Below are 57,671 nucleotides of genomic sequence, written 5' to 3'. Positions count from 1 at the left end.
ATGATGGTGTGGTAGTTGGCATGGCTGATGCCGCATTGTTCGCGGATTTCATCGCTTGAAAAGCCGAGAATCTCTTTCATGGTAAACACACGGGCGGTATTTTCCGGCAGATGGTAGAGGCAGGTCTGCAAAACTTGGTAGAACTCTTTATTGTTCAAACTGGCTTCGGGCGAGTCCCAACCCTGAGGCTGTCCTTCGTCCGTCCAATGCCCGTCGGCGGCAAAATGTCCTTCAAAGGATTCATCCAAAGCTTCTTCGTCGCGCGTGACGAAAACTTGGCGTTGCCGTCCGATTTGGCGCAGGCAGTCGGTAATTTTGTTTTTTAAGATTGCAAACAGCCAGCTGCTCACTTGGGCGTCGCCTTTGAAACCCTCGGCCGCACGGTAGGCGGAAAGCATGGTTTCCTGTACGAGGTCTTCCGCCAAATCGGGGCGGTCGGGCAGCTGGATCTGGGCAAAGCGCAGCAGCAACTTGCGGGATTCGGCAAGCTCGGCATCGGTCAGTTCGGGTAGAGCCATAATGTATCAGTATGAAAGGAATGATCAATATGCTTCTGATTTTACGCTGATACGGCAAGAGTATGCGATTGAATCTATAAACGATTTCAGTAGTATTTTTGTTTCGCCGAAACCGACTGCGCCCGTTTCAGACGGCCTTGGTTTATGCCGCAATCAAAATGCCCTGTTCCAACCATTCCGTCCATTTTTGCCTTAATGCGTCCTGCCAAGTGTTTTCAGACGGCATGAACTCTGCCAGCATGGTTTGCAGGCCGTTTAGGGAAGCGGGCATTTCTGCCAGTGTTTCCAGCAATAATGCGCCGAATCCATCAAGCGTTTGATACATCACGTCGTCTTCCTTATCGCGCCACACCAAAACAGCAGTTTCCGCCTCCTGCAATTCGTCCATCACATCATACTGATAACGGCGCACAAAGGCGGCGGGAGAAAGGGTGTAGGTTAAATCGTCTGAATCTGTATGGACTGCTTGGCTGTCGGTTTGCGCGGTTTCGGCGAGCAGCTGGGTGTGTTCAAAGTCCATCAATGCCAAGAGGTCGTCTGAAAGCGGCAGGCTTTGGCAATATTGGAGGAACTCGCCGGGGATTTCTTGAAAATAGGGCGTTTGAGCGCGTGCGTCGCGGATGAAACCTTCTTTCAGACGGCCCCATTCTTCGCTGTCAAAGTATTGCAGCGTTTCGGTATAGCAGCGGTCGATAAAGCTGTGAATATTGTTGCGTATCAGGCGGATATAGACATTCAGGCGCTCTTGCGGCAATCCGTCTGCAGCTTTGCCTTCGCGTATGGCTTGGGCAAAGCGGTGTTGGTATTGGGCGGAGGTTTCAGGCTGCACGGCGGTATTCCTTTCCGGCACGCATTTGATAGTCGGCGATTTTAGCGACTTCGGCTTCGAGTTCAGCAAAAGGCGGGAAATTGAAATCGCGTTCCAACAGGGTGGGCGGGATGGTCGGCAGTTTGGCATAGGCCAGTTCGAGTAAATCCCAAACGGTCGGCAATACCGCCGCGCCATGCGTATCAATCAACAATTCCGGCGTTTCGACGTCATGCCCGGCAATATGGATATAGCACACGCGCCCTGCGTCCACATTTTCTAAAAAGGCTTCAGGCGACAACAGGCCGTGATTGACGGCGTTGACGTAAATATTGTTCACATCCAAATGAATACCGCAGTCGGCTTCACGGGCAACGGCATTGAGGAACTCAACCTCGTTCATCTCGGCAAGCGGAGAATGCAGGTAGTAGGAGGTGTTTTCCACGGCAATACGGCAGCCCAACCGATCCTGCACTTCGCGGATACGCCGCGCGGTATGTTTCACCATCTCATCAGTGAAAGGCAGCGGCAACAAATCGTAAAGATGACCGCCGTCGTGGCAGTAGCTCAAATGGTCAGAGAAAAACGTGCAGTCATAACGGCGCATCATTTCTTTGATTCCGTCTATCAAGGCGGTATCCAGCGGGGCTTGTCCGCCCAATGACATGGATAATCCGTGCAACGCCAGCGGCAGCCGTTCCGCCACGCGGTCAAACTGTTTGCGCGCCCTGCCGCCCATTTTCAGCCAGTTTTCGGGGGCGGCTTCGATAAAGCGTATCGGGCTGTCGTCTGAAAGCGAGAGGAAGTCTTCCGCCAAGTCGCGGCGGTAGCCCAAGCCTGCGTATTGAATCATGGTGATGTCCTGTTATGGTGCCGTATGAACGACAAAGTCGCATTTTCGTTTGTAAAATGCGACTTTGTTAAAGGTATGTTGCAGGATTATTTAGAACCGCATTTACCTTCGCCGCATTTGCCTTCTACTACTTTGGCAGCTTTGGCTTTAGATGCTTTGCCTTTTTTAGCGTGAGTTTTTTCCACGGTTGAACCGCATTTGCCTTCGCCACATTTGCCTTCGCTTGCTTTAGAAACAGCGCTTGCACCGCATGAACCTTCACCGGCTTTAACCGCACCGCAAGAGCCTTGAGCAGATTTCTGAACACCTGCTTTGCTGCTTAACGGTTTATCAGCGGCAACAACGCCGGCAGCCAGAGACAGGGACAGCGCACCGGCCAAAGCAGCAGCTACATTTTTTTTCATTTTAACTTCCTTTTTAAAATACGAGTTTAAATAAATCAAGGGATAATATCGGGCATTTAAAGTCGGCCCGCGACCGTTAATCCTTAAAGAAAATGCTTGATGCGACAACAGCGTTTCTTCAGCAGGGCATCCAAAGACAGACGGCCTGCGCCCTGCAATAGGACAGGAAATAAAACCACCAAATAAATCAGTGCCATTTTATAACCGTTGTCGCACACATTGTACCCCAAGCCGGCATGTACCGCAGACCATGCGACAGCCGTCACGACCATCAATCCCAGCGCGGACAGCCGCGTTGCCAAGCCGACGATGAGCAGCGCAGGCAAAACCAGTTCCGCCCACATGGCCAAATTCCAGTTGACCGTATCCGGCAACAAATTGAACGGAAAGGGAAATTGGCTGTTGATATCTGCAAACCAGTTTTCCCCGTTCCATTTTTCCAAGCCGGACTCAAGAAATTCATACGCGGCAAAAAGCCTGAGCGTCAACAAGCCGAAAGCGGCCTGCCAAGAGGGGTTGGATGAGGTGTTCATTTATTTTCCTTATCGATGTGTGTTGAATGGGATGGGACGAAAAATCAATCGGCACCACCCATATTTCATGCCTGTTTAGACGTGATGGCCTCAAAAAACTGACACATTCAATACAAATATTTTCTTATTTATTGTTTTATAAAGATTAAAAATTCAAAAAGGCCGTCTGAAACACCATACTTGATTGGGTTTCAGACGGCCTTTAACGATAAAACACGGTCAATCAATCCGCTTGTTTGCACAATTCGACAATTTCTGCGCCGTATTTGTCGGTTTTCTCCTCATTCATGCCGTGGATTTCCGCCAACTCCGCCAAATCTTGCGGCCGTCGGGCGGCAATCACGCGCAGGGTAACTTTGCTGCATATCTGATAGGCTTCGAGGCCTTCATGGCGGGCAGTATCGATGTTCCACTGAAGCAGACGGCGCATCAATCGGCGTTTGCGTTTATCCTCTTCGCTCAGGCCGTCTGAAAACGGGCGGCAGATGTTTAAAATGCCCTCTCCGTATTGCTCGATGCGTTTTTCGCCGAGTTTATACACGCCCAAAAGGTCGATGGGTTCGGCAGGCGTATTGGTCAGCAAGTCGTCCATGCTTTCGTTGGAGAATACCGTCCCAAGCGTTACTTGATCGGTACTTGCCTGCTGCTCGCGCCAAGTTTCCAAAGCCTGTTTTAAGGCCTGTTCACGCTCGTCCAAATTGTGGATAACTTGTGCGCTGTCTGTGGAAACCGTACCGGCTTCGGCCGTTTCGCAAACGTCGAGTATCTCCAAACCGAATTTATTGATTTTCGCCTCGCCCAAGCCGTAGATTTGATGTAAATCTTCCAAACTTCTGGGCATTTTTTCGACAATATCGCGCAAGGTTTTGTCGCCGCAAACCACATAGGCAGGCACTTCCTCTGCCCGGGCGCGTTGTTGCCGCCATTGGCGCAATGCCTGCCACAAACGCTCTTCGCGCTCGGTGCGTAACCAATCGTCTTTCGGCTTTTGGGTGGCCGTTTTTTCGCGGCGCAGGGGACGCAGCATGACTTCGGTTTCGCCCTTGAGGACTTTTTTTGCCGCTTCGGTCAGCTGTAGGGCTTGATGTTGCTCGACATTGACGGTGAGATAGCCCAGGCTGATGCACTGGCGGATGACGCTGCGCCATTCCTTGTCGGTCTGTTCGCTGCCGATGCCGAATGTGGATAACTTGTCATGGCCGTTGCGCTGTATCCAGTCATCGCTTTTGCCGCGCAAAAGGTTGGTGATGTAACCGGCGGCAAAACGTTGTCCGGCGCGGTACACGCAGCTGAGTAATTTTTGCACCAACACCGTACCGTCAAACCGTACGGGCGGATGCAGGCAGTTGTCGCAATGGCCGCAGGGTTCGGATTCTTCGCCGAAATGTTTGAGCAGCAGTACGCGGCGGCAGGCGGCAGTTTCGCAGACGGAAAGCATGGCATCAAGTTTTTGCATTTCGATTTGCTTTTGCACCTCGTCGCTGTTGCCTTCGGCAATCCGTTCGCGCAGCAACACCCAATCGTTCAAGCCGTAACACAGCCAGCTCACGGCAGGCAGCCCGTCCCGGCCGGCGCGCCCCGATTCCTGATAGAAATGTTCGACACTCTGGGGCATATCGAGATGGGCGACAAAGCGCACGTCGGGTTTGTCTATGCCCATGCCGAACGCCACGGTCGCCACCACAATAATATTGTCTTCATGCGTAAAGCGGCGTTGGTTTTCCTCGCGCACGTCCATGCTCAAACCGGCATGATACGGAATCGCCTCCAAGCCGTTTTCACACAAAAACTGCGCCACATCCTCGACTTTTTTACGGCTTAGGCAATACACAATGCCGCTTTGCCCATGCATCTGCTTGCGGATGAAATCCAGCAATTGTTTTTTGCCATTGTTTTTCTCGATAACCTGATAATAAATATTCGGGCGGTCAAAGCTGGAGATAAATTCGGGCGCATTGTCCAAGTGCAGATAATGCTTGATGTCGGCGCGCGTGGCCGCATCGGCGGTAGCGGTCAGGGCGATGCGCGGGATGTTCGGATAGCGCTCGGCAAGCATGCCGAGCTGTTGATATTCAGGGCGGAAATCGTGTCCCCATTGGCTGACGCAATGCGCCTCATCAATGGCAAACAGGCTGACGGTTTGTTGGTCGAGAAAACGTAAAAAGCGGTCGGTAACCAAGCGTTCCGGCGCGACATAAAGCAGTTTCAGACGGCCTTGGGCAAGCTTGTCGGCAATCTCGCGCGCCTCATCTGCCGATGTGCTGCTGTTGACTGCCGCCGCTTCAATCCCGGCCACATGCAGGCTGGCCACTTGGTCGTTCATCAGCGCAATCAGCGGCGATACGACAACCGCCACGCCTTCGCGCATCAGCGCCGGAATCTGGTAACACAAAGACTTGCCCCCGCCCGTCGGCATCAGCACCATCAAACTCTCGCCACCGGCCAAAGCATTGACGATAGCCTCCTGCTTGCCACGAAATTCGGGATAACCGAATACTTCGTGCAAAATCTGTTTGGCGGTCGACTGAGGCATAATGGTTCCGTAGAATAGGGGAAAGCGTTATTTTAACGGTTTTACACCCGCGTATGTGCGGAACATTTTGCCGCCGCTTTTTCAGACGGCCTTTCAGGTTAACCTTCCGAAAGAATGTTTTGTTTTTTAAATACAAGAGTAAGAGGCATGTAATTTCATGACCAGCCTCTTTTTAATCTTAATAATTTAAATATTCATTAATTTCTTGTTTTTCAATTTCTTTACCGCGTTGGCAAACTGGGCATAGGACGTAATATTTTTTTCCATAAGGAATAAGAGGAATCCAGTAGAGGGAAAATTTTCGACCCGTCTCAATAATTTCCCAAGGAGCGGTTTGTTGACAGTTTCCGCATTGGATAACAGACTGAGTATGTCCTAGTTCTTTTTGATAGCCTTTATAGCCCCAGATAATCATATGTATTACTTTCCTTTCTTATTTAAACTGAAAATTATTTATTGAAGTCGTAATCTTTGATAACTTCGATCTTTTCAATTTTAATCTCGTTTTTGGGTTTGGTGTTTTTACCAGTTTGGCTCTCGATAATCTTACCCACAATATCCATGCCATTTATGACTTGACCAAAGACAGTATAATCACCATCTAAAGCAGAATTTCCGCCTTTCTTGTAGGCTTCAATAATCTGAGCAGGATATTTATTTTTAGATAAAAATAAAATCTTTAGGCTTTTTTGACGAACTCAGATTTCAAGTTCATCGCGCTGCCATCGATTTTGCAACCGATATTGTGGTCGCCCTCTTGCAGGCGGATGCCTTTGACTTTGGTGCCTTGCTTGATGACCATAGAGCTGCCTTTGACTTTCAGATCTTTAATCAAGACAACCGTATCGCCATCTTGCAAGACTGCGCCGTTAGCATCTTTGACTTCCAAGGCATCATCGCCGGTAGCGGCAGCATCGGCCTCGTTCCACTCATGGGCGCACTCAGGGCAAACGTATTGAGCGCCGTCTTCGTAAGTGTATTCGGAGTGGCATTTCGGGCAGGGAGGTAGGGACATGAGGTTTCCTTATAAAGATGATAAAAGAAGCGTAAAACGCAAATAATACAATGTCTAAATTATTACTTCGCCTTGCTGCCGCCTACGCCGTAAACGGCATTCCAAGCCGCGTCCAACATTTGGCCGGCTTGTTGCAGCTTGGCATTTTGCTGCTCTTTCTGAGCCAAAGCCGTCTGAATTTCGCCTTTCAAACGGTCAATATCGGATTGAGCCGCCTGCAAACGGCGCTGCGCGCTTTCCAAATCACTTTGCAGGGAAATGATTTTGCTGTCGTTGCTGTTTTGCTCATGCAAAGCGGCACGGTAAACCGATTGGACGGACAGCAAACGGTCTTCCGCCTCACCGGCATACGCGGCGGCGGCAGATAGCATCATCAGGGTAAGTAAGGTTTTTTTCATGGGTTTTCCTTTAAAGTTGTTTGATTGGTAAAGTAAAGCGCAGAGCCGGTTTTTCAGCCGCCAAGTTTACATAATATGCTTGTTGGTCTTTGTTCTTGATGGTTTATTTTATCCAATCCGGACATTCAGGCTGCCGATAAAAGTTAATTCAATCAACTGTTGTGACAGGCAGGCGGCTATTATTTTCTCATATTCTCCGCCTTATTCCATTATTTTCTGGTTTTATTAGAAAAGGCCGTCTGAAAAATTTTCAGACGGCCTTTTTGAATTTCACAACGATTGCTCTGCCTCTCGTCAAAAAGCTTTCCTGTATTTTTTAAATTACAGTCATATTTAAATATGTAAATATGATTTATTTATTGTAAAATTTACCCTTTAGTCATGCCGGAGCATATGGTGTTGCGGCTGTCTGCATCTTTTTTAATTCTTCTTCCATGAGAACCCTATGATGAAAAGCAACCGTCTCGCCTATGCCGTTTTGGCAGCCCTACTATCTATCCAAACCCTGCCGGCTTCTGCAGCCAACGCTGATACCGCCTCTGCCGTCGAGGTATCCGGGCAAGAAGCGCAACAAGCCTCAGATTCTATCGCGAACTACGTTGATGACGAGATCGTCCAAGGCCCGGCAACCGTTGATTTGGGCAATCAGGCCAAACTGAAACTGCCTGCAAAAATGATCTTTGTGAAAAAAAATCGCGCCAACGCCATGATGAGGGAAGCAGGCAACGCCACAGATCCCAACCGCTACGGCTTAATTCTCCCCGAGGCGGAAAACGAGGACGGTGATACTAATTGGATGGTAGACCTAACCTTTACCGATTCCGGCTATATCAAAGACGATGATGCCAAAGAATGGGATGTTGAGGCCATGCTCGAGCAGCTGAAAGAAGGCACCGAGGAACAAAATAAAGAGCGTGCCTCCCGCAACCTGCCGGAATTGGAAACACGCGGCTGGGTAGAAAAACCGCAATATGATGCAAAGACCCATCGTCTGATTTGGTCGATTGACGTTTTGAATAAAAACGAACCCGATCCCAATCCTGCCATCAACTACAATACTTTCCAGCTGGGACGCGAAGGCTATATTGAATTGACTATGATCACCGATTTGAAAAGCATAGATCAATACAAACCTATTGTGCAAGAATTGTTGGGCAATATCGAATTCAACGAGGGCAAGCGTTATAGCGATTTCAATGCGGCAACCGACAAAGTGGCCGAATATGGACTGGCTGCCTTGGTTGGCGGTATCGCTGCAAAAAAACTGGGATTATTAGCTTTGGCCGGCGCATTACTGGCTAAATTCGGCAAACTGATTATTTTCGGTGCTGTTGCAGCAGGTGCATTGTTTAAAGGCCTATGGCGCAAAAAAGATAAAAACAAACCGAACGAAGAAGAATAAATAAATCCTGTTCAAAATAAAAAGGCCGTCTGAAAACTTGGCATTCCCAGTTTTCAGACGGCCTTTTATCATTCATGCCTTACGAACGGATCCGTTTCAACACTTCTTCTTTGCCGATTAATGCCAATACGGCATCGACGCTTGGGGTTTTTGCCGTACCGCAGACAGCGAGGCGCAGGGGCATACCGAGTTTGCCCATTTTGATGCCTTCTTCGTCGCAGAAAGGTTTGAAGAGGTCGTGGATGGCTTCGGCGTTCCAGTCTTCCAGCCCTTCGAGGCGTTCGGCAAAGCGCAGCATACGGGCGGCAGCTTCGTCGTCCCAGTGTTTCTGCACGTCCGCTTCGGCAGGGGTTTGTTTGACGTAGAAGTAGAGGCACTCGTCGGCAAGCGTGTTCAGGTCTTGGGCGCGGTCTTTGACCAATGCCAACACGTCTTCCAAAGCAGGCTTGCTTGTTTCGTGGATATCGCGCAGGGCGAGGCGCGGTTTCACCATTTCGGCCAGTTTTTCGTTGGCGGTGATTTTGATGTGTTCGCCGTTAATCCAGTAGAGTTTCTTCAAGTCCATGCGGCTTGGAGATGGGGAAACATCTTTCAAATCAAACCATTCGATGAATTGTTCCATCGTGAAGAACTCGTCGTCGCCGTGTGCCCAGCCCAAGCGTGCCAGATAGTTGAGCATGGCTTCGGGCAGGATACCCATTGCGCCGAAATCGGTAATAGCAACGGTATCACCGCTGCGTTTGGAGATTTTTTTGCCTTGTTCGTTAAGAATCATCGGCAGGTGGCCGTATTCAGGCAGGGTGGCGCCAATGGCTTTTAATATGTTGATTTGTTTCGGGGTATTGTTCACATGGTCGTCACCACGGATAACGTGGGTAATGCCCATGTCGTAGTCGTCCACGACAACGCAGAAGTTGTAGGTCGGCGTGCCGTCGGCGCGGGCGATAATCAGGTCGTCAAGTGCTTCATTGGGGATAGAGATTTCGCCTTTGACCAAGTCCGTCCATTTAGTCACGCCGTCCAAAGGCGTTTTGAAGCGGACGACGGGTTGCACGTCGGCAGGGATTTCGGGCAGAGTTTTGCCTTCTTCCGGACGCCAACGGCGATCGTACGTCGCCGTGCCTTCTTTTTCTGCTTTCTCCCGCATGGCTTCCAGCTCTTCTTTGCTGCAATAGCAGTAGTAGGCATGGCCTTTTTCTAAAAGTTCGGCGATGACTTCTTTATAGCGGTCGAAACGGCGGGTTTGGTACACGACGTTGTCGGCGTTGTCGTAGTTCAGGCCGACCCATTTCATGCCGTCGAGGATGATGTTGACGGATTCGGCAGTAGAGCGCGCCAAGTCGGTGTCTTCGATACGCAATAGGAACTCGCCTTTATGATGGCGGGCAAACGCCCATGAAAACAAGGCGGTGCGTACGCCGCCGATGTGCAGGTAGCCGGTGGGGCTGGGGGCGAAACGGGTTTTGACGGTCATGATGGCTCCAAAGTCTTTGAAAACAGGTATTTTACTTTTTCGGCAAGGTTTAAACAATGTACGGCCGTCTGAAAATAATGTCAGCGCAGAAGGACCATCTGGGAACTTTTCTCCTGAAAACAAGACAAATGATAATTATTTCTTTGAAAGTATCCGCTTATGAACAAACGCGCTTTATTTACCGCCCTCGCCCTCCTGCCCCTTTTTGCCCAAGCCGAAATCAAAACTATCAAAGACGTATTGGGACGCGAAGTCAAAGTCGATGTCCCTGTCAAACGCGCGGTTTTGGCGTTTTACTATCCCGACTATATCGCGGTAACGGGCGCGGACAAATTTAAAAACGTCATCGGCATTTCGCGTGAGTTTTGGGAGAAATTCAATCCCGGCAGCTGGGCGATGTTCAAACAGAAGCTGCCTACGCTGCAAAACATTGCGGACATCGGCAACATCAGCACCGGCACGTTTTCACTGGAGAAAACGCTCGCGCTCAAGCCGGACGTATTGATTCTGGCCGACTGGCAGTATAAGGCCATCGCCACCCATCTGCCGCGCATTAAAGCGGCAGGCATACCCGTCGTCGTGGTCGATTTCAACGCCGAAACCGTCGCGCGGCACACGCGCAGTGCGGAAATTTTCGGCGAACTCAACGGTACGCAGGCGCGCGCCCAAAAAATTGCCGCCGAATACGCCCGAGGCATTGCCGACATCCAAAAACGCGTCGCGCGTGCCAAGCAGTCCAAACCGAAAATCTATATCGAGTTCGGCGACAAAGGCCCGTCCGAATACAGCTACACCTTCGGCAAAGATATGTGGGGCGCGATTGCCGACACAGCAGGCGGCAACAATATCGCCGCGCCTTACGTTAAAAACTGGGGACCGATAAACCCTGAAAAATTCCTGACGGCCAAACCCGACGTCATCGTCATTTCGGGGACGGAAAACGGCCATAAAGACAAGCCTGGCATTATGGCGATGGGCATAGGCATCAGCCAGGCCGATGCGCAACGCCGCCTGGCCGGATTTGTCAACCGCAAAGGCTGGGCAGACATTCCTGCCGTCAAAAACAAACGCGTTTACGGCATCTACCACACCGCCTCCCGCTCGCTCACCGATTTGGCCAGCGCGCAATTTATCGCCAAAACCCTGTATCCGCAACAGTTTGCCAACATAGACCCAAACAAGACCTATCTGGACTTCTACCGCAAATACCTGCCCGTCGTGCCGGACGGTACGTTTTACATCCGATTGAAATAGCGGCTGCAAAAATCATAGGTTCAGGCCGTCTGAATATGTATGCTATACTAATAAGGCTTTATTATGTATAATTATTATTCTTTTTATTTAATGTATTGGACAAGATATGACTGAACAAAACCAAATCGGCCATCAACAGGCTCCGATTGTAAGCGTCAAAGAATGGTTGATAACAAACTTGATTTTGATGATTCCGCTGGTCAATATAGTTATGATGCTTGTATGGGCATTCAGCTCAAACACCAATCCGAATAAAGCCAATTATTTCAAGGCTGCCTTGATTCTGTTTGCCATCGTAATGGTAATTTATCTGGTACTGGCTGTAGTCTTATTTGGCAGTGTAGCTGCAAATCAATATCAATAAGTAAGCATACATTTAGGCCGTCTGAAACCTAAAAGGATTCAGACGGCCTTTTACATGGATTACCGAAAGCTCAAGCACCTATCCAATTCCAAACTGCATCGCTCCATTTGCCGATACGGTAGAGAAACAATGAATAGCTCTCCTGCATCAGAAACTTGGCTTTCTTGCTGCGCTCGTCAAAGCGCGTGGTCGGGGTGGCGGAGAACTGCGCGTCTGACAAGCCCAAATCGGCGGCCATTTCTTCGGCGCGCGCCAAATGATACGGGTCGCTGACAACGATAATGCTGCCGACTCCGTTGGCGTGCATGATGGGGACGATATTGCGTAGGTTTTCGTAAGTGTTGCGCGACGTGTTTTCAAACAGGATATTGTGCGCCGGTATGCCCTGCTTGAGCGCGTATCGGCGCCCCACTTCGGCTTCGGTCATGAATCCTTTTTTGGGCGTACCGCCGGTAAAAATGATTTTGCCGACCCGATGGCTTTGGTAGAGCGTAATGGCGTGGTTGATGCGCTCACGGAATACCGGCGACGGGCGTTTGTCCCACGCCGCCGCACCCAACACCACCGCCGCATCGGCATGAGCGTCCTTCGGCAAGGTTTGCAAACCTGTCCGGTAAATCTGCCATGTGCCGCTCAAAAAAATACCGCACACCAGCAAAACGCTCAAAGCAAGGCCGCGAAACAGGTAATATCGCAGGCCATTGCGGCTTTTAAGCAGGGAAATCATCTTCAGACGGCCTTATCCAACCCCATCAGCCGAGTAGGGCGGCAATGTTTTCCAACGGACGGCCGATGGCTGCGCGCGTAGGCGTTACCAAAACGGGACGCTCGAGCAGGGCGGGGTGTTCGGCGATTGCCTGAAGCAGGGCGGCATTGTCCAAATCGGGATTGTCCAAACCCAATTCTTTGTACAAATCGTCTTTCGTGCGCATCATGCCGCGCACCGATTCGATACCAAGTTTGGCAAACATATCCTGCAAAGTCGCCAAATCAGGCGCAGTATCCAGATATTTGACCACGTCGGCAGCAACGCCTTTTTCTTCGAGCAAAGCCAGCGCGGCACGCGATTTGCTGCAACGCGGGTTGTGATAAAGTGTGAATTCAGACGGCATGAAAGTCTCCGTATTATTGCAAAATCATTCAATGATGGCAGTTATTATCGTCTGCAACTGATTTTTACTCAAACTTTTTACTTGATATCTTGATATGAATCGGTAGGCATACCCACCAAACCGTTTTACAATAAACACAATTTCGATTGGCAACCTCAAGGATACAACCATGAAAGCCTTAACCGCCCTTCTACTGTCCGCCACCGTTTTTACCGCTGCGCCGGCCTTTGCCGCCGATGAAACGGCAGGTTGGCAGGACAACAAACTGCAAAGTCTGGAATCGCTCAAAGCCCCCGTGCGCGTGGTCAACCTTTGGGCAACCTGGTGCGGCCCCTGCCGTAAAGAAATGCCCGCCATGTCGGCATGGTACAAAGCACAGAAAAAAGGCAGCGTCGATATGGTCGGCATCGCGCTGGATACCACTGACAACATCGGCAAGTTCCTGAAACAAACGCCGGTCAGCTACCCGATTTGGCGTTATACCGGCGCCAACAGCCGCAACTTCATGAAAGCCCACGGCAACAACGTCGGCGTATTGCCCTTCACAGTCGTCGAAGCGCCGAAATGCGGCTACAAACAAACCATCACCGGCGAAGTCAACGAAAAAAGCCTGACCGCCGCCGTAAATTTGGCCAAAACCAAATGTAAATAAAACAGCGGATAGGGTGCTTAACCTACGCTGATACCGAGGCCGTCTGAAACCCAACCGTTCAGACGGCCTTTTTTTCTACCTAGCTAAAGCTCGTTGCAAACTCTGCGTCCAAGCGGTTCTAAATGCGGCATCTTTCGCAAAAAGTTTGTATAGCTCTAGTTCATCCCGATGGCGTTCGCTCATCACATCGCGCAAAATGGCTTGGAAAGCTAATTCACGGGTATGAACATCCGGGTTATTTTGATATTTCTGCTCAAAGTCTTTATGGCTACGAATGCGTTCAGTAATATTGATAAATTTTACCCGTTGTTCATCCGGCGTTGCGCTCCAATCTTGAAACCATCTTTCGTTAAATACACGAATAATTTCATCAATCGGATCTTTTTCTTTATCTTCACCATGCGTGCCGCGTGGATTTGGATTTTGTGGGTCAAGCTCTGTTTCTTCATCATCTAATTTAATGCTGTAATTCAGTTTAGTGCGCGCCAAGCCGTAAGAGCTTAAATCCACAGCATCTAAAATTTCATCAAATTCATCCATCGGATCTTGTACTTTTAATTTTGGTACTAAGAATTTGAGGAACCAATAAAGCTTCTCCCAAGCGATATTTTCAAAATTGATGATGGAGGCCATTTGCCCGTAAATTTTTAAAAACTGCTTTGCCTTGATTTTAAAATCGACTTTTTGGGTTGGCTCAAGCGCCAACTCATGATCGAAACGTTGAACCGCCACATCAATGATACTGCTTAATTGCTGTGCGTCTTTATTGGCAAAGTAGCCTTCAGTAAAGTCGTTGACCTCCGCTTGTTCATACACGCCGGTTTCATCCAACTGATCTTTCAAATCATGCAAGACATTAACATCGGTTGCTTGCGACAACGACGTAGAAGTATAAAACGGCTCAAATGCTTGCTGAATATCTTCAACGCTGTTAAAAAAGTCCAATACAAACAAATCTTCCGTGCGTTTACCCAACTTATTCGCACTGCGATTTAAACGTGATAAAGCTTGCACACAAAGTACGCCGGAGAGTTTCTTATCCACATACATCGCACACAATTTCGGCTGGTCAAAACCAGTCAGATATTTATTGGCAACCACCAACAAACGATATTCATCTTGATCGAAATAATCTTTGGTTTCACTTTCCGCAAACCCATTCATTTCCGCTTCAGTGTATTCAACGCCATCAACCACTTTACTGCCCGAAAACGCAATCGCAATTTTAAATGGATTACCTCGCTCAACCAGCAATCGGTTTAACGCCTGAAAATAGCGGATGGCGGTTTCAATATTTTGCGTTACCACCATTCCCTTGGCTTTGCCTTTGAGTTTTTTACGGTTAAAGATTTGCTGGATAAAATGATCCAGCATCACCTCTGCTTTAGTATCAATCGTTTGTTGAGAGCGCTCCACATAAGCTTTCAGACGGCTTTGTGCCTTCTTACTGTCAAACTCCGGATTATCTTCAATCGATTTGGTGATCTCATAAAAACTTTTATAAGTGGTGTAATTCGCGATCACATCCAAAATAAAGCCTTCTTCAATCGCCTGTTTCATGGAATAAAGGTGGAACGGCTTAAATTTACCATCCGCCTGTTTCTCGCCAAATTTTTCCAAAGTGCTGTTTTTTGGTGTGGCGGTGAAAGCAAAATACGACGCATTGCCGCGCATTTTGCGGGATTGCATGGCTTGTAAAATCAAATCTTGCACATCTTCGGCATCAAGGTCTTCCGTTTTGCCGATGGCTCGGTTCATGTTGTCGTGTGCCGAACCGGATTGTGAGCTGTGCGCCTCATCAATAATCACCGCAAATTGTTTGTCTCCCAAGTCAGCAATGCCATCCACAATAAACGGGAATTTCTGAATCGTGGTAATAATGATTTTTTTGCCCTGCTCAAGCGATTGGCGCAATTCTGCCGAACTCAACGCCGGCGCAACAATATTTTTAACTTCTGAAAAATCTTTGATATTGTCGCGCAGTTGCTTATCCAGCAAACGACGGTCGGTAACGACAATTACCGAATCAAAAATCGGGCGGTCTGCCTCTCTACCGTTTGCCGCCTTTTCATTGCGCGGATAAGCCTCAATCAACTGATACGCCAACCAAGTAATGGAATTAGATTTGCCCGAACCGGCAGAGTGTTGAATCAGATAGCGTTTGCCCACGCCTTGTTCACTGACATCAGCAATCAAACGGCGCACCACCTCTAATTGATGATAGCGGGGGAAAAAGAGCGAGCGTTTCTCCAGCGGATCTTTGGTTGAACCATCTAAACGCATAAAATGCTGAATAATATTGGCAAGGCTGGCTTTGCTGAATACCTCTTGCCATAAATACGCCGTGCGGTGTCTGTTTGGATTCGGCGGATTGCCCTTACCGCAGTTGTTGCCCAAATTAAACGGCAAGAAAAACGTAGCTGGGCCCGCCAATTTGGTGGTCATATAAGCTTCTTCCGTATCTAAGGCAAAATGCGCCAAACAACGCCCGAAATGAAACAGCGTTTGGCTTAAATCACGGTTGCGATATTGTTTTTGGGCATCAATGGCCGTCTGACCCGTCCAATGGTTTTTCAGCTCAAGGGTAATAATCGGCAAGCCATTGACAAACAGCACCATATCCACCGTTTCATTGCTTGATGCAGAATAAGGCACTTGGCGCATACAGCTAAACAGATTCTGTTCAAAACGCTGCTTGACCTTTTCGCCGCTGCTGGCAAGCGGAACGGGGTAGAGCAAATCAAAATGGGCGCTATCAATATCCAAGCCTTTTTTCAGCAGGTGCAAGACACCGTTTTTCTTTATTTGGCGATCTAACCGCTCTAGAATTTTACGTTGCCAATCGTTTGGATTTAGCTGTTTAAAACGGGCAAGTTCTGCCTCTTGGCTGGTTTGCAGGAATTGCCAAAACAGGCGCGTGTCCATCGCAAACTGCGCATCAAAATCCTGTGAAAATGCCAGCTCAAAACCATGATGGCGCGGCAGGTATTCCGCCTTCGGCTCGCCCAGTTTGTTTTCCATGTTTTCACGCCAAGTGCCGGTTAAGACTTTTTCGATGGCAATTTCTAAATCTTTTTCCTTAGTTCCTGAAACCATTTTTCACCCTTTTGTGAATGTTTTAAAATTTATTCATTACGCTCAAGTTGTCGCGCCAATATTCAAAATCCATCGGATTTTTTGACCGCACTTTTCACACCGATACCCGCACCTTGCCAGTTACCACATCGTTAATCAACACGCTTTTATATTCTTTCAGCTTTTCAATATGGGCTGTTTTTAATGCGATGGCTTGGTCAATTTTGGCTGCTTGTTTATCGAGGTAAATAGCAATTTTTTGTTGTTCCTCTAAATCTGGTAACGGAAGATAAAAATTTTTGATTGCTTGAAAATTTAGTCCCTCACGCCCACCGCCTTGTTGAAAGAACCAGATTTGTTTTTGTCCAATCTCTGAAGCTAATAGCATATTCAAAAAGATAGTATTAATTTTTTTATTTGGACGAATAATACAAACATGTTGGTTCACATTCATTTCTTCATTTGAATCTACATAAAAACAACGTCCTAAAGATCCCCCCGTAATATTTAAAAGAACATCTCCTTTACGTACCTTACTATTTTTCATTGAATTATGTGTAAATTCAGAAATTCTTGCTACATCATTTAAATCGATACGATCAAAGTGTATATTTTGACTGCGTAATAATGGTATGCCACCATCAATATAATTTGAACCACCTCCTAAAGGGGTAATTCCACTACCTATTTTAGAAGTAACATATTTGATTTTCTTTACGCTCCAATGCTCCGGTACTTGCCCTATCCATTCCACACCGGAATCTTTTAACGGCACATCAGGGTTTAAGCCACGGGTTACGGCATTTTGAATCAGAATCTGCTTGTGCTCTTTCAACAGGGCAATCTGCTTTTCCGCCAAATCCACCGCCTGATCGATTTTGGCCGTTTTATCGTCTAGGAATTGCGCGATTTTTTGTTGTTCGGAGATAGGGGGAATAACCAAAATACTGTCTGAAATATGCCCATAGTTAATCGTTTGTCTTACACCTGAACCTAATAATTTCATATATGCAACATCGTATCTATGTAATAAATACGAAAAGTATTTTTTATTAATTATTTGTTTTTCTTTTAAAACAATGTAACCAGCACTTACAACAACGTCTATTTCTGATAAAGCAATTCTCAAACTAATTAAGTCATAATTTAAGTTTAAAGGATTTATTAAAAACTCGCCTTTTAACACCTCTTGATATGAACGTTTTGTTGCCTCTGTTACTTTATCATCCGCTTTTTCAATAACTTTACCAAAACTAATGGCTCCACAATTAAGAGACAGGTTTTGCCTATGTTTTTTTTCAACAAATAATTGTTTCAAGCGTTTTAACTCCCAATGACTCGGAACTTCCCCCAACCATTCCACACCTGAATCCTTGTAACTCTCGTATCGTTTCATTTACAAAAAATCCTTAAAATCTGACCGCTTGTATAGGGTGCATAGCTTTAACTACCGTTTATCTTTTAACTGTTTGATTTCTTTTTGCCAATTTTCTAATATTTTTAAATCTTCACTATCTGCTTGGCGTTGTTTTTGCCGTCTTGGGCAGTTATTAAATAATCCTTAATAACTGAATTTTCATCTAACTCTTTGTCTTTTAATATGTTTTTTATGTGGGTGGTTATATTTGGTACAGAGGTGTCAAAAAGTTCTGCCAACTGACTTTGTGTAAGCCACGCTTCGTTTTCCATCACTAATAACGCAACATTGGCTTTGCCGTCATCAGTGTTATAAATAATTAAATCACTCATAGATTTCCCTTAAAATCTCACTAATCAAGCCGTCAGCCTGTTTTTCTAACGCCAAAATATCTTGGGCTACTTCTGCAAGGCTGCGTAATGGTTTATGGCGGTAGAAGTATTTATTGAAGCTGATTTCATAGCCGATTTTCACGCTTTCCATATTCAGCCATGCTTCGTTGATGTGCGGTTGCACTTCGGCTTTGAAATAGTCATGGATATTTTGTTTAAGCGGTATGGATTCGCTGTCGCGCAAGTCGCTGCTGGTTTCATATTGGATATATTCGCCTGCTTTGCCGGTGGTGTAATAGCCAAAGTCTGCCAGCTCGTCGGCTTGGCATTGGTAACGTTGGCAAAGGGCGTCCAATTCGTTTGGTTTGAGCTTGAGTGTTTTGGCAATCACTTTGGCGGCATTTTCGTTGTACCAGCTTACGGCATTGAAAATGGCCTTTTTCTCTGTGGCAGAAAGGGAGATTTTTTCGGCTTTCAGACGGCCTTCCACGGCTTGTTTGAATTGGTTGAAATCGTCAAATTGGGTTGAGCCGAAATGTTCGAGTAAGGTTGAGGCCGTCTGAAAAAGTGCGGCGGCTTTTTCCCACGTTTTGACATCCAGCAGCTTAGCCTTATTTTTATTGTTTAAGGCAATGCCCTGCGCTTCACACCAAGCGCTGATTTCTGGCTCGGTTTTGGCTAAAAATTCGGCGTTGTAAACTTGTTCGCCATGTTGCTGATAAAGATATTGCATCGGCTCAAACAGGGCTTTGTCAAAACGTAAAGACGCAATATTTTCTGCGGTAAATTGTGCAGAACGACGATCCGGGCGTTCGATGGTGACTTTGTAATAGCCGAAATCTTGATTGTCAAAAATCTGCGAAGCTAAGCCGACCGCTTCATTTTGGCCGTCGGTTTCGCGTGCTTTAGCGCTGAAAGCAAGATAGTTTTGGGTAATTTCGGCAATATGTTCCGGCGCAAATTCGCAGTTTTTGTCGCCAAGATTTTTACGCAACTTACGGAATAAGAGGCTGGCATCAATCAGCTGCACTTTGCCTTTGCGTGCTTCGGGTTTGTTGTTGGACAGCAGCCAAATGTAGGTGGTAATGCCTGTGTTGTAGAACAGGTTGTTAGGCAGCTGTACGATGGCCTCCAGCAAATCGTTCTCAATGATATGGCGACGGATATTGCTCTCCCCCGAGCCTGCATCGCCGGTAAAGAGGCTTGAGCCGTTATGTACGGAGGCTACTCGGCTGCCGATTTTGTTGTCATTCGGCGATTTCATTTTGCTGACCATTTCCATTAGGAATAGCAGCTGTCCGTCGCTGGAGCGTGGCGTGGCATCGAGGGTTTCTTCATTGTCCCAGTAATCAGGCAAGCTGACTTTAAAGCGGCTGTCGATAACATCATTGCCGTCTTTAATATAAGCTTGGTCGCTGCCCCAGCTTTTGCCGTATGGCGGATTGGAAAGCATGAAATCAAAGTAATTGCCTTGGAAGCTGTCGGTGGCAAGGGTGGAGCCGACTTTGATGTTTTCAGGGTTGTCGCCTTTAATCATCATGTCGGATTTGCAGATGGCGTAAGTTTCGTCGTTGATTTCTTTACCGAATAGGAAAATTGAACGCTCGCCTTGCGATTCTGGCAGCGGATATTTTTGTTCGATAAAGTTTTGTGATTCGGTCAGCATACCGCCGCTGCCGCAAGCCGGGTCGTAAATCGTAATAATCGCCGGGATTTGGTTTTTGAGCGGGTCAAAGACCAAATGCGTCATCAGCTCAATCACTTCCCGTGGCGTAAAGTGTTCGCCGGCTTCTTCGTTGTTTTCTTCGTTAAATTTACGGATCAGTTCTTCAAATACATAGCCCATGCCCAGATTGCTCAAAGCAGGCAATTTGTTGCCATCCGGGTCTTGTTGCTCTTTAGGGGTAAGATTGATGTAAGGGGAGACAAATTTTTCCAACACACTCAGCAAAACATTTTTATGGGACATGTGGCGGATTTGTTCACGCAGCTTGAAGCAGTTGATAATTTCCTGCACGTTGGCACTAAAACCATCAAGATATTCTTCAAAATTGGCCAGCATATACTGCGGCGTATTGCTGGCGGTTTGATAGAGGGATTTTAATGTCCATTTTGAGGTGTTATAAAAAACATGGCCGGTAATTTTTTTAAGGGGAAGGTCATCCAATTCGGTGAATGCCAATTCTTCTTTTTGAAAGCGTACTTCTTCCAATACCGCTTCTTTGCTTGGCTCAAGTAAAGTATCCAAACGACGAAGTACAAACATTGGCAAAATCACATCACGATATTTACCGCGTACATAGACATCGCGCAAACAATCGTCTGCAATGCTCCAGATAAAAGAAACCAGCTTGTTATGAACTGAATGATCCATATTTATTCCCACTTAATATCACGAAATTATTCTGGGTATTGTTGCTTATTTTTAATAGGGATTCAATTAGAAACATTGCTTATCTTTGTTTGTATTCCTACTTTTGGGGGAATACGCAGAGAAACTCAAAAGGCCGTCTGAAACCCAATCGTTCAGACGGCCTTTTTTCAAACCATATTGCTTTGTGTTGCAAACCGGCAGTGTCTCCGCCGGCAGAACCGGAGTTTCACTATCAAAAAGCAGCCGAAATATTTATAATCTGTGAATATCCCCATTTTTTCAGACGGCATGTTGTCCTATCGATGACGCCGGTCGTCTGAATCCCTATTTTCAGGAAAACCCATGATCCGTTTCGAACAAGTTTCCAAAACCTATCCCGGCGGTTTCGAAGCCCTGAAAAATGTCAGTTTCCAGATTAACAAAGGTGAGATGATTTTTATCGCCGGCCACTCGGGCTCGGGCAAATCCACCATTTTGAAGCTGATTTCAGGCATTACCAAGCCTACCAAAGGCAAGGTTTGGTTCAACAATCAAGACCTCGGCACCTTGAGCGACAATCAGATCGGCTTTATGCGCCAACACATCGGCATTGTCTTCCAAGACCACAAAATCCTCTACGATCGCAATGTCTTACAAAACGTTATCCTGCCTTTGCGGATTAGCGGTTATCAGCCGCGCAAAGCGGAAGAGCGCGCGCGTATTGCGATTGAGAAGATCGGCTTAAAAGGCCGCGAAAACGATATGCCCATCACTTTGTCCGGCGGCGAACAACAGCGCTTGTGCATCGCGCGCGCAGTGGTTCACCAACCCAGCCTGCTGATTGCCGACGAGCCGTCCGCCAGCCTCGACCGCGCCTATGCGCTGGATATTATGGAATTGTTCAAAACCTTCCATGAAGCAGGCACAACCGTGATTGTTGCGGCGCACGATGAAACGCTGATGGCGGATTACGGCCACCGCGTCTTGCGCCTGCAGAAAGGACGCCTCGCATGAGCATGATTCATTACATCTCGTTACACGTCGAATCGGCACGCGCCGCGCTCAAAGAGCTTTTGCGCCAACCCATCGGCACGCTGCTGACCCTGCTCATGCTTGCCGTTGCCATGACCTTGCCGCTGTTTATGTATTTGGGCATCCAAAGCGGACAAAGCGTATTGGGCAAACTCAACGAATCGCCGCAAATTACGGTTTATATGGACACCGATGCGGCAGGTTCTGATGCCGATACGGTGAAAAACCTGCTCCAACGCGACAGCCGTATCGATAAAGTCCGCTTTATCAGCAAGCAGGAAGGTTTGGAAGAATTGCAGACCAATCTCGACCAAAACCTCGTTTCCATGCTCGATGGCAACCCGTTGCCCGACGTCTTTATCGTTACGCCCGACCCTGCCACTTCTCCGGATCAGATGCAGGCCATCTATAAAGACATTACCAAACTGCCGCGCGTCGAATCGGCAACCATGGATACCGAATGGGTACAGACCCTTTATCGTATTAACGAATTTATCCGCAAGATTTTGTGGTTCCTCTCGCTGACTTTGGGTATGGCCTTTGTCTTGGTGGCACACAACACCATCCGCCTGCAAATCCTCAGCCGTAAGGAAGAGTTGGAAATCACCAAGCTGTTGGGTGCGCCCGCTTCCTTCATCCGCCGTCCTTTCCTTTATCAGGCAATGTGGCAGAGTATTTTCTCCGCCGCCGTCAGCTTGGGCTTGTCGGCCTGGCTGCTGGCCGAAGTACGGCCGCTGGTGGACGCGATTTTCAAACCCTACGGCCTGAACATCGGCTGGCGTTTCTTCACATTTAGCGAAGTGTCGCTGGTATTCGGCTTCGTCATCGCGCTGGGCGTATTCGGCGCATGGTTGGCCACTACGCAACACCTTTTGGGCTTCAAAGCCAAAAAATAAGCCTTGGCAAACAGGCCGTCTGAACCATTCAGACGGCCTGAAATCTTATCCTTTCGCAACTTAAACAAACCTTGTGAAAATTTAATACTGCCAAATCTAACAGCAAGGTCATAATCCCTTATAATTGATGGTTTATTATCATCTCATTTCATTTGTGCGGCATAAACCGTGCAGACAAATAACGAAAGACATCCTGTGGACAAACTCAAAATCTCTGCCAACGGCCCCCTCAACGGCGAAATCATCGTATCCGGCGCAAAAAACGCCGCCCTGCCGCTGATGTGTGCCGGTCTGCTGACTTCCGGCACTTTACGCTTGAAAAACGTACCCATGCTCGCCGACGTCAAAACCACCCAAAAACTGCTGCAAGGCATGGGCGCACGCGTTTTGACCGACAACATCTCCGAATTTGAAATCAACGGTGGCACCGTCAACAACACCTGCGCACCTTATGAGCTGGTAAAAACCATGCGCGCATCCATCTTGGTTTTGGGCCCGACCCTCGCCCGCTTCGGCGAAGCCCAAGTCAGCCTGCCCGGCGGCTGCGCCATCGGTTCGCGCCCGGTTGACCAACACCTCAAAGGCCTCGAAACCATGGGGGCGGAAATCACCATCGAACACGGTTACGTCAAAGCCAAAGGCCGTCTGAAAGGCACGCGCGTCACCATGGACGTCGTGACCGTAGGCGGTACCGAAAACCTGCTGATGGCGGCCACGCTCGCCGAAGGCACCACCATCCTCGAAAACTGCGCCATCGAGCCCGAAGTCGTCGATTTGGCCGAATGCCTCGTTAAAATGGGCGCAAAAATCAGCGGCATCGGTACAGCAACCATGACCATCGAAGGCGTAAAAGAGCTGCACGGCTGCGAACACAGCGTCGTTCCCGACCGTATCGAAGCCGGTACCTTCCTCTGCGCCGTCGCCATGACCGGCGGCAAAGTCGTCCTGCGCAATGCCGCACCGAAAACCATGGAAGTCGTATTGGACAAACTGACAGAAGCCGGCGCCATCATCGAAGCAGGCGACAACTGGATTTCCATCGACATGCAACAACGCCCCAAAGCCGTGGACATCCGTACCGTCGTCCACCCAGGCTTCCCAACCGACATGCAGGCGCAGTTTATGGCCATGAACGCCATTGCCGAAGGCAGCAGCCGCGTGGTGGAAACCATTTTTGAAAACCGCTTCATGCACGTTCCCGAACTCAACCGCATGGGCGCAGACATCACCACCGAAGGCAACACCGCCTACATCAAAGGCGTAGAGAAACTCTCCGGCGCCGTCGTGATGGCAACCGACCTGCGCGCCTCCGCCAGCCTCGTCATGGCAGGCTTGGTCGCAGATGGCGAAACCATCGTCGAACGCATCTACCACCTCGACCGCGGCTATGAATACATCGAGAAAAAACTCGGCGGCGTAGGCGCAAAAATCGAACGCGTACGCGGTTAATCCCATACGCTGCCGATAAATAAAAGGCCGTCTGAAACACCGGCAATCGGGTTTCAGACGGCCTTTGCCTATTGTTTTGCGGTATAATCCCCGACATCTTTATCCATTGTTTTTAAAAGCACAAACCATGACACGCAAAATCCTTGTCACTTCCGCGCTGCCGTATGCCAACGGCAGCATCCACCTCGGCCACATGGTCGAACACATCCAAACCGACGTTTGGGTACGCTTCCAAAAACTGCGCGGCCACGAGTGCTACTACTGCTGCGCCGACGACACCCACGGCACGCCCGTGATGCTTGCCGCGCAAAAACAAGGCATTGCGCCTGAAGACATGATTGCCAAAGTACGCGAAGAGCACCTCGCCGACTTTACCGGCTTCGGCATCGGCTACGACAATTATTACAGCACCCATTCCCCTGAAAACAAACAGTTTTCCCAAGACATTTACCGCGCGCTGAAAGCCAACGGCAAGATTGAGAGCCGCGTCATCGAGCAGCTTTTCGACCCCGAAAAACAAATGTTCCTGCCCGACCGCTTCGTCAAAGGCGAATGCCCGAAATGCCACGCCCAAGACCAATACGGCGACAACTGCGAAGTCTGCGGCACGACCTATTCCCCGACCGAACTGATTAACCCGTATTCCGCCGTTTCCGGTGCAAAACCCGAATTGCGTGAATCCGAACATTTCTTCTTCAAACTGGGTGAATGCGTCGACTTCCTCAAAGCATGGACTTCCGGCAACAATCCGCACGACGGCAAGCCCCACCTGCAACCCGAAGCCCTCAACAAAATGAAAGAATGGCTGGGCGAAGGCGAAGAAACCACCCTGTCCGACTGGGACATCTCCCGCGACGCGCCGTATTTCGGTTTTGAAATCCCCGACGCGCCGGGCAAATACTTCTACGTCTGGCTGGACGCACCCGTCGGCTACATGGCGTCGTTTAAAAACCTGTGCGACCGCCTCAGCATCGATTTTGACGAATACTTCAAAGCCGACAGCCAAACCGAGATGTACCACTTCATCGGCAAAGACATCCTCTATTTCCACGCCCTGTTCTGGCCCGCCATGCTGCATTTCTCCGGCCACCGCGCCCCGACCGGCGTGTACGCACACGGCTTCCTGACCGTTGACGGACAAAAAATGTCCAAATCGCGCGGCACCTTCATCACTGCCAAATCCTATCTGGAACAAGGTCTGAACCCCGAGTGGATGCGCTACTACATCGCCGCTAAGCTCAACAGCAAAATCGAAGACATCGATTTGAACCTGCAAGACTTTATCAGCCGCGTCAACAGTGACCTCGTCGGCAAATACGTCAACATCGCCGCCCGCGCTTCAGGTTTCATTGCCAAACGCTTTGAAGGCCGTCTGAAAGATGTTGCCGACAGCGAATTACTGGCAAAACTGACTGCGCAAAGCGAAGCCATTGCCGAATGCTACGAAAGCCGCGAATACGCCAAAGCCCTGCGCGACATCATGGCCTTGGCAGACATTGTCAACGAATACGTTGATGCCAACAAACCTTGGGAACTGGCCAAACAAGAAGGCCAAGACGCACGCCTGCACGAAGTATGCAGCGAACTCATCAACGCCTTTACCATGTTGACCGCCTACCTCGCCCCCGTATTGCCGAAAGTGACCGAAAATGCCGCCAAATTCCTGAATTTGGAAGCCATCACTTGGGCAAATACCCGCGAAACCTTGGGCGAACACGCCATCAACAAATACGAACATTTAATGCAACGAGTGGAGCAAAAACAAGTGGACGATTTAATCGAAGCCAACAAACAAAGCATCGCCGCCGCAGCCGCGCCTGCCGCCGAAGAGAGCAAATACGAAAAAGTCACCGAACAGGCCAGCTTTGACGACTTTATGAAAATCGACATGCGCGTCGCCAAAGTATTGAACTGCGAAGCCGTCGAAGGCAGCACCAAACTTTTGAAATTCGACCTCGATTTCGGTTTTGAAAAACGTATCATCTTCTCCGGCATCACCGCATCTTACCCAAATCCTGCCGAATTGAACGGCCGCATGGTCATCGCCGTCGCCAACTTCGCCCCACGTAAAATGGCAAAATTCGGCGTATCCGAAGGCATGATCCTCTCCGCCGCCACCGCAGAGGGCAAACTGAAGCTCCTCGACGTTGACGCAGGCGCACAGCCTGGGGATAAAGTGGGCTAAGTATCAAATCTTAAGGAGAAACCATGTTAAACCTTTCCGCACCGATACTTAAAGAAATTGAGTTGCTTCATGATGCAGGCTTATCAGTTGGCGCTATTGTTACAGTGTTGCGTCTGAAGTTTCCGGTAGAGCTCCATGATCGGGAGGACAAACAAATTGAAGAAGCCGTGCTTCTCATGATCAATCCGCCGCGAAAAGCACCTTCTCTTTCCCGCTAAGGTAGCGATACCGGTTGAAAGGTAAATTTGGTTATGCTTCAACAAAAGGCCGTCTGAAATTTTCAGACGGCCTTTTTATTTATCCAAACACTTATTTTTGTTAAAACTTTATCTCAACAATTCATCGGTAACGCGTTGCAGAAACTCGATACGCTCGGGTTTGGCTTCGCCTGATTCGGCAGCGGCTTTGACGGAGCAGCCGGGTTCGGCGCGGTGGGTGCAGTTGTGGAAACGGCATTGGCCGATAAGGTGGCGCAGGTCGGGGAAGTATTGCAATAAATCGGCAGCTTGGAGATGGTGCAGGCCGAATTCTTGCAGGCCGGGGGAATCGATGAGTCGGGTTTCTGCGTTTAAATCGTACAGTTGGGCGTGGGTGGTGGTGTGTTTGCCGGAGTCGAGCGCGGTGGAAATGTCGCCGGTTCGGGCGGCTTGGTTGCCGAGTAGGGCGTTGGTCAAGGTGGACTTGCCCATGCCGCTTTGTCCGAGCAGGATGTTGGTTTGCCCTTCTAAAATGGGACGCAGGATGTCGGCGTTTTCCAATGCATTGGTTTCGACCACTAAATAGCCGAGGGTTTCGTAGAATTTGAGTTTCTCGCGCCATTGGGCGGTTTCGGGGAGGTCAGCTTTATTGAGGACGATAACGGCGTCGATGCCGGCCGCTTCGGCTGCGAGGAGGGCGCGTTGCAACAGGGCTTCGCTGGGTGAGGGGCTGGCGGCGGTTACGATGAGCAGTTGGGTAACGTTGGCGGCAATCAGTTTGGTTTTCCACGCGTCTTGGCGGTAGAGCAGGCTTTCGCGCGGGAGGTAGTCTTCGATCACGACTTGTTCGCCGTTGATGGGGCTGATGCGGACTTGGTCGCCGCAGGCGAAATCGACGCGTTTTTTGCGGGTGGTGGCGTCATATGTTTGGCCGTCGGGGGTGCGGACAATATAGCGGCGGCCATAGCTGGTAATGATTTGGGCGGTATCGGTCATGATGGGGTTTATTGTTTGGAATGGTGTGATTGTACCGAAAGTCGGCTATGGCCGTCTGAAAACTTGTTTGCACCTTTTAACTTTCTTTGGCTTGGTTTTTTGGTGTTTCTGCCCTATATTTGCAATGTATTTGTTTTCAGGAGATTTTTTTATGGATTTCAGTCAGTTGCTCAATCAGGTTTTGGGTGCGGCTCAAAAAGGCGGCAAAGCGGTGGCGGACAGTCCACTCAATTCTTTCGGCGGCGGCGCGCTGACAGGTGCTTTGGCATCGATGCTGTTGAAAAAGAAAAATGCGAAGAAGCTGGTCAAGGCCGGCTCGGTCGCCGCTTTGGGTTTTCTGGCTTATAAAGGCTATCAAAACTGGAAACAAAACCGCCAGCAGGACGAATTGCCGCAAAGTGCGTTCCAACCTGCCGGTCTGATTGGCGAAAACCACAGTCGTGTGATTTTACAAACAATGATTGCGGCGGCGGCTTCAGACGGCCTGATTGACGATGCGGAACGCGCGGCCATCGAGCGTGAAAGCGGCAGCGATGCGGAAACGGCGGCATGGTTGCAGGCGGAATATGCGCAACCGGCCTCCATCGAGCAAATTGCCGCTTCGGTCGGCAGCGACGAGGCTTTGGCAGCCGAAACTTATTTGGCGGCCCGATTGGTCTGCGCGGACTTGTCTCGCAAGGAAATCGTGTTCCTGAGCCGTTTGTCCCAAGCTTTGAATTTGGACGACCAACTGGTCGAAAGCTTGGAAAAACAGCTCGAATTGGCTTGAGCTTGATTTAAAAGGCCGTCTGAAACCTGATTTCAGACGGCCTTTCGACTTCATTTCGGAGTAAAATAACTCTTTCGACATATTAAAGGCTGTCTGAACATGAACAAACTTTTTTCCACATTCAAAACGTTTTTAGCCGCTTCGTCCGTCTTGGTATTGGCTGCCTGTCCGAGTGGCAACGCGCCGCAATCCAAACCTTCTACGCAGGGTCAAAATACGGTTTCGCATACTGCACCCAAACCGAAAGCCACGGTTGCGCTGGCTTTGGGCGGCGGCGCATCCAAAGGCTTTGCCCATATCGGGATTATTAAGGTTTTGAAAGAAAACAATATTCCGGTCAAAATCGTTACCGGCACATCCGCCGGCTCGATTGTCGGCAGTATGTACGCTTCGGGAATGTCGCCCGACCGCCTCGAATTGGAAGCGGAAATTTTGGGTAAAACCGATTTGGTGGATTTGACCTTGTCCACCAGCGGCTTTATCAAAGGCGAAAAACTGCAAAACTACATCAACCGCAAAGTCGGCAACCGCCCGATGCAGCAGTTCCCCATCAAATTTGCCGCCGTTGCGACCGATTTTGAAAGCGGCAAACCGGTGGTATTTAACGTAGGTAATGCCGGACAGGCCGTCCGCGCTTCTGCGTCGATTCCGAACGTGTTTCAACCTGTCGTTATCGGCAACCGCAAATATGTAGACGGCGGCCTGTCGCAGCCCGTACCGGTCAGCGCGGCGAAAAAAATGGGGGCAAACTTCATCATTGCCGTCGATATTTCCGCCCGTCCGGCCAAAAACGTCAGCCAAGGCATGTTCTCCTATCTTGACCAAACCTTCAACGTAATGAGTCAAACTGCGTTGCGCCAAGAATTGGGACAAGCCAATGTGGTCATCAAACCGCAGGTTTTGGAGCTGGGTTCGGTTGGCGGCTTCGACCAAAAACAACGCGCTATCCAACTGGGCGAACAGGCCGCACGCGCCGCCCTGCCTGAAATCAAACGCAAACTGGCGGCATATCAGTATTAATCATCCGCCGTTTGAACAGGCCATCTGAAAGTATGTTTTTCAGACGGCCTTTCTTGTGCAAATCTGCTAAAATCACGCGTTTCCTACAAATTATAAAATCCTAAAAAAATGAATATCTTTTACGAAGAGTCCGGCCAATTCAAAGTTGCCTCCATCATCCAAAAAAACGACGCCACCTACCAAGTCGATACCCAACACGGCAAACGCACCAAAGTGAAGGCAAACAATGTCTTTGCCGAGTTTGACGGCGATATGGCGGCATTTTTGGAGAACGCGCAGGCACAGGCGGCGGACATCGACACCGATTTATTGTGGGAAGTATGCGGCGAAGAGGATTTTACCGCCGAAGCCATCGCCGAAGAATATTACGGCCATGCGCCGACCAAAACCGAGCTGGCGGCGACTTTGATTGCGCTTTACGCCGCGCCGATGTATTTCTACAAAAAAGCCAAAGGCGTGTTCAAAGCCGCGCCCGAAGAAACCTTAAAACAGGCGCTTGCCGCCATCGAACGCAAAAAACAGCAAGACGCGCAAATCGACGCTTGGGCGGAAGCCTTGAAACGCGGCGAGATGCCGTCTGAAATCGCGGCGGATCTGAAAACCATCCTGCACGCGCCCGACAAGCAGTCGCTGACCTACAAAGCCTTTACCAAAGCCACCGACGAGCTGAAAATCTCCGCCTACGAATTGGCGAAAAAAACGGGCGGCATTACGTCCATTCCCCAATACCTGCAAGACGGGTTTGAAATCAAATACTTCCCCAAAGGAACAGGCTTCCCCAACCTTCCGCTTCCTGAAATGCCCGACCTGCCCAAGGCCGACGTTACCGCCTTTTCCATCGACGACGAATCGACCACCGAAGTGGACGATGCCTTGAGCCTGACCGACTTGGGCAACGGCATGAAACGCGTCGGTATCCACATTGCCGCGCCGTCGCTTGCCATTAAACAAGGCGACAAAATGGAAAAAAACATCATGGAACGCTTAAGCACGGTTTATTTCCCCGGCGGCAAAATCACCATGCTGCCCGAAAACTGGATTGCCGCGTTCAGCCTTGATGCGGGCGCGTACCGCCCTGCCGTCAGCATTTATTTTGATGTGGACAGCGAGTTCAACGTCGGCGCGCCAACCTGCAAAATCGAAGCGGTTAACATCGCCGAAAACCTGCGCATTCAAACCATCGAGCCGCATTTCAACGCCGAAACCGGCTTGGACGAAGCAGGCGAAATGATGTTCGCCCACCATCAAGACCTGATTTGGTTCTATCAATTCGCCATCGCCCTGCAAAAAGCGCGCGGCAAATACGAACCCGACCGTGCGCCGCAATACGATTACAGCATCGAATTGGATGAGGAAGGCAACGTATCCGTCGTCCGCCGCGAACGCGGTTCGCCCATCGATACGCTGGTCAGCGAGATGATGATTCTTGCCAACAGCACTTGGGCGCAAATGCTGGACGAAAACGAGCTGCCCGGCCTTTTCCGCGTCCAACCGGCAGGCAAAGTGCGCATGAGCACCAAATCCGAGCCGCACATCGGCATGGGCGTGCCGCATTACGGCTGGTTTACCTCGCCGCTGCGCCGCGCCGCCGACTACATCAACCAAAAGCAGCTGATCAGCCTGATAGACGATACTGCCGAGCCGCTGTATCAAAACAGCGATGCCGAGCTTTTCGCCGCGCTGCGCGACTTTGATGCCGCCTATACAGCCTACGCCGACTTCCAACGCCAAATGGAAGCCTACTGGAGCCTCGTCTATCTGCAACAGCAAGGCACGAGCGAGCTGACGGCCACCATCCTCAAAGAAGACCTCGTCCGCATTGAAGGCCTGCCGCTGGTCACGCGCGCGACCGGTATTCCGTTTGACGCGCTGCCTAAATCGCAGGCATTGTTCAAAATCACTGAATTGGATGCCGAGAAGCAGTTTATCGCGCTCAACTATCAAAAAGCCGTTTTACCGGGCTGATAACGTTATCCTGTTTAAAAAAAGGCCGTCTGAACAAAGAAACAGAAATCTTTGATTTCGTTTTCATCCCTGTTCAGACGGCCTTCATCATCTAAAAATGCTACAATTCCCCTTTTCTGCCATCATTTCAAACCATGAAAAAAAACGCCCCCCAATCCTTTGAAGAAGCCTTATCCCGCCTCGAAACCCTGACCCAGGCCATGCAAAGCAGCGAAATGCCGCTGGAAGACGCTTTGGCCGCCTATCAGGAAGGCAACGAATTGGTCAGATACTGCCAAACCAAATTGGCGGAAGTCGAGCAGAAACTGCAAGTCTTGGATGCCGGCGAACTGAAGGAGTTGAATCTTGAACCCGGCGAATGAACTCAAAACATGGCAGCAAAAAGCCCAAGCGCAAACCGAATTGCTGCTGGCGCATTTCTTGCCGTCTGAAAGCCAAGTGCCGCACACGCTGCACGAAGCCATGCGTTACGTTACCCTCGGCGGCGGCAAACGGCTGCGCCCGCTCTTGGTGCTTGCCGCGTCCGAATTGGGCGAAGCAAACCAAAACGCCGTCGAGCAGGCGATGGCGGCCATCGAAATGGTGCACGTCTATTCGCTGGTTCACGACGATATGCCGGCGATGGACAACGACAGCCTGCGCCGCGGCAAACCGACCTGCCATGTGCAATACGATGAAGCAACCGCCCTTTTGGTCGGCGATGCGCTGCAAACCCAAGCCTTTGATGTACTGAGCCGTCCGACAGGCCTGCCTGCCGAACGCCAGCTTGCCATGTTGTCCACACTTGCCCAAGCATCCGGCAGCCTCGGCATGGCGGGCGGACAAGCCATAGACCTTGCCAATGTCGGCAAAGCCATGAATCAGGCCGAACTGGAACAGATGCACAGCCTCAAAACCGGCGCGCTCATCCGCGCGGCCGTGGCCTTAGGCGCACTTTCCTGCCCAGACTTAACACCGGCGCAAATCCAAACCTTAGATCACTACGCCGCCAAATTGGGCCTGGCTTTCCAAGTGATCGACGATGTATTGGACTGCGAAGCCGATACCGCCACCTTGGGCAAAACCGCCGGCAAAGACTCGGACAACGACAAACCGACCTACGTCAAACTGATGGGCCTCCAGGCCGCGCGTACTTACGCAGAAACGCTGATTGCAGAAGCCGTTGCCCTGATCGAGCCATTCGGCGACAAAGCCCTGCGCCTGCGCCAACTGGCCGAGTTTGTTACCGCACGGAAAAACTAAACCTGCAAATAAAATAAAGGCCGTCTGAAACCTGATTTTAGGTTTCAGACGGCCTTTTTAACAGCCTGTTTGGCTTAGGTATCCCATACCGAATACAGAGCCTTCAAAGTGCATGAAACACCCTGCAAACTGCGTTTACAAGCCGCAGCCTGTCTGTTTAATCCAATAGGGCATCTACGAACGCTTTGGCATTAAACGGACGCAAATCGTCGATACCTTCGCCTACGCCGATGTAGCGGACAGGAACTGGGCGGTCTGAGGCAAGGGCGGCAAGGATGCCGCCTTTGGCCGTACCGTCGAGCTTGGTCACGATAAGGCCGGTCAGACCCAGAGCTTCGTCAAAGGCTTTTACTTGGTTGACGGCGTTTTGACCGATGTTCGCATCCAAAACAACGATGATTTCATGTGGCGCATCAGGCATGGCTTTTTGCAGCACGCGTTTCACTTTTTTGATTTCTTCCATCAAATGAAGCTGCGTTGGCAGGCGTCCGGCGGTGTCGGCCAGCACGATGTCAATCCCGCGCGCTTTCGCAGCTTGGACGGCATCGAAGCAAACTGCTGCGGAATCGCCCGTAGTTTGCGAAATCACAGTCACATTATTGCGCTCGCCCCAAGCTTGAAGCTGCTCACGCGCGGCGGCACGGAAAGTATCGCCTGCCGCCAGCAACACAGATTTGCCCTGTGCTTGGAAGTATTTGGCCAATTTGCCGATAGACGTGGTTTTGCCTGCGCCGTTGATACCGGCAAGCATAATCACGAAAGGCTCCTTGGTTTCCGGCAAGACCAAAGGTTTCTCCAGAGGCTTAATCAAGTCGTACAGCGCATCTTTCAGCGCACCGCGCAATTCGTTGCCATCTTTGAGGCCTTTGAGGCTGACACGGTCGCGCACGTCTTTCATCAAGTATTCGGTGGCTTCCATACCCATATCGCTGGTGATCAGCACGGTTTCCAGCTCTTCGTACAAATCCTCGTCGATTTGTCCGCCGCCGAACACGCCGGCCAACGATTTTGCCATTTTGTCGCGTGATTTGGTCAAGCCTTGTTTCAAACGCGCAGCCCAACTGAGCTTGTGTTCTTCTACCGGAGCAGGGGCTTCAGCCGATGTTTCCGCAACGACTTCTTGAACTTGCTCGATAGTCTCGCTAACTGCCTCAACAGCTTCTTCTTTGACCGCTTCGGCCCGTTCTACTACTTCCTCAGCAGCCTCGGCCACTTCAGACGGCATCTCGGCAACGGTTTCTTGAACCTGATCAACAGCCTCGCTAACTGCCTCAACAGCTGCTTCTTTTACCGCCTCAGCCTGTTCCGCTACTTCTTCAGCAGCCTCGGCCACTTCAGACGGCATCTCGGTAACGGTTTCTTGAACCTGTTCAACAGCCTCGCTGACGGTTTCAACGGCCGCTTCTTTTGCCGCTTCAACGTGTTCTTCTACTTTTTCGACTGTTTCAGACGGCGTTTCGGTCAAAGCTTCCCGAACCTGCTCAACGGTTTCGCTGACAGTTTCAACAGCCAATTCGACAACTGATTCGACCTGCCCTTTGACGCTTTCTGCCAAAGATTCGGCATCTTCTTTAATATTTTCAACTACTTGAGCAACTTCAGATTCTACTTTTGCTGCGGTTTCCTGAACTTGAGCCTCCTCAGGAGCCGGAGTTTCCTGTTTTTTCTTGCGACGGAAGAAGCTGAACATTAAATTTTCCTTTTAATTTTAGAAACTTGAAATAGGGAGTATTGTAGCGTATTTTACGTGGCAAGGTCGTCTGAAAATCAAGGTTGTCAGGTTTTGGCATTTCCAACGTCTAACAAGGCAAACCATCCATACAGGAAACATAGAGATGAAACCCCGTACCTTCTTTTCCCTTTGCGCCAAGTTCGGCTGCCTGCTTGCGCTGGGCGCCTGCTCATCCAAAATGATGGATACCGAAGCCGCAACCGTACCGCAAGCATTGTCCTCGTTGAAAACTCCTGACAACCGCCCTGCCAGTGTCTTCCTGAAAAAAGACAAACCGACCCTGATTAAATTTTGGGCAAGTTGGTGTCCTTTATGTTTGTCCGAACTGGGGCAAACCGAAAAATGGGTGCAGGACAAGCGGTTTAGCTCCGCCAACCTGATTACCGTTGCCTCGCCCGGCTTTTTGCACGAGAAAAAAGACGGCGACTTTCAAAAATGGTATGCCGGTTTGAACTATCCCAAGCTGCCCGTCGTTACCGACAACGGCGGCACCATCGCTCAAAGCCTGAATATCGGCGTTTACCCTTCGTGGGCATTAATCGGCAAGGACGGCGACGTGCAGCGTATCGTCAAAGGCAGTATCAATGAAGCGCAGGCATTGGCTTTAATCCGCGATCCCGATGCTGATTTAGGCCGTCTGAAAAACACATTTTACAAACCTGACACACAGAAAAAGGATTCAGCAATCATGAATACGCGCACTATCTACCTCGCCGGCGGCTGCTTCTGGGGCTTGGAAGCCTATTTCCAACGCATAGACGGCGTGGTTGACGCAGTATCCGGCTACGCCAACGGCAAAACGGAAAACCCAAGCTACGAAGACGTGTCCTACCGCGATACGGGTCATGCCGAAACCGTCAAAGTTACCTACGATGCCGACAAACTCAGCCTAGACGACATCCTGCAATACTATTTCCGCGTCGTTGACCCGACCAGCCTCAACAAACAAGGCAACGACATCGGCACGCAATACCGCAGCGGCGTGTACTACACAGACCCTGCCGAAAAAGCCGTTATCGCCGCCGCCCTCAAACGCGAGCAGCAAAAATACCAACAGCCCCTCGTCGTCGAAAACGAGCCGTTGCAAAACTTCTACGACGCCGAGGAATACCATCAGGACTACCTGATTAAAAACCCCAACGGCTACTGCCACATCGACATCCGCAAAGCCGACGAACCGCTGCCGGGCAAAACCAAGGCTGCCCCGCAAGGCAAAGGCTTTGACGCGGCAACGTATAAAAAACCCGGCGCTGCCGAACTCAAACGCCTCCTGACCGAAGAGCAATATCAAGTTACCCAAAACAGCGCGACCGAATACGCCTTCAGCCACGAATACGACCATCTGTTCAAACCCGGCATTTACGTGGACGTCGTCAGCGGCGAACCCCTGTTCAGCTCCGCCGACAAATTCGATTCCGGTTGCGGTTGGCCGAGCTTTACCCACCCGATTAATGCCGCCGCCGTTACCGAACACGACGATTTCAGCTACAACATGCGCCGCACCGAAGTGCGCAGCCATGCCGCCGACTCACACTTGGGACACGTCTTCGCCGACGGCCCGAAAGACAAAGGCGGCCTGCGCTATTGCATCAACGGCGCAAGTTTGAAATTCATTCCTTTGGAAGAAATGGACGCCGCCGGCTACGGTGCATTGAAAGACAAAGTGAAATAACGGATTGAATCGAAAAAGGCCGTCTGAAAGAGATTTCAGACGGCCTTTTTAATTTGTCGGATGTAGAGGGTTGGTTTCTTATCTATCAAAAAATCTCAATAACTAAGAAGGTGCGCCCTACAAAATCCTTTTAAATTCGTTTTGCCAACTCTTCGGCTTTGCCCACATACAACGCAGGGGTCAGCTTAAGCAATTTGGCTTTGGCTTCTGCCGGAATTTCCAACGACTCGATAAAGAGTTTCAACACTTCAGGCGTAATGCCGTCTTTACCGCGTGTCAGATCTTTCAGCTTCTCGTAAGGATTGGCCACGCCGTAACGACGCATTACGGTTTGAATCGGCTCGGCCAGCAGCTCCCAAGTGGCGTCCAAATCGGCAGCAAGGGCGGCAGGATTCGGTTCAAGCTTGTTCAGACCGCGCAGATGGGCGGCAAAGCCCAATACGGTATAGCCCACGCCTACGCCCATATTGCGCAATACGGTGCTGTCGGTCAGGTCGCGCTGCCAACGAGAAATCGGCAGTTTTTCAGACAAAAAGCCCAATACGGCATTGGCCATACCAAGGTTGCCTTCGGAATTTTCAAAGTCGATCGGATTAACTTTGTGCGGCATGGTAGAAGAACCGACTTCGCCTGCTTTGACTTTTTGTTTGAAGTAACCCAAAGAAATGTAGCCCCAAACGTCGCGGTTGAAGTCGATCAGAATCGTGTTGACACGGCTGATGGCTTGGAAGAATTCCGCCATATAGTCGTGCGGCTCGATTTGAATGGTGTAGGGGTTGAAGGTCAGGCCGAGGCTGATTTCAACAAAGTTGCGGCAATGGTTTTCCCAATCCACATCGGGATAAGCGACCATATGGGCATTGTAGTTGCCGACTGCGCCGTTGATTTTGCCGAGAAACTCTTGCGCTTGCAGGTTTTTAAACTGACGTTGCAGGCGGTACACGACATTGGCAATTTCTTTACCCAGTGTGCTTGGTGTAGCAGGCTGGCCATGCGTGCGGCTCATCATAGGGACGGCAGCCAACTCATGCGCCATGCCGGTCAACTTCTCGATAATTTCGGCCAGTTTCGGCAGCAAAACAGCCTCACGCGCTTCTTGCAGCATCAAAGCGTGGGACAGGTTGTTGATGTCTTCGCTAGTGCAGGCAAAGTGGATGAACTCGCTGGCAGCAGCCACTTCAGGCACGCCGGAGAAGCGTTCTTTAAGCCAATATTCGATGGCTTTGACGTCGTGATTGGTGGTTGCCTCAATGGCTTTGACGGCGGCGGCATCTTCAAGTGAGAAGTTTTCAATCACTTTGTCGATTTCGGCAAGCGTAAAATCGCTGAAAGCAGGAACTTCTACAATCTTAGGCTCGACGGCAAGGGCTTTGAGCCAGTTTAATTCAACTTTGACACGCGCACGCATCAGGCCGTATTCGGAGAAAATCGGGCGCAATGCTTCAACGGATTTGGCGTAGCGGCCATCTAATGGGGAAAGTGCAGCGATAGGGTTAATCATGTCGGATCTTCCTATGGGATGAAAACCAAATTGTTTGCAATTATACATGATTTTACACTTCAAGGCCGTCTGAAAGACAGGTTTCAGACGGCCTTTTCAGCGTATTTTTCATAAAATTCTTTTCAGAGGTTCAACTTTGCAAAATCGATTTACGATATATGCCATCTTCACGGATAATATCGGCTGACTTTCTGTAAATAATGAGGTTTTATGAATATCAAACGTTTTTCCTTAGCTGCAACCGTATTTGCGGCTTTGATGTTGAGTGCCTGTGAAACAACCACCACTTCAAGCGGCAGCGGTAGTTGGACCAACATCGGCACCATCTCTGAAGGCAATATCAAAGTGGCCATTGATAGAAGCAGCATTAAAAGAAATGGCGCACTGGTTACTTTCCGCGATAAAAAAACCGTTTCCAAACTGAAAGAGGAACGTTTCGTCAACACGCCGGCCTATAAAACGGCCATCGGCAGCTGGGAAATTCATTGCTCAAACAAAACCTATCGCCTGGCAGCGCTGCAACTGATGGACGAACACGGCCGGGTGATTTCCAACCAAAGCTATACGCCGACCAGCATCCGCCCAATGAGCGTCATGAGCGGTACGATTACTGAAAAACAATACGAAACTGTGTGCGGACATAAGCTTTAATCCACACTTATTCACAAAGTTATCCACAGTTTAAATATTTAAAAGGCCGTCTGAATGCTTTGAATATCAAGTTTCAGACGGCATTTTTATGTTTTTATGGAAATTTATCTTCAAATTTATCCACAAAATTTGTTTATTCAAAAATAATTTATTACAGCGATTCATTTACGCTCAAAATTTGCTTCATTCTTTGCCAGAGCATTTCACAAAATACTGCTTTATACTCTATTTACTGACTTAATATCTGCTTAATCAAGCTGTATTTACAGGTTGCTATGCATTAAACTGGATCTGCGTTAAATGCTTTTCACATAGTTATTCCAATCTTTTGGAAAAATTTGCTTCTCCAAATAAATACCTTTCCTTTGAAAATACAGCCCTTCTTTAACGCAGCCTTGTTCCTGTTTCTCCATCAATAATCTGGCTGGGCGTTTTCTGCTTACCTATCAATCCGCCTACAACCCATACTTTCCTGCCAAACTGTCTTCTGACTTCCCTTTCCGTTTTGCACGCCCGTTTGCCTGCGCGATTGCATGAAGTAGAGACTAAAGGCATTTCCAAAACCTGGCACAAACGCCTTGTACCTGCGTGCGCCGGAACCCTGACAGCCAATTTACTGCGTCCTTTTCCTCGCAACGAAGACAATACTTTTTTGCCGGTCGGCAATAAAAAAGTTTTCGGAGCCGGCCATGCTTCATGCAGCATGGTTTGAATATTTTCAGACGGCCTTTGCAGCAAAGGTTGCAACTGTTCCAAGCTATGGCCAATAACAATCATGCCTTTGTGTTGTGGTCGTTTTTTCAGATGAATCAGTTGGTTGAGTGCTTTAGGCAAAGTAGGGACACAGCCCAAACCATAGCAAGACTCGGTAGGATAGGCGACCAAACCGCCTTTTTTAAGATGCGCCTGCAACCTGCGTTGGGCTGCAGCCGATAAAATTCTGGGGAACATCATCATAATACCAAGACCGTCTGAAACTGCGATTGTCGGACAATCTGTGTTCAGACGGCCTATTTCTATTCATTATTAACGGTTGATGGCTTTATCGGCAATGTCTTTACGGTATTGCATACCGTCAAAATGGATTGTTTCCAATGCCTCATAAGCCTTGCTTTTAGCTTGTGCAACATCATCGCCTAAACCGACTACACACAATACACGGCCGCCGTTGGTTACAACTTCGCCTTTTTCATTCGTTGCAGTACCGGCATGGAAAACTTTACCAATTTGATTGGACTTATCCAAGCCGAAGATCACATCGCCTTTTTTTGGAGAATCAGGATAATTTTGTGCAGCCAACACTACGCCTACTGCAGTCTGCGGATTCCATTCGGCAGAAACACTATCCAGTTTGCTGTCGATTGCCGCTTCAACCAAGTCCACTAAATCGCTATCCAAACGGCTCATAATCGGCTGGGTTTCAGGATCGCCGAAACGGCAGTTGAATTCGATGGTATAAGGCGCACCGGTTTTATCAATCATCAAGCCTGCGTATAAAAAGCCAGTAAATTCATGACCTTCTGCTTTCATACCGGCCACCGTCGGCAAAATAATTTCATTCATCGCGCGCTCGTACACATCAGGCGTTACCACCGGAGCAGGGCTGTATGCGCCCATACCGCCGGTATTAGGGCCTTTATCGTCATCCAGCAGGCGTTTATGGTCTTGACTGGTTGCCATCGGCAAAACATGATTACCGTCCACCATAACGATAAAGCTCGCTTCCTCGCCTTGCAGGAAATCTTCAATCACAACACGCGCGCCTGCATTGCCCATTTTGTTGCCCAACAACATATCGTCGATAGCGGCATGAGCTTCATCCAAAGTCATGGCGACAATCACGCCTTTACCGGCAGCCAAACCATCCGCTTTAATAACAATCGGCGCACCTTTTTGGTTGACGTAATCATGTGCCGCATCGGCATTTTCAAAGGTTTGGTATTGCGCGGTTGGAATGTTATATTTTGCCATAAACGCTTTAGCAAAATCTTTTGAACTCTCCAACTGGGCCGCGTATTGAGTCGGGCCAAAAATCTTCAATCCGGCAGCACGGAAGTCATTCACCACACCCGCAGCCAAAGGCGCTTCAGGGCCGACTACGGTAAAGGCAATATTTTCATTACGGCAAAAATCAATCAAATTTTGATGCGCCGTCAACGCCACATTCTGCAGTTTAGGCTCAATTGCCGTTCCGGCATTACCAGGTGCAACAAAGACAGTTTCTACTTTAGACGACTGCGCCAATTTCCAAGCCAGTGCGTGTTCACGTCCACCATTACCAATAACGAGCAATTTCATACCGTCTCCTTGAAGAATAGATGTTGTAAATAAAATTCAATCGATGGAATATTGTTCCATCTTGCATAGCTGTTTCAAATTAAGAATAATATTGCACCAAGACAACCATACTCTAATTTCAAACAACGAAAGGAAAATCATGCAAAAACGTATTGACGAAATTCAAAGTAAATACCGTGAATGGTGCGAATTACTACCACAACTGGAAGCAGATATCGCCCGCTGGAAACATGCTGCAAGCCTCATGCAAGACATGGATGACTTCTATACCAACGAATACCAAGCATGCCATCAAGCCATTGAAGAAGAGGCAGATGTTGATTTGCGAACACAGGGCGAATACAGCATTATGAGCGAAGATGCCCTATGGAACGCACTGGGAGAATTTCATCAACTGGCTTGGGAACACCTGCGCTCAAGCGTAAATGCTTTAGACAGATACCAAGGCTAAAACATCAAAGGCCGTCTGAAACTTTTGATTGATCAAATATGTTCAGACGACCTTTTATTCAAACGGCTTCTCAGTATTTACTTCAATTTGGCGCGTATTTTTCCAGGCGGCAATACAGGCTTCATAATCGGCCAACGCTATTTTCACTGTCAACTTACAATCCAGCTGCAAATCCTGTTCCACAATATCGGCCTGATATTGTTTGGCAATCCGTATAGTCTCATTCAAAACAGGATATTCACACTTCAACCAAACTGTCTTTTCGACATTCTTTTCAACAACTTCAGCTATCGACAATGCCTGAGCCGTTGATTCCTTATAAGCATGAATCAAACCGGGAACACCCAATAGCGTACCGCCAAAATAGCGCACAACCACAACTAACACATCCGTTACGCCGACAGAATCAATCTGTCCCAGAATAGGGCGGCCTGCACTTCCGGACGGTTCTCCATCATCGTTTGCGCGAAACTGCATTCCGTCCACACCCAATCGATAGGCGTAACACCAATGTCGTGCTTTGTGATGCTCTTCCTTTAATGGGTCGAGATATTTCTTCACATCGGCCAAAGTGCAGATCGGATAGGCGTATGCAATGAAGCGACTGCCTTTATCTTTAAATTCAGCCTGTGTCGGTGTAGTAATGGTTTTATAGGTCGTAATCATGCCAAAATATTTTCAGACGGCCTTTGTTATAAAAGGCCGTCTGAACGTTTCACGTGAAACATTAGTTTTTCAGTGCTTCAGTCAGTTGAGGCACAACTTCAAACAAATCACCAACCAAGCCGTAATCTGCCACATTGAAAATCGGAGCGTCAGCATCTTTGTTGATGGCAACAATTACTTTACTGTCCTGCATACCGGCAACGTGTTGGATAGCACCGGAAATACCGATAGCAAAGTACAGTTGCGGCGCAACCACTTTACCGGTTTGTCCGACTTGGGCATCGTTTGGCGCATACTCGGCATCCACTGCTGCACGGGATGCCCCAATCGCCGCACCCAAAACATCAGCCAAAGGAGTCAATACTTCATTGAATTTCTCAGCACTGCCCAATGCACGGCCACCGGAAACAATCACTTTTGCCTGGGTCAATTCAGGACGGTCAGATTGGGAAAGTTGACGGTTTACGAAACGGCTCAGGTTTTGAGCAGGCGTTGCCTCAACAGTAACCACTTCTGCATTACCGCCTTGTCCGGCAACATCAAATGCTGTCGCACGGAAAGTCAGTACCAGTTTTTCAGAATTGGATTGAATGGTTTCAAATGCATTACCGGCATAAATCGGACGGACAAATGTCGAGTTATCCACAACTTCGGTTAAATCCGAAACTTGTGGCACATCCAACAGGGCAGCAACCCGGGGCAACAGATTTTTACCAAACGCAGTTGCAGTCGCAGCCACATAGCGGTAATCCGCAGCCAGTTTAACAACCAAAGGCGCTAATTCTTCTGCCAAACCTTCAGCGTAATAGGGCGCATCAGCTGCCAAAACTTTCGCTACACCTGCAACCTGTTTCGCCTCTTCAACCACCGCAGCAGCATTGCTGCCTGCAACCAATAAATCTACATTACCCAATTTAGCGGCAGCCGTTACCGCATGCAAAGTGGCAGGATTCAAATGTTGGTTATTATGTTCCGCAATAATCAATACGCTCATTTCATACTCCTTAGATCACTTTGGCTTCGTTTTTCAGCTTTTCAACCAACTCAGCAACATCAGCCACTTTCACACCGGCTTGACGTGCTTTAGGTTCAGCAAATTTCACGGTATTCAAACGCGGAGAAATATCCACAGCCAAATCGGCAGGACTCAATTTTTCCAAAGGTTTTTTCTTTGCCGCCATGATATTAGGAAGTTTGACAAAGCGTGGTTCGTTCAAACGCAAATCCGCACTGATCACCGCAGGCAGCTTCAATGCAACAGTTTCTTCGCCACCGTCAATTTCACGGGTTACCAATGCTTCTTCGCCTTCAATTTGCACTTTTGATGCAAAAGTACCTTGAGCCGCATTCAACAACGCAGCCAACATTTGGGCAACTTGGTTGGCGTCATCGTCAATTGCCTGTTTGCCCAGCAGTAAAATTTGCGGATTTTCTTTATCTGCAACAGCTTTCAGTAATTTTGCAACGGCCAAAGGTTCCAACTTCGCATCAGTCTCAACATGAACCGCACGGTCGGCACCCATCGCCAAAGCAGTACGCAACGTCTCTTCGCATTTTTTCTCGCCAAGAGAAACAGCAACAATCTCGCTTACTTTTCCGGCTTCTTTCAAACGGACAGCTTCTTCTACCGCGATTTCATCAAACGGGTTCATCGACATTTTGACATTACCGATATCCACATCGGAACCATCGGCTTTCACACGAACTTTGACGTTATAGTCCACTACGCGCTTTACTGCGACCAGTGCTTTCATTCAATTCTCCTAAAAAGAATGTCCATCAAATCAAGCATTCTGCTTTTGATACATTCTTTATATAAAATCCAATTCAGTTTTTACCAACATGATAAAACCAAATTTGTATAAATCTTGGCAAATAGAGCGGAATTATATCATTTCTAAAGCATTTACTCAGAAAATAAATCCACCCCCCAGCAATTATTTACCGTATGCTGCAACACAATCCATCAAGGTTTGATAAACCTCGTCAACATTGGGAATTTGAGCAATACCGCCTAAATTTTTTGCATAATCCGAAACTTGAACGCCGGTCTTGACCGGATCTGTATCTGTATAAATTCCTACAACAGGCTTTTCCAACGCATTGGCAAGATGCAGTAGTCCGGTATCTACGCCAATAATACCCTCTGCGTTTTTCAATAAAAATGCAGCCTGTAATAAATTCATTTTGTCGCAAACCGAAGCAAACGGTAAATCGCTTGCAATCTGTTCGGCACGCATTTTTTCGGTTTCATTTCCCCATGGCAGATATACATTGCATTGTTGTTCTTCATTCAACTTTTTCAATAATGCACGCCAGTGTTCTACCGGCCATAATTTACTGTCACGACTGGTTGCATGCAAAGCAACGTAATAGGAGAATTGCAAATTTTTCAGACGGCCTGATTCAGAAACCGTCAAACCAAATACCTGCGTTTCAGGCATTGTATAACCAAATACTTGGGCGAATAATTCACGGTTTTGCCAGACCGCATTTTTACCTTTCAGCACGGAAAACGTTTTACTATATGCAAGAGCAGCCAAACTTTCACGCGCGCTGTGTTTATCCAAACCGTAAATAGGGGATTTCGCCATTTTGGCAAAGCATGCGCTTTTAATCAGTCCTTGACTATCTAAAACAAAATCAAAAGATTCAGCCTGTAAATCCGTTTTCAGACGACCTATTTCACGCCATGTTTCAGCCTGAAAAAGGTGTTTACGCCATTGCCGCCATTTCATTACATGAACCTTTTTGACAAAAGGATGCAAGCGAGCAATATCTGCAAACCCTGCCTCACATAGCCAATGGAGCTCTACCTCAGGACATTGTCGCGCCAAATCTTCAACTGCGGGCAACGTATGAATTAAATCGCCCATACTGGACAAGCGGACAAGTAAAATCTTCATATTTTGGAAAATGTTTCACGTGAAACAACAGAATTTAAAAATATAATTTATTGATTATTAATGTATTTTCTTATTTCTTCAGCGTTTTCTAAAATAATAGCTCCGGCAGAATGCATTTCCTGCCATGCAGATTCAACCGTTTCCGGAGCAATGCCACGGCAAGCAGCCTGATTGACAATGACTTTCCAAGCCCCGCCTTTAAGCAACTGTAAAACCGTTGTCTTCACACAATAATCCGTTGCCAAACCGCCGACAATAACTGTATCTGCATTTTGACAGCGCAACCATTCGATCAAACCTGTACTGAGCTTTTCCTCAATATCGTGAAAACATGCGCCGTAAGGATGCAACTCAGGATCAACGCCTTTCCAAACGCAATAATCGTATTCTTTGGCTGAAGGCAGGCCATCCAACAATTCATAGCCATATGTTCCAACCATCGCATGCGACACCCAAGTCAAATCCGCATCGGACAAACCCGTCGGTTTCAACATATCAACAGGATTATCCACAAGCCATTTTGCCGTGGCATGATGCGCATCTTTCGTCATCACGCGTAAATCCGCCAATGCAGCTTGGGCATTGAGTTCATCCGCAATCAGATGACCTTCGGTAACAGGCAATTCTTTCGGACACAAAGGCGTAAACGTTTTTTGTGCATCTACATCGATAGAAACAATCATGGATTAATTTAACCTATTGATTTTATTTTATATTATTCAAATTGAGCATTTATTGCCCATGTACGGACATTTGGAATAAATGCTTTGTATTATAACAAATTACTACCGCAAAATGTGGGAAAACATCTGTGATATGATGACAGTTTGCACAGAATATTTATCCACAAATTATGTCCTATTCGATTACGCCTATTGCAACCGTTCATTCCCCCTACAAACAAAAATTCGGCATTGCCCGCCAACCCGGTTTGGTTCCTGCAGCAGAAATTTGCATTGAACTCACTCCTGAATTTACCGCAGACAGCGTTCGGGGCTTGGAATATTTCGACTATGTGTGGATAAGCTTTATTTTTCACGGCGTATTGGATGAAGGTTGGGCGCAAATGGTGCGTCCGCCACGGCTTGGAGGCAAACAAAAAATGGGCGTATTTGCCACGCGCAGCCCGCACCGCCCCAATCATCTCGGTTTATCCCTGCTGAAACTCGAACGAATCGAAACAGGCAAACCTGTTCGCATCTATTGTAGCGGTGCAGACCTATTGGACGGTACTCCGGTAGTGGATATCAAACCCTACATCCCGTTTGTTGAATCCAAACCTGACGCATCATCAGGCTTTGTCAGCGGCAAACCTGAAGAATTGAACGTTGTCTGGGTAGAAAGTACTCTTACGGAACATTTATCCACAGAAGAAAAACATCTCATTGAGCAAAGCATTGCCCAAGATCCCCGCCCTGCCTATCAAGATATTCCCGAACGGGTTTATGTAATGAATATTGCGGATTATGAAGTACAGTTTAGGATAGAAAAAAAATGTGCCACTGTGATTAAACTATCCACAATCTGAATTACCAATTTAATCTATCTACATACAAAAGGCCGTCTGAAATGTTCAGACGGCCTTTTAATCATCCACAGACTGATTGATTCAGTCTGTTATCCTTTAGATTTTGCTGGCAAAAAATTCCAAGGTGCGAACCAATTGGCAAGTGTAAGACATTTCATTGTCGTACCAAGCAACGGTTTTCACCAATTGTTTATCGCCAACTGTCATCACGCGGGTTTGAGTCGCATCGAAGAGTGAGCCGTACTCGATACCGATAACGTCGGAAGAAACGATTTGATCTTCAGTGTAGCCTAAAGCATCGTTGGCGGCAGCTTTCATGGCTGCATTGATTTCTTCTTTGGTAACAGGACGTTCGAGAACAGAAACCAGTTCGGTCAAAGAGCCTGTAGCAACAGGAACGCGTTGGGCAGAACCATCAAGTTTGCCATTCAATTCAGGGATAACCAAGCCGATGGCTTTAGCGGCACCGGTGCTGTTCGGTACGATATTCAAGGCAGCGGCACGGGCGCGGCGGAAGTCGCCTTTGCGGTGTGGCGCGTCAAGGGTGTTTTGGTCGCCGGTATAGGCATGGATGGTAGTCATCAAGCCTTCGACGATACCGAATTCTTTTTGCAATACCGCAGCCATAGGAGCCAGGCAGTTAGTCGTACAAGAAGCGGCGGAGATAACAGTTTCGCTACCATCCAAAATATCTTGGTTTACGCCGTATACAACGGTTTTCACATCATTGCCGCCAGGAGCCGAAATCACAACTTTGCGCGCACCGGCACGGATATGGGCTTCCGCTTTGGTTTTATTGGTAAAGAAACCGGTACATTCGAGGACGACGTCCACACCCAGCTCGCCCCAAGGCAATTCTTCAGGATTAGGATTGGCAAATACTTTGATTTCTTTGCCGTTAACAACAATAGCGTCGTCTTTCAATTCGGCAGAGCCTTCAAAGCGGCCTTGAGTACTGTCGTATTTGAAGAGGTGCAACAGCATGTCTGCAGGAGTCAAGTCGTTAACAGCAACGACTTCGATACCTTGGGCTTTTTCAATTTGACGCAATGCCAGACGACCGATACGGCCAAAACCATTAATCGCTACTTTAATACTCATTTTGCTACTCCTAATTAGATGGAATGGGAAAAATTTCTCAGTGAGGCCATTGTATCCTGAAATAAAATTACTTTCTAGGATTTCAGATGATTACTTTTAAGTTGTTTGATTTAAATAAAGAAAACATGAAATTCTTGTTTGTAGGAAAATATCAGGTAAATCGAATCAGACTTAGCTTTTGATATTTTATTTCATAAAAACCATTTTCCAATCTTAAAAGTTTCATAAGTTTATGGAAATCATAAACTTAGTTCTATTTCTCCATATTTTGCCATTTTTGTGTTGATAATTCAGTGTTTTCTTCAAATCATAGTATTTTAATTCTTAAAATGATGATTTTGATGAAGAACTAAACTATCTGTGGATAACGGAATAACTTTCTTTAAAACCAATTTGATAATTCCTTTTTATCTTTGAGGCCAACCCCAACTGAATACCGGAATAAAAAAGGATAGAATCTTAGTTCTTCTATTTTTCTGTGGATAAAACCCAAATTACCCACTTCAATTTCACATACTATTGTGGATAATTTAAATCTAGAGGTTTCTCTCGCAAAACATCCATATTGGCAAATACTATTAAAAATGATGGCTTGTTTTTTCCTTTTTAACGTATCATTTGCCCATCAGACTTTTTAAAAGGAAGCAATTATGTTGCAACGGACTTTAGCCAAATCAGTAAGCGTTACCGGCGTCGGCCTGCATTCGGGCGAAAGGGTCGCTCTGACTTTGCATCCTGCCGAAGAAAACAGCGGTATTTCGTTCCGCCGTACTGATTTAAGTGGGGAAATGGGCGAAATGATCAAATTGAATCCTTATTTGATCAACGATACCCGTCTCTCTTCAACCATCGTTACCGATAAAGGTGTGCGCATCGGCACGATTGAACACATTATGTCGGCTCTGTCTGCCTATGGCATCGACAATGCCTTGATTGAATTGAACGCGCCTGAAATTCCGATTATGGACGGCTCCAGCCTGCCGTTTATTTACCTATTACAAGATGCAGGCGTTGTCGATCAAAAAGCCCAAAAACGTTTTCTAAAAATCCTCAAACCCGTTGAAATCAAAGAAACCGGAAAATGGGTGCGCTTTACGCCTTATGACGGCTTTAAAGTTACTTTAACCATCGAATTTGATCATCCCGTATTCAACCGAAGCGCACCTACTTTCGAGATTGATTTTGCAGGAAAATCCTATATCGATGAGATTGCCCGCGCCCGTACCTTCGGCTTTATGCACGAAGTGGAAATGATGCGCGCCCACAATCTCGGACTGGGCGGCAATTTGAATAACGCCATCGTGATTGACGACATAGATGTTTTGAATCCGGAAGGTTTGCGCTATCCCGATGAATTTGTCCGCCACAAAATCCTTGATGCGATTGGCGATTTGTACATTGTCGGCCATCCGATTATCGGCGCATTTGAAGGTTACAAATCAGGCCATGCCATCAATAATGCGCTGTTGCGCGCCGTTTTGGCAGATGAAAGCGCTTACGAATGGGTTGAGTTTGCCGATGACGAAGACTTGCCTACCGCTTTTCACGAGTTGCCGGCAGCCTGATAGAAAATAGATAAAGCAGTCCAATGAAAAGGCCGTCTGAAAGGTTCAGACGGCCTTTTCATGTCATTTTCCACAAGTAATTATCCACATATCCATCCCTTTTATCTTATTGAAAAATAAAAATATTAAAATTTAACGTTATTCTTATACACATCTTATCCATATATTTTCCCAAACTAAAAAGGCCATCTGAAAACATAAAAGTTTTCAGATTGCCTTTGCATGTCAAACCGATAAAATCAATCGCCCATGACCTTGCCTTCACGGCGCGGGTCAGCACCGCCAAGCAAACCGTCTTTGCCGATCACAATGCCTTGTACGCCGGAATTCAAATCGCGGATTTGGACTTTGTAGCCCAATTTTTCCAACGCAGCCGCTTTATCCGCAGCAGCGGTTTTATCCTCGATTTCATACTGGCTGCCGCGATTGAGCATATTCGGCAGTGAAATTGCCGTCTGAATGTCCATACCCCAGTCGATATGCGCTACCAGCGTTTTAGCGACAAAACCGATAATGCGGCTGCCGCCCGGCGAACCGACCGCCATATAAGGCTTGCCGTCTTTCATCACGATGGTCGGTGCCATTGAAGAACGTGGCCGTTTGCCGCCCGCCACGCTGTTGGCAACGATTTTACCGTCCTCTCCGACAGGATTGAAGGCAAAATCGGTTAATTCGTTGTTGAGCAGATAGCCGTTTGCCATCAGCCCCGAACCGAACGCGTTTTCAATCGAAGTCGTCATCGATACAACGTTGCCGTCTTTATCCACAACCACCAAATGACTGGTGGACGGCAGCTCGACCGCCATGCCTTGCGCGTATTCCTTGCCGAACTTGCCTGCCTGAATAGTTTCCAACGCCTTGTCAGCCTTGCGGATTTCTTCGGCACGCGGTTTCAAATAAGCCTGTGAAATCATGGCGCGGGTCGGAACGTTCACAAACGCAGGATCGCCGATGTAATGATCGCGGTCGGCAAACGCAATCCGTGATGCATCGCCTATCCAGCGCCAACTATGGATATTTTCCGCACCCAACCCCTTCATATCCTGATTCTGCAATACGCCCAAAATCTCGCCCAAAGTAATCGCGCCCGAACTTGGCGCGCCCATGCCGCAAACTTCATATTCACGATACGGCGCACAAACCGGCTTACGCTCGATAACTTGATAGTTTTTCAAATCCGCCATGCTGATTTTGCCGGGGTTATCCACAGCACCGGTAACGGCACGGACAATATTCTGCGCCTGCGCGCCCTGATAAAACGGCGCGCTGCCTTTTTCCGCCAACAAGCGTACGGAACGCGCAAATTCAGGATTTTTCAAAACCGTTCCCGCAGCTAAAGGCTTGCCGTCAGGTAGGAAATAGGTGGCGGTTTGTGGATAACGTTGCAAAGGTTCCAAATTTTGCTCGATGGATTTCGCCATACGAGGAGAAACGGCAAAACCTTGTTCCGCCAAAGTAATCGGTTTCTCAAACAAACTTGCCCACGGCAATTTGCCGTAACGCTTGTGGACATCTTCCAGCAGCTTCGGAATCCCCGGCACACCGACCGAACGGCCGCCGACCACAGCTTTCATAAAGCCCATCGGTTTACCGTTTTCGTCCAAGAAAAGTTCCGATGTTGCCGCTTTCGGTGCTGTTTCTCGGGCATCAAACGTCGTCAGCTTTTTCGCCTTATTGTCCCAATACACCAAAAACGCGCCGCCGCCCAATCCTGAAGATTGCGGCTCAACCAGTCCCAAAGTTGTCTGCATTGCGATCATCGCATCTATCGCACTGCCGCCGCGCTTCAAAATTTCATAACCGGCTTCAGTTGCCAGCGGATTGGCAGACGCCGCCATATAATGTTTGGCGCGGATTAATTTCTGCTCCGTGAGCCCTGTTCCTTGCTCCGGCGCATGGTTGTCCACAGATACAGAGGGCAGGGCAACTTGAGGCTTTTGAACCGGCTGTTGCGCACAAGCAGCCAAAATCAAAACGGATAACAGATTAATACTAAAGGAAAACTTCATATGCACACCTTATTGAAATATTTTCAGACGGCCTTTTCCCAGCTTAAATAAAAGGAAATATGAAAATAGCTTGAAATAAAAAACCATTTGACTATTTCTCTAGTCAATCAGTTCCAATTGGAGAAGTATAAAACAGGCTAAGATTGTGCACAGGCAAAAAGTTACCCACAGAATGAAGCAGCAGGAAATTTTTACCCACATCTGCAAACAAGGCCGACCTTACTTTATCCTCATCAAAAAATATCAGCTAAGTATTTGAAAAATTTATGTAATCAAAGTTATCAACAAGCTGTGTCAGCACTCAATATCATCTTCTATTTATTATTTAAAATCTAATTTATAGTTTGTTTTCCCAAAGGTAAAGGCTGTCTGAAACGTAAAGGCATCTTTTCAAAAAATTAGATAGTTAAGGATTGTTAAATCTCTGTAAATCAGATAGAGTTACGGTTGATAAATTAAATTAATAATGGAGCTTCCATCAATGAAAGGCGATATCGGCGTAATCGGCTTGGCCGTTATGGGTCAAAATTTGATTTTGAATATGAACGATCGCGGTTTCAAAGTCGTGGCGTACAACCGGACCACCGCTAAAGTAGACGATTTTCTCAACGGCGCAGCTAAAGGCACCAACATTATCGGTGCCTATTCATTGCAAGATTTAGTGGATAAACTGGAAAAACCGCGCAAAATCATGATGATGGTACGCGCAGGTTCTGTCGTGGACGACTTTATCGAGCAACTTGTCCCGCTTTTGGACCAAGGCGACATTATTATTGACGGCGGCAACGCCAACTATTCCGATTCCACCCGCCGCACCCACGAGCTGGCGGCAAAAGGCATCCGCTTTATCGGTGCCGGTGTATCCGGTGGCGAAGAAGGCGCGCGTCACGGCCCGTCTATCATGCCTGGCGGAGATGAAGCCGCATGGCCTGCCGTCAAACCGATTTTCCAAGCCATCTCCGCCAAAACGCCTCAAGGCGAGCCTTGCTGCGACTGGGTCGGCCGCGACGGTGCGGGCCACTTCGTCAAAATGGTGCACAACGGCATCGAATACGGCGACATGCAGTTGATTTGTGAAGCGTACCAATTCATGAAAGACGGTTTGGGTCTGTCTTATGACGAAATGCACCAAATCTTCAACGAGTGGAACAAAACTGAACTGGATTCTTATCTGGTCGAAATTACCGCCGCGATTTTGGGCTACAAAGATGAAAACGGCGAACCTTTGGTCGAAAAAATCCTCGATACTGCCGGACAAAAAGGCACAGGCAAATGGACCGGCATCAATGCCCTCGATTTGGGTATCCCGTTGACCCTGATTTCCGAAGCCGTATTTGCACGTTGCGTGTCCGCGTTTAAAGACCAACGCGCCCAAGCAAACAGCCTGTTTGGCAAAACCATTACCCCGATTAAAGGCGACAAAGCCGCATGGGTGGATGCTTTGCGCCAAGCCCTGTTGGCGTCCAAAATTATTTCTTATGCACAAGGCTTTATGCTGATTCGTGAAGCCAGCGAAAACAACGATTGGGCATTAAATTACGGCAACACCGCCCTCTTGTGGCGTGAAGGCTGCATCATCCGCAGCGCGTTCTTGGGTAACATCCGCGACGCATACGAAGCCAATCCTGATTTGGTCTTCTTGGGTTCCGATCCTTATTTCAAAGGCGTATTGGAAACCTGTCTGCCTGCATGGCGTAAAGTGGTGGCCAAAGCGATTGAGTGCGGTATTCCGATGCCTTGCATGGCTTCCGCCATTACCTTCCTTGACGGCTACACTTCCGAGCGTCTGCCGGCCAACCTGCTGCAAGCGCAACGCGACTACTTCGGCGCGCACACTTACGAGCGTACCGACAAACCGCGCGGCGAGTTCTTCCATACCAACTGGACAGGCAAGGGCGGCGATACCGCTTCAACCACATACGATATTTAATTTGCCTGGGCAAACAAAAGGCCGAATTAGGAAGAACAACAGTTACAGAAGGCATTATGTGTAAATGCTCTCTGAAGGTAGATGTGTTTAAACTTGTTGAAAGCCGTTAACAGGCAGAGTCTTTGCAAAAAACTCTTTATCCGACAGCCGAATCCCAAACACAGGATTTCGGCTGTTTTCGTTCTAAAATCTTCCTTTATCTTCCCAAAATTATCCTTTCCTTCTTCGAATACTTAATCATTAGGTATTCGGATCGTTTTTTAGGCGTAAATAGGTGTACTAGCTTATGGACGGTTTTCAGTAAGTTCAAACAAACCTACCTTCAGAGGGCTTTACGTATAATGCTATCTTGTAAGCAATCCTCTTTCAAATATTGCTGGTTTTCCATACTGTCGTAGCCTTTGTTGGCATAAATTGTCATGGCTTCTATTAGGTCTTCCAAAAAAGGAAATAGGTTTAAGAAAACAAAGAATTATTTACATAGCAGGTTAATAAAAATAAGACTATAAGACCTCTAAATGGCGTACCACCTTTCAAGCTTTACCATATTATAAAATTTCATAAAGTGGTACTGTTCCTTTTGTCGGTGTTCCGAATACCTAAACGGAAAATTATCATGACACATTATCATTAGGGTACGGGTCTTATCATTAGTCTGCGGTCGGGCGAAGAGGGTAAATTTCTAGCCGATGTTGTTCTACACACAGGTAACTGCTGTAGCGCATTGCTGTGATATTCCATGTAGGTGCACTTAGTATACGGATAGAGGTCCAATAATATCGCAGCCTGTCTTGGCTGCAGTACGGTTAGTTAAATGGCCACATACAGTTTTCGAGAATTATCATCAATAACAATAAATAGGCAATCCCTTAGATCGGTTATTTTTGATTTTGCAATAAAGGCAGCCATTTGGTGTTGCACCATTTCTTTAGGATAGGATTTGTTGTGGCGTTTGGCCTGTTTTTTTAAGTTTTTCCTCAATAGTTTTCTCAACTTTAGCTAACCACTTTATATCGTATTTTTCTTGTTTGAATTGGTTGTTGGTGCTGTTTTGTGGTGTAAATAGTGAGGGTACGGTAGATGGTTATGCTGCTTTGGTATTATCGGGACAGAGAAGTAACAGTGATTTTATCCTGTATATAGGCTCGCCAAACGGCTTAATGTTGGAAAGGTATGGGGCGGGTATTTTTGTGGATGTTCATGGTATTATTATTTTTCGCATACTGAAAAAAACACTAGAGTTTCTTACATCTAAAGCCTCTCTGAAACATAAGCAGGTTAAACTCTCACCTAAATCTCACCATTTCCATAAGGAGCCGCCATGTCCCATCTGCAAACCATCGCTGAACACCTGGCCAGCCGCCGTCAAACCGTTACCTGCGCCGAGTCCTGCACCGGCGGCCTGCTTGCAGGTGCACTGACTTCCATTCCCGGCAGCTCGCAATGGTTTCATCAAAGCTTCGTCACATACAGCAACCAAGCCAAACAAGACCGCCTCGGCGTCATGCCCGATACCTTGCTGAAACACGGTGCGGTCAGCCGCGAGACCGTCTATGAAATGGCACGCGGCGCAAAGGCCGTCGCGCAAGCCGATTACGCCTTGAGTATTTCAGGCATCGCTGGCCCCGGCGGCGGCAGCGCGGCCAAACCGGTCGGCACAGTCTGGTTCGGCCTGGCCACGCCCGAAGGCTCGTTTGAGCAAACCGCGCTTTTCACAGGCGATCGCGAAGCAGTAAGGGCGCAAGCCGTCGAATACGCATTGGCTTTCTTGGCGGAACACTTGGTTTGATAGAAAAAACTCAGGCCGTCTGAAATCTGGAAATCAGGTTTCAGACGGCCTTTTTATCTATTCAAACCATCGGCGGATTTATACGCCCAAAAGCTCTTTTCCGAGGAAGCTGCCTTTTTCGACACCCGGCAGGATGAAGAAATAGCCGCCGCCAAACGGGCTGATGTATTCCTCCAGCGGCTCACCGTTGAGCAGGTTTTGCACGAAGATGAAACCGTCGGCAAGGTTGGCCTGATAGCAGATGAACACCAAGCCGACATCGAGCTGGCCGTTGGCGGCGAGGCCGCGCGAGTAGTTGAAAGCGCGGCGGTAGAGCAGGTGTTTTTTCATAAACTCCGGATCGCGCGGATTGGCAAGGCGCATATGGCTGTCTTTGGGCGTGATTTTGCCGTCGGGGTCTTTGGCGAAATCGGCGGTGTCGCCTTCTTTTTTGCCGTCCATGGGCGCACCGCTGTATTTGCGCCGGCCGAAAATATCGGTTTGTTCCTGCATCGGGGTGCGGTCCCAAAACTCGACAAAGTGGCGGATGAGGCGGACGGCCTGATAGCTGCCGTTTTTCGCCCATGCCGGTTCGTCCAAGCTGTTGGCGGCAACGCCCGTCCACAGGACTTGATCGGCGACTTTGGGATCTTCGACTTTGGGATTGCCTGAGCCGTCGCGGAAACCTAAAAGATTGCGCGCGGCAATGGCGCCGGGTTCGGCTTTAGGGAGCCAACCGTCTATGCTCCAGCGGATCACGGCAAACTGGGCGGTATTTTTGATGATGTCGCGCAGGGCGGCTTGGCAGGTTTCGGGGGAAAACGCGCAAATTTGCAGGCTGAGGTCGCCGTCGCACCAAGATTTTTGGAGTTTGTCGTTGGGGAAGTCGCGCATTTCTTGCAGGTGTTTCGGCTTTTTGTCTTTGAGGCCGAAGCGGTCGTCAAAGAGGCTGCTGCCGACGCCGACGGTAACTGTCAGCCCGTCGGGGCGGAATTGTTTGCCGAGGATGCCGCTGCCCGCAGGCGGGAGTTTGTCGTCGCCGTCTTGGTATTCGCCGCCTTGGGTGAGGAATTCGATGCGGGCGGTCAGGGCGCGGAACAGGTTTTCAAGTTGTTTGGCATCTTTGGCGGTAACGTCAAAGGCACACATGATGCCGAAGAGCTGGTGTGGCGTAACGATGCCTGCCTGATGCTCGCCATAACACGGATAGGCCAGCTCGGAATGTTGGTTGTTTTGGGTCTCGGCGGCGGCTTCGCCTTGTTTTTTACCGGCAAAATAACCGGCAACGCCGATGGCGCCGGCGGCAAGGGCAGTTTTGAAAAGGGTTCGTTTTTCGGGTTGTGCCGGTTGTTTGTTTTGGCTCATGGTCTGCTCCTTGGCAGGGAACGGAAAGATTGCAATCGTGTGAAGTAAGGTCGGTTTTCAGACATATTTATGTAGGCAACAATAAGATTCAGACGGCCTTTCAATATCCAAAGGCCGTCTGAAAACGCGTTATCTTATTTCAAACCCAAAATGCCGCGCAGTTTGGCCAAGTCTTCTGCCAAGGCATTAATCGGCGCCTGCAGGGCTTTGCGGTCTTCTTCGCTCAGTTTGTCGTACAGCTCGAAGCCGTCTTGTTTTTTGTATTTTGCCAAAATGTCTTCAACCTGTTTGAAGTTGGCATCGGTTTTTTCCAACAACGCTTTGTCTTTGGCTTCGATCAGCGGACGGAACAAATCAACGATTTTTTTGGAGCCTTCCACATTGGCTTGGAAGTCACTCAAGTCGGTATGGCTGTAACGGTCTTCTTCGCCGCTGATTTTGCTGCCGGCCACTTCTTCAATCAAAACAGCCGCGCCGCCAACCACTTTGCTTGGCGGGAAGGAAAGGGCGTCGATTTCTTTTTGCAGGGATTCAACGTCTTTCATCAGTTTGTCGGCAGTCTCTTTCACGCCGGATACGTCTTTTTTCACCCACAGGGCGTGTTCGATGCGGTGGAAGCCGGTAAAGGCCGCGTCGTTTGCGCCGTCTTTGAAGTCGTCTTCACGCGCGTCGATGGCAGGATCGAGTTCGTTGAAGAGTTCGGCAATCGGCTCGATGCGTTCGTAGTGGAAGCGGGTGGCGGCAAACAGGGATTTCGCTTTTTCGATGTCGCCTGCTTTGACGGCTTCGGTAAAGGCTTTGGTTTTAGCGACCAACTCTTTGGCTTCCGCCTGAACATAAGCTTTATAGTCGGCCAGAGGTTGCGCCAGTTTTTCCAAATCGGCTTCGTTGGCCGTGTCTTTGAAGCCGCTGTCGGTAACAATCAGCTTACCGCGCGGATTAGTCAACAGGCCGCAAGTCATTTCATATTCGCCCGGCAGCAGGGTAACGGTCATTTTGTCGGATAAACCCGGGGCGATGTTTTCACGCTCGTCCACCACCATCACGCCTTTCAGAATTTCCCATTCCAGCTTGCGGCCGCTGTCATTTTTGATATTGAACACAACTTGGCCGCTGGGGACGGTCAATTCCATTGGTTCACAAGCAGTATCGTTCACGCCGATATTAACCGAACCGTCGGCATTGGCGGCAGCGGATGCGCCTGAAGCGGCAGGCGCGGCTTTTTCGGCTTCAGGCGGCTGACACGCGGTCAAACCCAGAGCCAACATTACGGACAAAGCAGTCAGATTGAATTTTTTCATTTTCATTCCTTTTTATTTAGTTAACGTTTTTGTCGGCGCGCTGCCGCGCAAAAACCAAATCATGACGGGAACCAGATACAGCAGCCAAATCAGGACTTCGCCTTCGGTTGGGTGGTCGGTATAGCCGAAGAAACCGCCGAGCAGCACGCCTAAAGGGCTGTCTTCATGCAAATATTTCGATGTATCAAAAGCGATGTCCTGCATCATATTCCATACGCCGGCCTCATGCAGCGCGCGAAACGAACCGGCCAGCAGACCGGCCGCCACCACAATCAAAAACGCTCCCGTCCAACGGAAAAACTTCGCCAAGTTCAGGCGCATACCGCCCTGATAAATCAGCGTACCGATGACAACCGCCACCAACAGCCCCAACACCGCGCCTATCGGCATAGACCACGTCGGGCTTTGCTGGAACACGGCCAGCAGGAAAAACACGCTCTCCAAACCTTCGCGCGCCACAGCCAAAAACGCCATGCCGACCAAGGCCCAACCCTGGCCGCTGCCGCGGTTCAAGGCCGACTGAACAGAATCCTGAAGATGCTGTTTCATCGAACGCGCAGCCTTTTTCATCCACAAAATCATGTACGTCAGCATCGCCACAGCCACCAGGCCGATGATGCCGACCACCAATTCCTGTTCTTTTTGCGGAATCTCGCCAGTAGCGGAATGAATGCCGTAACCGATACCCAAACACATGACCGAAGCCAAAAACACGCCCAGCCAAACCTTCGGCATCAGCTCGCTGTGTCCCGACTGTTTCAAAAAACTGGCAACAATACCGACGATCAGGGCGGCTTCGATGCCCTCGCGCAGCATAATCAATAAAGCAATCAGCATAAAAAACTCTAAAGTGAAACGTTCATTTGTTAACGCATTTATAACGCTTTATGTTTAATAATGCAAATTATTTTTATTTTTTAATAACCCTATATTTATTAAAATTTTTTAAAAGAAAATAACGAACGTAATCAATAAAAAC

General features: G+C 48.5%; 52 protein-coding genes and 1 pseudogene (1 of these 53 running past the window's edge). 21 read left to right on the top strand and 32 right to left on the bottom strand.

Features of this window, described 5'->3' with window-relative positions:
• The 10 genes from O3682_RS05360 to O3682_RS05315 form a co-directional block, all read right to left on the bottom strand.
• A protein-coding gene (locus tag O3682_RS05360; protein ID WP_371508868.1) for a sigma-70 family RNA polymerase sigma factor crosses the window boundary here: on the bottom strand, positions 1-518 show its 5' portion. The gene continues 61 nt to the left of window position 1, outside the view; the window shows 518 of its 579 coding nt (coding positions 1-518); its start codon is at positions 516-518; the stop codon falls past the left edge of the window.
• Positions 519-660: 142 nt separating this feature from the next.
• The gene (locus O3682_RS05355) at positions 661-1,347 is read right to left on the bottom strand and encodes an HvfC family RiPP maturation protein (protein WP_371508866.1); all 687 of its coding nucleotides are present in this window, start codon (positions 1,345-1,347) and stop codon (positions 661-663) included.
• On the bottom strand, positions 1,337-2,179 hold the full coding sequence (locus O3682_RS05350; RefSeq protein ID WP_371508865.1) for an HvfB family MNIO-type RiPP peptide maturase: 843 nt from the start codon (positions 2,177-2,179) through the stop codon (positions 1,337-1,339). The genes O3682_RS05355 and O3682_RS05350 overlap by 11 nt, the downstream gene beginning before the upstream one ends.
• An 86-nt stretch (positions 2,180-2,265) precedes the next feature.
• Complete coding sequence (locus O3682_RS05345) at positions 2,266-2,583, bottom strand: HvfA family oxazolone/thioamide-modified RiPP metallophore (protein ID WP_003686668.1); 318 nt, start codon at positions 2,581-2,583, stop codon at positions 2,266-2,268.
• A gap of 83 nt (positions 2,584-2,666) precedes the next feature.
• Positions 2,667-3,116: an HvfX family Cu-binding RiPP maturation protein gene (locus O3682_RS05340; RefSeq protein ID WP_049335721.1), complete on the bottom strand. Its 450-nt coding sequence runs from the start codon at positions 3,114-3,116 to the stop codon at positions 2,667-2,669.
• Between the two features lie 223 nt (positions 3,117-3,339).
• Positions 3,340-5,649 (bottom strand): DNA helicase RecQ, encoded by a 2,310-nt coding sequence (recQ, locus tag O3682_RS05335; RefSeq protein ID WP_371508863.1) that lies wholly within the window; start codon positions 5,647-5,649, stop codon positions 3,340-3,342.
• Positions 5,650-5,827: 178 nt separating this feature from the next.
• Positions 5,828-6,064 (bottom strand): zinc-ribbon domain-containing protein, encoded by a 237-nt coding sequence (locus O3682_RS05330; RefSeq protein WP_101755687.1) that lies wholly within the window; start codon positions 6,062-6,064, stop codon positions 5,828-5,830.
• Positions 6,065-6,098: 34 nt separating this feature from the next.
• Complete coding sequence (locus O3682_RS05325) at positions 6,099-6,287, bottom strand: peptidylprolyl isomerase (RefSeq protein WP_371508952.1); 189 nt, start codon at positions 6,285-6,287, stop codon at positions 6,099-6,101.
• A gap of 41 nt (positions 6,288-6,328) precedes the next feature.
• A complete protein-coding gene (locus O3682_RS05320) occupies positions 6,329-6,664 on the bottom strand; it encodes a zinc ribbon domain-containing protein YjdM (RefSeq protein ID WP_049349236.1) in 336 nt (111 codons plus the stop codon).
• 62 nt (positions 6,665-6,726) lie between these two features.
• Positions 6,727-7,062, bottom strand: coding sequence for a hypothetical protein (locus O3682_RS05315; protein ID WP_371508860.1), 336 nt, complete (start codon positions 7,060-7,062; stop codon positions 6,727-6,729).
• 445 nt (positions 7,063-7,507) lie between these two features.
• Between O3682_RS05315 and O3682_RS05310 the strand changes: the two genes are divergently transcribed.
• Positions 7,508-8,464: a DUF2167 domain-containing protein gene (locus O3682_RS05310; protein ID WP_371508859.1), complete on the top strand. Its 957-nt coding sequence runs from the start codon at positions 7,508-7,510 to the stop codon at positions 8,462-8,464.
• Between the two features lie 79 nt (positions 8,465-8,543).
• Here the strand turns inward: O3682_RS05310 and gltX are convergent, their stop codons facing one another.
• Complete coding sequence (gltX, locus tag O3682_RS05305) at positions 8,544-9,938, bottom strand: glutamate--tRNA ligase (protein WP_101755684.1); 1,395 nt, start codon at positions 9,936-9,938, stop codon at positions 8,544-8,546.
• Between the two features lie 159 nt (positions 9,939-10,097).
• Between gltX and O3682_RS05300 the strand changes: the two genes are divergently transcribed.
• Complete coding sequence (locus O3682_RS05300) at positions 10,098-11,192, top strand: ABC transporter substrate-binding protein (protein ID WP_371508858.1); 1,095 nt, start codon at positions 10,098-10,100, stop codon at positions 11,190-11,192.
• A 106-nt stretch (positions 11,193-11,298) separates the two neighbouring features.
• On the top strand, positions 11,299-11,556 hold the full coding sequence (locus O3682_RS05295) for a hypothetical protein (protein WP_070504133.1): 258 nt from the start codon (positions 11,299-11,301) through the stop codon (positions 11,554-11,556).
• A gap of 70 nt (positions 11,557-11,626) precedes the next feature.
• Here O3682_RS05295 and O3682_RS05290 read toward each other — a convergent pair whose 3' ends face one another.
• Both O3682_RS05290 and arsC read right to left on the bottom strand, forming a co-directional pair.
• Positions 11,627-12,283 (bottom strand): YdcF family protein, encoded by a 657-nt coding sequence (locus tag O3682_RS05290; protein WP_371508856.1) that lies wholly within the window; start codon positions 12,281-12,283, stop codon positions 11,627-11,629.
• Between the two features lie 25 nt (positions 12,284-12,308).
• Entirely contained in the window at positions 12,309-12,668 is a 360-nt protein-coding gene (gene arsC / locus O3682_RS05285) for an arsenate reductase (glutaredoxin) (protein ID WP_004519164.1), read from the bottom strand.
• 169 nt (positions 12,669-12,837) lie between these two features.
• Between arsC and O3682_RS05280 the strand changes: the two genes are divergently transcribed.
• Entirely contained in the window at positions 12,838-13,320 is a 483-nt protein-coding gene (locus O3682_RS05280) for a TlpA disulfide reductase family protein (protein WP_371508853.1), read from the top strand.
• A 75-nt stretch (positions 13,321-13,395) separates the two neighbouring features.
• On the opposite strand, the gene O3682_RS05275 is transcribed toward O3682_RS05280, so the two are convergent.
• From O3682_RS05275 to O3682_RS05260, 4 genes and pseudogenes are all read right to left on the bottom strand, one after another.
• On the bottom strand, positions 13,396-16,416 hold the full coding sequence (locus tag O3682_RS05275; RefSeq protein WP_371508851.1) for a type I restriction endonuclease subunit R: 3,021 nt from the start codon (positions 16,414-16,416) through the stop codon (positions 13,396-13,398).
• Positions 16,417-16,510: 94 nt separating this feature from the next.
• Complete coding sequence (locus O3682_RS05270) at positions 16,511-17,791, bottom strand: restriction endonuclease subunit S (protein ID WP_371508849.1); 1,281 nt, start codon at positions 17,789-17,791, stop codon at positions 16,511-16,513.
• A gap of 134 nt (positions 17,792-17,925) precedes the next feature.
• Positions 17,926-18,144: pseudogene (locus tag O3682_RS05265) on the bottom strand (virulence RhuM family protein); the annotation flags it as partial.
• On the bottom strand, positions 18,137-20,518 hold the full coding sequence (locus tag O3682_RS05260; RefSeq protein ID WP_371508847.1) for a type I restriction-modification system subunit M: 2,382 nt from the start codon (positions 20,516-20,518) through the stop codon (positions 18,137-18,139). The pseudogene O3682_RS05265 and the gene O3682_RS05260, both read right to left, overlap by 8 nt.
• Before the next feature lie 342 nt (positions 20,519-20,860).
• Here O3682_RS05260 and ftsE point away from each other — a divergent pair, with 342 nt between their 5' ends.
• From ftsE to O3682_RS05235, 5 genes are all read left to right on the top strand, one after another.
• Positions 20,861-21,511, top strand: a complete 651-nt coding sequence (ftsE, locus tag O3682_RS05255; protein WP_371508845.1) for a cell division ATP-binding protein FtsE — start codon at positions 20,861-20,863, stop codon at positions 21,509-21,511.
• The gene (gene ftsX, locus O3682_RS05250; RefSeq protein ID WP_063076502.1) at positions 21,508-22,425 is read left to right on the top strand and encodes a permease-like cell division protein FtsX; all 918 of its coding nucleotides are present in this window, start codon (positions 21,508-21,510) and stop codon (positions 22,423-22,425) included. The genes ftsE and ftsX overlap by 4 nt, the downstream gene beginning before the upstream one ends.
• A gap of 195 nt (positions 22,426-22,620) precedes the next feature.
• Positions 22,621-23,874, top strand: a complete 1,254-nt coding sequence (gene murA / locus O3682_RS05245; protein ID WP_049333045.1) for a UDP-N-acetylglucosamine 1-carboxyvinyltransferase — start codon at positions 22,621-22,623, stop codon at positions 23,872-23,874.
• 127 nt (positions 23,875-24,001) lie between these two features.
• On the top strand, positions 24,002-26,059 hold the full coding sequence (metG, locus tag O3682_RS05240; RefSeq protein ID WP_371508843.1) for a methionine--tRNA ligase: 2,058 nt from the start codon (positions 24,002-24,004) through the stop codon (positions 26,057-26,059).
• A 23-nt stretch (positions 26,060-26,082) separates the two neighbouring features.
• Complete coding sequence (locus tag O3682_RS05235; protein WP_371508841.1) at positions 26,083-26,277, top strand: virulence regulator; 195 nt, start codon at positions 26,083-26,085, stop codon at positions 26,275-26,277.
• Between the two features lie 108 nt (positions 26,278-26,385).
• Here O3682_RS05235 and rsgA read toward each other — a convergent pair whose 3' ends face one another.
• Entirely contained in the window at positions 26,386-27,252 is an 867-nt protein-coding gene (gene rsgA, locus O3682_RS05230) for a ribosome small subunit-dependent GTPase A (RefSeq protein ID WP_371508838.1), read from the bottom strand.
• A gap of 151 nt (positions 27,253-27,403) precedes the next feature.
• On the opposite strand from rsgA, the gene O3682_RS05225 reads away from it, so the two are divergent.
• The 5 genes from O3682_RS05225 (at position 27,404) to O3682_RS05205 (ending at position 32,248) form a co-directional block, all read left to right on the top strand.
• Positions 27,404-28,021: a tellurite resistance TerB family protein gene (locus O3682_RS05225; RefSeq protein WP_107868135.1), complete on the top strand. Its 618-nt coding sequence runs from the start codon at positions 27,404-27,406 to the stop codon at positions 28,019-28,021.
• A 99-nt stretch (positions 28,022-28,120) separates the two neighbouring features.
• Positions 28,121-29,041, top strand: coding sequence for a patatin-like phospholipase family protein (locus O3682_RS05220; RefSeq protein WP_107723908.1), 921 nt, complete (start codon positions 28,121-28,123; stop codon positions 29,039-29,041).
• Positions 29,042-29,149: 108 nt separating this feature from the next.
• Entirely contained in the window at positions 29,150-31,006 is a 1,857-nt protein-coding gene (locus O3682_RS05215; RefSeq protein ID WP_371508835.1) for a ribonuclease catalytic domain-containing protein, read from the top strand.
• 134 nt (positions 31,007-31,140) lie between these two features.
• Complete coding sequence (locus O3682_RS05210) at positions 31,141-31,368, top strand: exodeoxyribonuclease VII small subunit (protein ID WP_003681131.1); 228 nt, start codon at positions 31,141-31,143, stop codon at positions 31,366-31,368.
• Complete coding sequence (locus O3682_RS05205) at positions 31,352-32,248, top strand: polyprenyl synthetase family protein (protein WP_070461522.1); 897 nt, start codon at positions 31,352-31,354, stop codon at positions 32,246-32,248. The genes O3682_RS05210 and O3682_RS05205 overlap by 17 nt, the downstream gene beginning before the upstream one ends.
• 157 nt (positions 32,249-32,405) lie before the next feature.
• Here the strand turns inward: O3682_RS05205 and ftsY are convergent, their stop codons facing one another.
• Positions 32,406-33,938, bottom strand: coding sequence for a signal recognition particle-docking protein FtsY (gene ftsY, locus O3682_RS05200; RefSeq protein ID WP_371508834.1), 1,533 nt, complete (start codon positions 33,936-33,938; stop codon positions 32,406-32,408).
• A gap of 145 nt (positions 33,939-34,083) precedes the next feature.
• Between ftsY and msrAB the strand changes: the two genes are divergently transcribed.
• Positions 34,084-35,652 (top strand): bifunctional peptide-methionine (S)-S-oxide reductase MsrA/peptide-methionine (R)-S-oxide reductase MsrB, encoded by a 1,569-nt coding sequence (gene msrAB / locus O3682_RS05195; protein WP_371508832.1) that lies wholly within the window; start codon positions 34,084-34,086, stop codon positions 35,650-35,652.
• 130 nt (positions 35,653-35,782) lie between these two features.
• Here the strand turns inward: msrAB and purB are convergent, their stop codons facing one another.
• Positions 35,783-37,153 carry an adenylosuccinate lyase gene (gene purB / locus O3682_RS05190; protein ID WP_371508830.1) on the bottom strand — a complete coding sequence of 457 codons (1,371 nt, stop codon included), beginning with the start codon at positions 37,151-37,153 and terminating at the stop codon, positions 35,783-35,785.
• A gap of 210 nt (positions 37,154-37,363) precedes the next feature.
• On the opposite strand from purB, the gene O3682_RS05185 reads away from it, so the two are divergent.
• Positions 37,364-37,804: a surface-adhesin E family protein gene (locus O3682_RS05185; RefSeq protein ID WP_101755668.1), complete on the top strand. Its 441-nt coding sequence runs from the start codon at positions 37,364-37,366 to the stop codon at positions 37,802-37,804.
• Positions 37,805-38,188: 384 nt separating this feature from the next.
• On the opposite strand, the gene O3682_RS05180 is transcribed toward O3682_RS05185, so the two are convergent.
• Both O3682_RS05180 and purD read right to left on the bottom strand, forming a co-directional pair.
• On the bottom strand, positions 38,189-38,758 hold the full coding sequence (locus tag O3682_RS05180) for an L-threonylcarbamoyladenylate synthase (RefSeq protein ID WP_371508950.1): 570 nt from the start codon (positions 38,756-38,758) through the stop codon (positions 38,189-38,191).
• Between the two features lie 72 nt (positions 38,759-38,830).
• The gene (gene purD, locus O3682_RS05175) at positions 38,831-40,102 is read right to left on the bottom strand and encodes a phosphoribosylamine--glycine ligase (RefSeq protein WP_371508827.1); all 1,272 of its coding nucleotides are present in this window, start codon (positions 40,100-40,102) and stop codon (positions 38,831-38,833) included.
• Between the two features lie 139 nt (positions 40,103-40,241).
• On the opposite strand from purD, the gene O3682_RS05170 reads away from it, so the two are divergent.
• Complete coding sequence (locus O3682_RS05170) at positions 40,242-40,553, top strand: DUF4298 domain-containing protein (protein ID WP_371508825.1); 312 nt, start codon at positions 40,242-40,244, stop codon at positions 40,551-40,553.
• Positions 40,554-40,607: 54 nt separating this feature from the next.
• On the opposite strand, the gene O3682_RS05165 is transcribed toward O3682_RS05170, so the two are convergent.
• The 5 genes from O3682_RS05165 to O3682_RS05145 form a co-directional block, all read right to left on the bottom strand.
• Positions 40,608-41,219, bottom strand: coding sequence for an IMPACT family protein (locus O3682_RS05165; RefSeq protein WP_371508824.1), 612 nt, complete (start codon positions 41,217-41,219; stop codon positions 40,608-40,610).
• 61 nt (positions 41,220-41,280) lie between these two features.
• A complete protein-coding gene (locus O3682_RS05160) occupies positions 41,281-42,213 on the bottom strand; it encodes an electron transfer flavoprotein subunit alpha/FixB family protein (protein WP_371508822.1) in 933 nt (310 codons plus the stop codon).
• A 10-nt stretch (positions 42,214-42,223) separates the two neighbouring features.
• On the bottom strand, positions 42,224-42,973 hold the full coding sequence (locus tag O3682_RS05155; protein ID WP_003686610.1) for an electron transfer flavoprotein subunit beta/FixA family protein: 750 nt from the start codon (positions 42,971-42,973) through the stop codon (positions 42,224-42,226).
• 183 nt (positions 42,974-43,156) lie between these two features.
• Complete coding sequence (gene waaC, locus O3682_RS05150) at positions 43,157-44,125, bottom strand: lipopolysaccharide heptosyltransferase I (RefSeq protein WP_371508820.1); 969 nt, start codon at positions 44,123-44,125, stop codon at positions 43,157-43,159.
• Between the two features lie 47 nt (positions 44,126-44,172).
• On the bottom strand, positions 44,173-44,808 hold the full coding sequence (locus tag O3682_RS05145) for a nicotinamidase (protein ID WP_371508819.1): 636 nt from the start codon (positions 44,806-44,808) through the stop codon (positions 44,173-44,175).
• Positions 44,809-44,978: 170 nt separating this feature from the next.
• Between O3682_RS05145 and tsaA the strand changes: the two genes are divergently transcribed.
• On the top strand, positions 44,979-45,653 hold the full coding sequence (gene tsaA / locus O3682_RS05140; protein WP_371508818.1) for a tRNA (N6-threonylcarbamoyladenosine(37)-N6)-methyltransferase TrmO: 675 nt from the start codon (positions 44,979-44,981) through the stop codon (positions 45,651-45,653).
• A gap of 96 nt (positions 45,654-45,749) precedes the next feature.
• Here the strand turns inward: tsaA and gap are convergent, their stop codons facing one another.
• The gene (gap, locus tag O3682_RS05135) at positions 45,750-46,754 is read right to left on the bottom strand and encodes a type I glyceraldehyde-3-phosphate dehydrogenase (RefSeq protein ID WP_049335677.1); all 1,005 of its coding nucleotides are present in this window, start codon (positions 46,752-46,754) and stop codon (positions 45,750-45,752) included.
• Between the two features lie 650 nt (positions 46,755-47,404).
• Here gap and lpxC point away from each other — a divergent pair.
• Positions 47,405-48,319, top strand: a complete 915-nt coding sequence (gene lpxC, locus O3682_RS05130) for a UDP-3-O-acyl-N-acetylglucosamine deacetylase (RefSeq protein WP_371508817.1) — start codon at positions 47,405-47,407, stop codon at positions 48,317-48,319.
• A 239-nt stretch (positions 48,320-48,558) separates the two neighbouring features.
• Here the strand turns inward: lpxC and ggt are convergent, their stop codons facing one another.
• Positions 48,559-50,328, bottom strand: a complete 1,770-nt coding sequence (gene ggt / locus O3682_RS05125; protein ID WP_371508815.1) for a gamma-glutamyltransferase — start codon at positions 50,326-50,328, stop codon at positions 48,559-48,561.
• A 481-nt stretch (positions 50,329-50,809) separates the two neighbouring features.
• Here ggt and gnd point away from each other — a divergent pair, with 481 nt between their 5' ends.
• Together gnd and O3682_RS05115 are read left to right on the top strand one after the other, a co-directional pair.
• The gene (gene gnd, locus O3682_RS05120; RefSeq protein ID WP_371508813.1) at positions 50,810-52,258 is read left to right on the top strand and encodes a decarboxylating NADP(+)-dependent phosphogluconate dehydrogenase; all 1,449 of its coding nucleotides are present in this window, start codon (positions 50,810-50,812) and stop codon (positions 52,256-52,258) included.
• Between the two features lie 1,321 nt (positions 52,259-53,579).
• Positions 53,580-54,047 (top strand): CinA family protein, encoded by a 468-nt coding sequence (locus O3682_RS05115; RefSeq protein ID WP_371508811.1) that lies wholly within the window; start codon positions 53,580-53,582, stop codon positions 54,045-54,047.
• A 78-nt stretch (positions 54,048-54,125) separates the two neighbouring features.
• On the opposite strand, the gene efeB is transcribed toward O3682_RS05115, so the two are convergent.
• The 3 genes from efeB to efeU all read right to left on the bottom strand — a co-directional run bounded on the left by efeB (position 54,126) and on the right by efeU (position 57,529).
• On the bottom strand, positions 54,126-55,391 hold the full coding sequence (efeB, locus tag O3682_RS05110) for an iron uptake transporter deferrochelatase/peroxidase subunit (RefSeq protein ID WP_371508809.1): 1,266 nt from the start codon (positions 55,389-55,391) through the stop codon (positions 54,126-54,128).
• 134 nt (positions 55,392-55,525) lie between these two features.
• A complete protein-coding gene (gene efeO, locus O3682_RS05105; RefSeq protein WP_137041369.1) occupies positions 55,526-56,692 on the bottom strand; it encodes an iron uptake system protein EfeO in 1,167 nt (388 codons plus the stop codon).
• A 12-nt stretch (positions 56,693-56,704) separates the two neighbouring features.
• The gene (gene efeU, locus O3682_RS05100) at positions 56,705-57,529 is read right to left on the bottom strand and encodes an iron uptake transporter permease EfeU (RefSeq protein WP_371508807.1); all 825 of its coding nucleotides are present in this window, start codon (positions 57,527-57,529) and stop codon (positions 56,705-56,707) included.
• Positions 57,530-57,671: the final 142 nt, after the last annotated feature.

This window comes from Neisseria sp. 27098_8_112 (assembly GCF_041433235.1).
Classification (GTDB): Bacteria; Pseudomonadota; Gammaproteobacteria; order Burkholderiales; family Neisseriaceae; genus Neisseria.
The sequence above is the reverse complement of the archived record's forward strand: the minus strand, read 5'-3'. Positions and strand labels throughout refer to the sequence as shown.

What these genes read in the sequence shown, in the direction of transcription:
- O3682_RS05350 (WP_371508865.1), bottom strand. Translation starts at nt 2,179, where the DNA reads ATGATTCAATACGCAGGCTTGGGCTACCGCCGCGACTTGGCGGAAGAC.
- O3682_RS05345 (WP_003686668.1), bottom strand. Translation starts at nt 2,583, where the DNA reads ATGAAAAAAAATGTAGCTGCTGCTTTGGCCGGTGCGCTGTCCCTGTCT.
- O3682_RS05340 (WP_049335721.1), bottom strand. Translation starts at nt 3,116, where the DNA reads ATGAACACCTCATCCAACCCCTCTTGGCAGGCCGCTTTCGGCTTGTTG.
- recQ (WP_371508863.1), bottom strand. Translation starts at nt 5,649, where the DNA reads ATGCCTCAGTCGACCGCCAAACAGATTTTGCACGAAGTATTCGGTTAT.
- O3682_RS05330 (WP_101755687.1), bottom strand. Translation starts at nt 6,064, where the DNA reads ATGATTATCTGGGGCTATAAAGGCTATCAAAAAGAACTAGGACATACT.
- O3682_RS05320 (WP_049349236.1), bottom strand. Translation starts at nt 6,664, where the DNA reads ATGTCCCTACCTCCCTGCCCGAAATGCCACTCCGAATACACTTACGAA.
- O3682_RS05315 (WP_371508860.1), bottom strand. Translation starts at nt 7,062, where the DNA reads ATGAAAAAAACCTTACTTACCCTGATGATGCTATCTGCCGCCGCCGCG.
- O3682_RS05310 (WP_371508859.1), top strand. Translation starts at nt 7,508, where the DNA reads ATGATGAAAAGCAACCGTCTCGCCTATGCCGTTTTGGCAGCCCTACTA.
- gltX (WP_101755684.1), bottom strand. Translation starts at nt 9,938, where the DNA reads ATGACCGTCAAAACCCGTTTCGCCCCCAGCCCCACCGGCTACCTGCAC.
- O3682_RS05300 (WP_371508858.1), top strand. Translation starts at nt 10,098, where the DNA reads ATGAACAAACGCGCTTTATTTACCGCCCTCGCCCTCCTGCCCCTTTTT.
- O3682_RS05295 (WP_070504133.1), top strand. Translation starts at nt 11,299, where the DNA reads ATGACTGAACAAAACCAAATCGGCCATCAACAGGCTCCGATTGTAAGC.
- O3682_RS05290 (WP_371508856.1), bottom strand. Translation starts at nt 12,283, where the DNA reads ATGATTTCCCTGCTTAAAAGCCGCAATGGCCTGCGATATTACCTGTTT.
- arsC (WP_004519164.1), bottom strand. Translation starts at nt 12,668, where the DNA reads ATGCCGTCTGAATTCACACTTTATCACAACCCGCGTTGCAGCAAATCG.
- O3682_RS05280 (WP_371508853.1), top strand. Translation starts at nt 12,838, where the DNA reads ATGAAAGCCTTAACCGCCCTTCTACTGTCCGCCACCGTTTTTACCGCT.
- O3682_RS05275 (WP_371508851.1), bottom strand. Translation starts at nt 16,416, where the DNA reads ATGGTTTCAGGAACTAAGGAAAAAGATTTAGAAATTGCCATCGAAAAA.
- O3682_RS05270 (WP_371508849.1), bottom strand. Translation starts at nt 17,791, where the DNA reads ATGAAACGATACGAGAGTTACAAGGATTCAGGTGTGGAATGGTTGGGG.
- O3682_RS05260 (WP_371508847.1), bottom strand. Translation starts at nt 20,518, where the DNA reads ATGGATCATTCAGTTCATAACAAGCTGGTTTCTTTTATCTGGAGCATT.
- ftsE (WP_371508845.1), top strand. Translation starts at nt 20,861, where the DNA reads ATGATCCGTTTCGAACAAGTTTCCAAAACCTATCCCGGCGGTTTCGAA.
- ftsX (WP_063076502.1), top strand. Translation starts at nt 21,508, where the DNA reads ATGAGCATGATTCATTACATCTCGTTACACGTCGAATCGGCACGCGCC.
- metG (WP_371508843.1), top strand. Translation starts at nt 24,002, where the DNA reads ATGACACGCAAAATCCTTGTCACTTCCGCGCTGCCGTATGCCAACGGC.
- O3682_RS05235 (WP_371508841.1), top strand. Translation starts at nt 26,083, where the DNA reads ATGTTAAACCTTTCCGCACCGATACTTAAAGAAATTGAGTTGCTTCAT.
- rsgA (WP_371508838.1), bottom strand. Translation starts at nt 27,252, where the DNA reads ATGACCGATACCGCCCAAATCATTACCAGCTATGGCCGCCGCTATATT.
- O3682_RS05225 (WP_107868135.1), top strand. Translation starts at nt 27,404, where the DNA reads ATGGATTTCAGTCAGTTGCTCAATCAGGTTTTGGGTGCGGCTCAAAAA.
- O3682_RS05220 (WP_107723908.1), top strand. Translation starts at nt 28,121, where the DNA reads ATGAACAAACTTTTTTCCACATTCAAAACGTTTTTAGCCGCTTCGTCC.
- O3682_RS05215 (WP_371508835.1), top strand. Translation starts at nt 29,150, where the DNA reads ATGAATATCTTTTACGAAGAGTCCGGCCAATTCAAAGTTGCCTCCATC.
- O3682_RS05210 (WP_003681131.1), top strand. Translation starts at nt 31,141, where the DNA reads ATGAAAAAAAACGCCCCCCAATCCTTTGAAGAAGCCTTATCCCGCCTC.
- ftsY (WP_371508834.1), bottom strand. Translation starts at nt 33,938, where the DNA reads ATGTTCAGCTTCTTCCGTCGCAAGAAAAAACAGGAAACTCCGGCTCCT.
- msrAB (WP_371508832.1), top strand. Translation starts at nt 34,084, where the DNA reads ATGAAACCCCGTACCTTCTTTTCCCTTTGCGCCAAGTTCGGCTGCCTG.
- purB (WP_371508830.1), bottom strand. Translation starts at nt 37,153, where the DNA reads ATGATTAACCCTATCGCTGCACTTTCCCCATTAGATGGCCGCTACGCC.
- O3682_RS05185 (WP_101755668.1), top strand. Translation starts at nt 37,364, where the DNA reads ATGAATATCAAACGTTTTTCCTTAGCTGCAACCGTATTTGCGGCTTTG.
- O3682_RS05180 (WP_371508950.1), bottom strand. Translation starts at nt 38,758, where the DNA reads ATGATGTTCCCCAGAATTTTATCGGCTGCAGCCCAACGCAGGTTGCAG.
- purD (WP_371508827.1), bottom strand. Translation starts at nt 40,102, where the DNA reads ATGAAATTGCTCGTTATTGGTAATGGTGGACGTGAACACGCACTGGCT.
- O3682_RS05170 (WP_371508825.1), top strand. Translation starts at nt 40,242, where the DNA reads ATGCAAAAACGTATTGACGAAATTCAAAGTAAATACCGTGAATGGTGC.
- O3682_RS05165 (WP_371508824.1), bottom strand. Translation starts at nt 41,219, where the DNA reads ATGATTACGACCTATAAAACCATTACTACACCGACACAGGCTGAATTT.
- O3682_RS05160 (WP_371508822.1), bottom strand. Translation starts at nt 42,213, where the DNA reads ATGAGCGTATTGATTATTGCGGAACATAATAACCAACATTTGAATCCT.
- O3682_RS05155 (WP_003686610.1), bottom strand. Translation starts at nt 42,973, where the DNA reads ATGAAAGCACTGGTCGCAGTAAAGCGCGTAGTGGACTATAACGTCAAA.
- waaC (WP_371508820.1), bottom strand. Translation starts at nt 44,125, where the DNA reads ATGAAGATTTTACTTGTCCGCTTGTCCAGTATGGGCGATTTAATTCAT.
- O3682_RS05145 (WP_371508819.1), bottom strand. Translation starts at nt 44,808, where the DNA reads ATGATTGTTTCTATCGATGTAGATGCACAAAAAACGTTTACGCCTTTG.
- tsaA (WP_371508818.1), top strand. Translation starts at nt 44,979, where the DNA reads ATGTCCTATTCGATTACGCCTATTGCAACCGTTCATTCCCCCTACAAA.
- gap (WP_049335677.1), bottom strand. Translation starts at nt 46,754, where the DNA reads ATGAGTATTAAAGTAGCGATTAATGGTTTTGGCCGTATCGGTCGTCTG.
- lpxC (WP_371508817.1), top strand. Translation starts at nt 47,405, where the DNA reads ATGTTGCAACGGACTTTAGCCAAATCAGTAAGCGTTACCGGCGTCGGC.
- ggt (WP_371508815.1), bottom strand. Translation starts at nt 50,328, where the DNA reads ATGAAGTTTTCCTTTAGTATTAATCTGTTATCCGTTTTGATTTTGGCT.
- gnd (WP_371508813.1), top strand. Translation starts at nt 50,810, where the DNA reads ATGAAAGGCGATATCGGCGTAATCGGCTTGGCCGTTATGGGTCAAAAT.
- O3682_RS05115 (WP_371508811.1), top strand. Translation starts at nt 53,580, where the DNA reads ATGTCCCATCTGCAAACCATCGCTGAACACCTGGCCAGCCGCCGTCAA.
- efeB (WP_371508809.1), bottom strand. Translation starts at nt 55,391, where the DNA reads ATGAGCCAAAACAAACAACCGGCACAACCCGAAAAACGAACCCTTTTC.
- efeO (WP_137041369.1), bottom strand. Translation starts at nt 56,692, where the DNA reads ATGAAAAAATTCAATCTGACTGCTTTGTCCGTAATGTTGGCTCTGGGT.
- efeU (WP_371508807.1), bottom strand. Translation starts at nt 57,529, where the DNA reads ATGCTGATTGCTTTATTGATTATGCTGCGCGAGGGCATCGAAGCCGCC.